The organism is Nocardia sp. bgisy118 (assembly GCF_057708605.1).
In genome coordinates, this window is the sequence record NZ_JBYISM010000045.1 from 1 (window position 1) to 49825 (window position 49825).

Sequence of the window (49825 nt, forward strand, 5' to 3'; positions counted from 1 at the left end):
AGTCCTTCCGGAGACCGCACACCCCCCGGCAACCGGCACGCCATCCCCACAATCGCAATCGGTTCATGGGATGAAGTAAGCAGGTTCTCATTGCCTCGGCGAAGCCGCTCGATCTCCTTCACGGAGGAGCGAAGCGCCTCCGTGAGCCTGCTGATTGTATTTTGCTCCGCCACTATCCAAATCTCCGATCACATCAAATCCGGACTACAACGCCTGTGAGCTAGCTGTTTTCACCCTGCGGCACAGGAATGTCGACCGTCGGGGTCCGCCGGCGGCTCAGCGGGAATGTGCCCTCTCTGTTGTCTCCCTTGCGAATGAAGATCAAATTGTGATAAAAGCTGATATTAACTATGTTGAGATCCGTGTAGGTCGGGGTGTAATCGATGCCGATGTACTCCTCGTAGTTCAGCCCATCCACCATCGCCTTGAAGAACCCCATGGTCACGCTGAGGTCATTCAGTTCTACGCTGCTTCCGCCATAGCCAGGCCAATACGATGTCTGCGTGTCCTCGATAACGTAAAGGCCGCCGTCGCGCAGATGCGGGAAGATGGAACAGAACGACGCGATCACATCGGAGTTGATATGGCTGCCGTCGTCGATGACTATGTCCAATTCCCCCGTCTCCGAAAGGATCGCGTCCAGGAACCTACGGTCGGCCTGATGACCCTCGAACGTCCGCACCCGGCCATGGTTCAGCGGGCGCTTGTCGAAGATGTCAACGCCATATATGAGGCCCCGGGGGAAGTACTCTTCCCACATGCGCAACGACGCGCCTCCGGAATACGGGTCGCGATGGCCGCCGACACCGATCTCAAGAAGTCTTACAGCCTTGTCACGAAAACCACCGAAATGGAACTCGTAGTGTGGGGTATACCGGTGCATGCCCCACTTGTCCGATCCGTAAAACACCGCCAGCTCGGTCAGATCCCGGGGTTCTTGGAAACAGGCGTGGAAATCCTCGCAGAGGTTTGGGTCGCCGACCAGCACACCAAGCAGCGAAAGCGGCTTGTCCCGACCAGCGAAGAGGCCCATACAAAGCTCCTGCACTGAGACGAGCACAGCGAGAGAGCTCTCATCGCTGCTGCACATTGTGATATCGACGCTCTCGGACTTGATACGCAGTAGGCAATCACGCTGAAAGGCGCCGAAGTCCACTCGATACTGAACCGAGAGCGAAGCCGCCTCGTTCGCGGGCCGGCATCGGAACGCGAGCTCCTCCATCAGAACCTCGACGATAATGTCCGGGCCGGCTGTACGGACGATACGGTCGAGGTTGGCGGGATCCTCGGTAATCATCCCGAGCGCTCGATGACATTCGACGTCCCGGGCCTGCTCAGACCACAAGATCTATCTCCCAACTAGTAGATGCTGTGCTGAGAGAGCACATCGCTACATTCACTTCTTGCCAGTGCACCGGGTCTACACCTATGTAAAGTTCGGACGCCCCCGAAATCTTGCGCGCAGTGTTAAGGCAGGTAAGGATCGAGAGCCAACAGCTGCTCTACAACCGAAGCCGGTGTCGGCTGGCGAAGCATGTCCCAACGGAGCCGTCGCGCCGACTCATTGAATCGGTTGTCGGACAAACATTCCCGAATGGCAGTCTCAATTCCCCCCTGATAACTGTCCCGAGGAACATTAATGCCCGCCCCCGTTGCAGCAAGCTGTGCGGCGTTGACGTGCTGGTCGGCGATCTGTGGCAGGCCGACCTGCGGTATCCCGTGAACGGCCGCCGTGAGCATCGTTCCTGCCCCGCCCGGATGCACCACAAGGGAGCAAGAGGGGAGCAGGAGATTCAGCGGCAGATTCTCGACGATCCGCACGCCCGTCGAATCCGTGATGAGATGCCGATCAGGCTCGCCGATCGCCAAGACGATCTCTGCGTCGACGCCCCGCAACGCGTCCAGGATCTGGGGGACGAGGAATCCGGAGTCGCCCAGAAGCCTTGTCGTCGACGTGCCCCACGTGACGCAGATCCGACGGCGGTCGTTTCGTTCCGTCAGCCACGACGGCAGAACTCCCGATCCGTTGTATGGCACATATCGCATGGGGATTCGGTTCGGGACGCCTGGCAACTGGAGGCTCGTCGGGCAAGGATCGATGCTGGCGGCCGCGTAGTGGGAGCGTACCTTCACGCCGAAGGAACGATAGAGTTCGACGAGATCTTCCGGCCACGAATCCTGCAGATGCCCCATTCCGGTCATGCTCTGACCTGGAAAATTCAAGCGCGCGATGACGTCCGGACCCCACAGGTTTCGGACAAACGGCACGCCTGAGATCTCTGCCGCGATAGGCGCTGCGAAAACCAAGGGGTCGGCTATGATGAGATCCGGCTTCCAAAATTCCACAAAGGAAACCAGATCGCGGGCCATGACCTCGGCGAGTCTGACAAGGGGTGCTATTCTCGCCTCGGCGAATCTACGTCGGGCTCCGACGGGCAGGTTCAGTACCTCGTCCATCCCGAATCTGGTGATGCTCTCGACCCCGCCGGAAAGCCTACGAAGCGTGTTCATCATGTCTTCTTCGGGTTTGTAGCCGTCACCGACGCTCACAACCGGCAGTCCGGCACCGGTGACGACTCTATGGATCGTCGGCTGTCCCGCAACCCTCACGTCATGGCCCGCGGCGCGAAAAGCCCAGGCGAGAGACACCATGGGGTAGAAGTGCGGAACGATAGGCATCGTTACAAACAGAACACGCATAGCGGGACCTAAGTGATGCAAGCTGGATAATTCGGATGTCTCGAACGAACCCCTGTTATCGGGTTGAGATACAAGCCCGTAGGGCGTACTGTGCCGAGCGCTGCCGCCCCACACCGTCTTCTCGCATGTCCCTAACCCCCTCCCATTAGACTCGGAAACGATCTTCGCAGAGAGCACCCGTTTTGTCACGGTCGCCTGAACCGCTCCAGACGCCGTCGTCAGTGCCACGACCTTTCCTCCCGCGGGTCGACCCAGCTCAGACCACGACTACGGAGGGTAGGCGGCCGGTGGAGCCAGGACAGCACAGGCGACTACACGGGCCGCTGCAGGCACTACTAGACCCGCACCCTTGTGCAGGCCAGGCGCTGTCGCGGCTACCGGCGCTCCCGCTGACACCCCCTGTCGGCGTCTGCCACGACCACCAGAGAGAATAGCCGGTGAGCTCGGCAGGCATGTACCGAAAGTGCTTGACCGTCAAGAGATACGCGCCCAAACCGTCCACCCGATGATGTGCGCTCCTCGCAGCCTTATCGCGGTGCTCGTCCACCGTGACGAGTTCGACCCGCCGCCAGGGTCGGTCGCCCCAGCGAATCCGCCGGCATCTGCTTGATCAGCATCTGATCGCGCTGCGGACGATCGAATGACTCACCGACCCCTGCCGCGAACCGGTGACCACAGCTGTATGCTCGACAACTGGATTGCGCAACGCCAACAACAGTATTCGCTCGAAGATCGCCGCCGAGGCCGGCATCTGGACCAATGCCCTGCTGGGCAGTCCCACTGGCTGCCCGCGCGCGACGCGCCAGCACCGTTCAGGGCTGTGTGCCGACTCGACGAACCGCTGCGCACTTGGACCGCCAAGTATGCCTCGCTGCGCGAGGTCGCCCTCGACGCTGTCACCGACCAGCTTTCCGGGTAGACCAAAGCAACTCGCAACCTGGACGCTCCACGCACGCTGTTTCGAACCCTCGAGACCCGCCAGATCGTGTTCACCATCCCGACCACGTATACCGGTTGTTCGACAGGAACTTTCGCCCGGCGTTGCCCTCGACCCGGCCTGTGTGCCGAACTTTTGACGACGCTGAGCCAACCCGACAACGAGCTCACTCTGCTGCTCGCCGGTGCCCACTCCCTGCACACAGTCCAGATCCGCGCCTCTGAGTCGACGACGACCTCCCGAATTGGACGCTGCACGTCGGTGGCGCGGTATGGCGCTCGACAACCCCACGAGCCATCATCTTCGGCAGTGACTCGCCTACCGTCGAACCCGGTGGCAGACAACGGCGAATCCACATCTGCTGATCAACCGAACTACCGTCGGCGGCAGCGCACCGGTCTCTCGGAAATTCGTTCATGCCGCGTCCGTGCGGGCTCGGCATCACCGCCCACCAACTGCGTGTCGACCGGTTCCTCGGAGGAAGTCGACGTCAACAACGGCAGGGACCCGATCGAGCTCGAGCACCTATTCGGAATCAGCAACTGGACCGTGATCCATCACAGCAGTCACCATCGCCCGTTCGACAAGACTGTCGAGCTCGATCCACCCGGTCAATGAGTCATCGACGCTACCGCCGAAGCAGTGGCGTGCGGCAAGATCGGTAACGTCGCATGCGATCATCTCGGCGACGGCCGACCGACAGGGGTGGAAGTGAAGCAGGGAAACAAGCCGGTCCGAAGGTTCAACTCGCCGCGTATGCTCCGGATCGGGATGAACCTGTATACGCCACTGCTTTTCGCCGGCGTTCGTGTCGAGCACGTCGCAGACGACTGGACCAGCGTTCGGGTCCGCCACCGGGTGCGGCAGTGGAACGGCAATCAAAACGGTGCTGCCTTCGGCGGGACGCTGTTCGCTATGACCGACCCGTTCTTCGCGCTCATGGTGATGCACCAGCTCGATCCCGGCTACGTCGTATGGAGCACCTTCGCCAGTATCCAGTTCGTCAAAGCCGGACGCGGAACCGTCACCGCGACAATGCAACTCACATCCGAGGAAACCGACACGATCCGCGCCGCCACTACCGATGGCAGCAAGTCCGTTACCACTCACCGCGCCGAAATCGTCGCGAGCGACGGAGCGGTCGTTGCACGAGTGGAACAGCAACTCTACGTGCGCAAAGCGAAGCCCACCACCGCGCAGTAACACCAACCCCAACAGCGTCTAGCTTGAGCTTATCGTCTGCGACGTGGGCCTGGCGCGACGGGCTCGGATGCTCGCTGGTTGCCGGCTGTCTTGATGTGCACGTCGTAGCGGGGTGTCTGGTGCTGGCTGGGGTGGTCGCGGGGCAAGCGGCTTTCGCGCGCAGGTGCCGATACCTTCATCGGACGAGGGCTGGTGTAAGTCTTTGCAGGGCAGCAGGTTTCTCCCAAGGCGGACGGAGGTCAGCGGCCAGGCTGCTGGCGAGGCGTAGTTGGGGGTAGGCGGCCAGCAGTAGCCAGGTCCACCAGTCCGCAGCGGCGGGATCATGGAGTTTGGGACTGCTCCAGCCGAGGGTCTGTTTGAGCATGCGGAAGGTGTGCTCGATCTCGAACCGGCGCAGGAACGCCGGCCACAGCAGGGCGACCTGGTCCGGAGCGAGGTCGGTACGGGAGTGCCGCAGCCACACCGGGCGTAGTAGACGGCTCCATCTCGGCGGGCGGCATGTCCCCGCAGTACTGGTAGAGGCGCCGGTGATGTTGGGCCGGGCCACAGCGCCCTGCCGGTCTTTCGACGCGGTGGGTTTCAAGAAAATAGCCCCGGAGTTCGTTGGAGTCTTCGGCTCCGGGTTCCTCGCTGGACCTGAGGGTTTTCCGTATTCTGGTGGTTTTTGGCCGCTCTTACTCAACTTTAGAAATTCCGAGCCGAGCGTTTGATGATGCTCCAGCGGTGAAGCTGAAGGCCAGGAGGCGCGGTGGGGTTGTCGGCCGTGCGGGATCTGCGCGAGGTGCGTGCGCCTGCGGGCCCGGAAGAGATCGAGCGGTTCGAGACCGATGTGTTCGCGGGGTTTGTCCTCGCCGCTACGCGGCTGGCTTGTCGGACAACACGATTCGCTCGGACGTCAGCCACTTGGAGGCAGGTGCGGACCTGGTTCGGGAAACCGTTGTGGGACATGCTGCCCCCGGACGCGGACGCGTATTTCGGGATGGTGCTGCGGCCGGTGCTGATCCCCACGAGACTTGCTCGGGCGCAGGCACTCAAGGCCAATTTCGAGTTCCTGGAGCTGCGGCACAAGATCGAGATCCACAACCTGACGGGCCGGATCGTCGAGTGCCCGATCGACGAGATCAACCGGCCCCGGGGCCGGTGCAAGGCCAAGCTGCGCATCCCACTGGCCGCCGAGCAGATCGCACGGTTGTTCGGCGGGTGGCGCCGGGAGCTGGCGACCTGCCGCAAGTTCGGGACTGTTGCCCGCAACTACGCCGCAGCGCGATTGATGAGCGAAGTGGGGTTACGGGTCAACGAGGCGCGCCTGCTGGATCTGGCCGATATCAAGTGGGACCTGGGCTGATTCGGCAAACTCCATGTCCGCCATGGCAAAGGCGCTCGGGGTTCCGTGGCCCCGCGAGCGCATGGTGCCGCTGATCAACGGCGCAGGCAGGACCCTGAGATGGTTCGTTGAGGATGTATGGTGTCAGCTCGGCGACGATCCCGCGCGGTTGGGTGCGCCACTGTTCTGCTCGGAGCGTCGTAACGCCGACGGCACCGCCGCCCGGGTGAGCAGCGAGACGTTGCGGGCAGGTCTGGCCGAGGCCGCGGTCCGGCACCTGCCGGCGTGGCCGGAAAGTCCGACTCCGCATGTTCTGCGACATTTCTGCGCAAGCGAATTATATTCGGGTGAAATGGATTTGATTGCAATCCAGGAGACGCTCCGCCACTCCTGGGTTGCCACGACAATGAATTACATCCATGTTCATCGCACGCATGTCGAGGACGCATGGCTTGCCGGGCTGGACCGCGCCGCCCAGCGTCTGAAGGGACTGATGATATGAGGTGGAACCTGAGGTTGGCCGCCGCCAACCGCGGCATCTGGAAGGCCAGCGAGCTGCAGCGCCAACTCGCCCAGCGCGGGCTGGTGATCAGCGCCGGGAAGATGTCCGGGCTGTGGTCGGGCAACCCGGCCAGCATCAAGCTCGACGACCTTGACATCATCTGCGCCGTGCTGGGCTGCGGCGTCGAGGAACTGCTCATTCCCGAGCCCGACAAGGTCAACCAGCCGGTCGCCGACGCCGAGCCGAAGGCCTTGACCGGCACCAACGGGCCAGTTGTCACACCCAAACGCCGTGACGGCCGGTCACTTCCACCCGAATGAGCAATCAGAGGTCGGCATGATGACACAGCCGAGACAGACTCGGCGGCAGGCACCGGCGTCGAGCTGCCCGAATGCCTGGCGTGGGGTGTGTTGTATGGCGGGTTTTGCCGCGCCTGCTACGACTTCCGGCGGCGCCATCGCGCCGCCGTCTGTGTTGGGTGTGCTCGGGTCGTGCCGTTGAAGAACAGCCATTGCCGCCCCTGTTGGCTACAGGCCGCCGCGCTGGCTGCTGATCCGCCGATCGTCACCGAAGATGATCTCGCCCGGGTCGCCTGCCACCAACTATGGTTCGCGGCGATGACCAAGATGCGCGGTCCGCGTTCCGGTGTGCGGCTGCGCGCCCGCTTGCGGGCCACAGTCGTCGCTGTTACGTCGCCGAAGCCGAAGCCGTTGGAGGGCAGGCAATTACAGCTGCACCGGCCAGGGACCGAAAGGGCATTCGACTGGGCTTCCCACGCCGAGCCCACCAGACCCGCACTGGTCCGAGCGCGCCGGATCGCCCGAGCGCTGGGCGAAGGCCGTGGCTGGAACATCAAGCTGGCCGCCGAACTGGACCGGGCGCTGGTCATCCTGCTGTCCGGACACGGCGAGAACGAGCAATTCCGCTACTCGGATCTGATCGGTGTGTTGCACCGCTATGGGATCAGCATCACCAGGGTCACCGAAGTGCTGACCGAGATGGGACTACTGGTCGATGATCGCGTCCCGGCCTTCGACACCTGGCTGGAAGCCAAGCTCGCCGACTCGTCCCGGGCATCGCCGCCGGTGTTCGCGACTGAGCGCGAGTGTTGCGCCATGGTGGACTTCGCAGCCAGCCCCGCAACATCACCACCGTCCGAAAGTACGTGCGGGCCGCGCATCCTGTGCTGGTCGAATGGTCCACCCGATACGACCATTTGCTTGAGGTCACCTCCGGCGACATCCGTGCGGTCGCCGGAGCCTTGTGCGGCCACCTGCGCCGCCGGACACTCGGCGCGTTGTGCTCGCTGGCACGGCACTGCAGGAAGAACGGCACTATCTTCGCCGATCCGGCGGCGCGGATCCGCATCGGAAACCGCGGCGACCCGATCATTATTCCATGCGGCCCCAAGCAAATCGACGACACAACCCAAGCCGCCACCACGCCGGCAGCCCGGATCGCGCTGGCGCTGGCCGCGGTTCACGCCGCCCGCCCCGAAACCATCCGCACCCTGCGCTTGGACGACATCGACCTCGGCAACCGGCGGCTGACCATCGGCTCGGTGACCCGACCTCTCGACGAGCTCACCCACCGGCTCCTGATCGACTGGCTGGAATACCGGCGGCGACACTGGCCCAACACCGCCAATCCGCACCTGATCATCAACAAGCAGACCGCGTCGAGCACCCGGCCCATCAGCGACAACGCGCTCACCGCGCCATTCCGCCGCCAAGCAGCCACCCTGGAAGCCTTACGGGTCGATCGTCAACTCGACGAAGCACTCATCCACGGCCCCGACCCACTGCATCTTGCCGCCGTGTTCGGGCTCGACGAGACGACAGCGATCCGATACTGTGCCGCCGCACGACAGAACCTGCACGCCCCCGCCGAAGAACACGATCCACCGGGTTGAGCACGAGCCCAAGGATCTATCCGCATCAAATCCCCTGAGTATCCTTGGTTCCCGCCGAGAAACCCTCAGTTCGCGTGAACTCCGGGCAAAGTGCGGCCTGCCCTCCGAACCGGACGTGCATGTCTCCACGCATCCGGCTCTCCACCAGCTTCGCGGCCGCCTGCACGATCCTGTCGGCGGTGGTCGGGATGCCCAGGCGACGCATCTTGCCGTTCGCCTTCGGAATCAGCTTCTCCCGCACCGGCACCGGCGTGAACCGGCGCTCCTTCAAGTCGTCACGCAACCGCAACAGGAATTGCCCGGCATCCTCATCGACGGAACATGGTGCGATTCCATCGATTCCGGCCGTGCGCGCTCCCTTGTTGCCCGCACCCGGTCCCACGCCACGACGAGGAAAGCCGGGTCACAAACGAGGTTGAACAGATAATCGAACCGGCGGCCCGGATCGCCACCGCCCAACGGTGCAGCTTCCGCTGCATCCTGCGTACCCGCAGCCACGCCACTTCCGGCTCCGGCCACGGCGCACCGGTATTCACCAGTGGCCTCCACTCGATGATCGGAGACTGCGAACATGCTGGACCCCTTCGCCATGTGACCGGCTTTCCCGATCTCGGACTACTACGGATCCTCCGCCCCCCGCACGGCGGCATCGGCCGGCGACGGGCCTTCCCACCGGACCACTGGATGCGGCCCGGGAAGGGGGCCACCGCGCGGGTTCCCACGTACACTGTCGGATCGATCGACGGGTCAGGTGCCCAACTATGCTCCCGCGACATCGCCGCGGCTCTTCGCCGTAGCCTCCGGACCGAAGGTACAAATCCGATCCCAGAGTTCCCCGCTCACAACGTGATACGAGTGCGCGCCGCTGCCCAGCCCAGATCCACCAGCTTCGAGCTGGTGGGAACAGACTTGAGGAGCTCTCAGACGCTGGTTTCTCACGTACACCGTCCCGTCTTGCTTGCCGGACCCACGTCGTCTGGCAGTGCCGACGCGTCCCGTCGTTGTCGGGGCTGCTTGCTACCCTCACCGGCGTCCCCCGGATCAGGCTGCCCCCAGCTTCAACCTGCTGCCGCGACAGCAGGCAGATGAAGGTCTCTCACCTCATTCGATCCCACAGCGCCTCGTGGCACTCTGAACCAATCCACCCATTCGGCGGTGGCCAGTTCGACGTGATCGACCGTGCGCCACGGCGTCCGCGGTTTGATCAACTCGGTTTCATAGAGGCCGTTGATCGTTTCGGCGAGGGAGTTGTCGAAGCTCGACCCGACCGCGCAGACGCTGGGCTGGATCCCGGCTTTGGCGTGGTCACAGTGTCGTTCAAGGTCGAAGGCTAGGCAACCAGCCGGATAGTTGGTCTGTTTCCCTGGTTATGGGACTGCCCGACGAATCTCACACCGTGCCGTGATTCCTGCTAGGTTCGCGTGCATGCCCGTCCGCGATGAGAAAGCCGTCGGCCTTGTTCTGGTCACCTATGGAAGTGCCGAGGACCTCCCCCCGTTTCTGGAATCCCTGCCTGCCGCCATCGAACCACTAACCCTGAAAGTTGTGGCTGTTGATAACGCTTCCAATGATGACAGCGCCGAGCTTGTCGAACGATTCGACGGAAAGGTCATCCGCAATCGAGAAAACGTGGGACTGACACGAGCGATCAACCAAGGCGCTCGCGAGCTCGAGACCGACTGGATCTTGGTCGCCAATCCGGACACGCGACTCACGGCAGGCGCAATCGCGACGCTGGTGGAAACGGCGAGGTCGGACGATCGGATCGGTGTAGTCGGGCCGCGTGTGTCTCGCTTGGACGGCACTCCGTACCCGACCGGTCGCCGCTTCCCGTCGATTGGCGTCGGGATCGCGCATGCTCTGCTCGGGGCGGTGTGGAAGTCGAACCCAGCGACGCGCGCCTACTTCGGCAATCCGGCGACCACAGTCAGTGATGTGGACTGGATCAGTGGGTGTTGTATGTTGTTCCGCCGCAGCGCGTTCGAAGCGGTCGGCGGCTACGACGAGCGGTACTTCATGTACTTCGAGGAAACCAAGATCGCGCTGGATCTGCACCGTGCCGGTTATCGCGTGGTCTTGGATCCAACCGTGGAGATCCGCCACCGTGAGGGCGGCAGTACCCGTCACGCGCCATTCCGGAAGGTTCGTAACCATCATCGCAGCGCGCTACGGTTCTATGTCGATTACAATCGAAGCACACCGTGGATCCTATTCACGCCCCTCGTTGCGGCCGGACTGATCGTGCGGGGCAGCCTGTCGATGCTACGGACCGCGCTCGCGCGAGGCCGGTAAGCCGTCTACTGGGTTTTGTCGCGACCACGACCACGACCCGCTTGGGTTCGATGACGCAGCCGTCTCGAGCCCAAGCGGTGACCCGTCGGAAGATATTGGGTTCCAGTCGTGATGGCTAACTGGCAGCGGGGTGGTGTCGTTCTCGTCGCGTAGCTCAAGCTCGATCGGGGTGCGGTAGCCGAACGAAGTATCACGGCGTTGACGGTTGTGGAAAATCTCGATGTAGTCGAAGATCGGTTCGCCAGTTCGATCCGGGTCTTCCTTTTCCAGCGGTTGAGCAGCTCGATTTGCATCGAGGACCAGAAGCAGTCCCCATCGCCCCTGCAAAATAGTGGCTATGGCCAATTGTGACGGAGCCGCGGGCACTGCGTCACTTCGGTCGTAGTGGGCGTGAGGTTTTCGAGGGCCAGGGGCTGGCGAGTTTTCCTTGTTGCTGAAGGGATTTGATCCAGTCCTGCGCGATGTGATGGGGCACATCGTAATGCTTGGCCACTTTGGAGATGCTACCCAAACGCCAGTAGGTGACACCGAAATCCGCTGGCGCTCCTGCTCGTTGATCACGTTTGGGCCTTGCGCGTTCACGACCTGCCGGGAACCGCTCTGATGACGCCGTATCCGTGAGGGTCGCGCCTCGGCTGTCCGCTGGCGGTGCCGACGACTCGCTGGGCATCTCTTGTGGCTTGTACTCGTTTTCCTGAACAGAAGGAGCCGGCTCGGATACCCGTTCGTCCTGTGCGGACGCGCCCGACAACATGTTCGCGGTGCGCACGAGGAACGGGAAGTCGAAGGTAGCGAGGGCTTCAGGAACGAAGTGCTCGCCGCTGATTTCAGCGCCTACCTCGGTCAGCCGCACACCGGCGTCGCCGATCTCGACTGTTGCAGTGGCGACCACGACACCGGTTCGAGTGTTGGTGATCGTGATCGTGTAGCTGTCTGTCATTGCTCACCGAGTCCGTTCGAGATGACGGTCTAGTTATTGTTCGTAGCGCCGGTTTCGCCGGGATGGCCGAGTTTGCGTAACCGGCCCATCCAGCCCTGGGCTGTGTGCCGGGGGACCCCGTAGTGTTTGGCGACAGCGGTGACCGTGCCCAGCCGTTCGTATGTCGCGCGGAGCTCACCGATGTCAGGCATCTTCCTGTAGGCCCTTCCTCCCACCGTCTGCGCAATGCGTGGTGTCGGAACAGGATCGACAGCAGGAGTTGAACTCGCTTCAGGAAGCGCCATCTGTCCCGGCGGTCGCGTGGGTGCCGAGGACAACGACCCTGTCGGTACTGCCGGTGAATCAGCGGGCAGGAACCGACGAGCCAAAGCTTTCACGATCGCCGCGATATCGATGCCGAGCACGCCCTCGGATGTCAGCCCTGCGGGAGCAGTCGATTTGATGGCGATGCCGGCAACGCGCATCTCCGGCACGGCGGCCTCGACCCGGATCGTCAGCAGAGGGACATCACTGCCATCCCCCTTGCCGTTCGCAGTGTCAGGGAAGATAACAACGGTGTAGCTACCCATGAGTGGCGTGGTCCTCGCGACGGCTTCTGAGTGTCGGGTCTGATGATTTCTGGACAATAGCATGCATCCACCTCAATGCAGGCCCCCTACCACGGGGAAGGCCAGTGCTCGTCGGCTACCCGGAATGGGCAGCGGCACGGCCCGAGCTGCCTGCGTGCTCGAAAGCGACACTGGGGCAACGGTACCAAGCTCAGTACACCCGGCCCGAGGGATTATGGGTCGTATCCCTCGGCTAAGGTGGCCGCGTTGCACAGGTTCGTCGCATCCGGCTCCGAGTTGTCGTCCTGCCGGGTGAGCCCGCCAATGGAGGTCATGATCGCACAGATGCCGATCGACGATGAGGCGCCGATCCCCGCGGATCCCTCACCACCGATCATGTGGATGAAGATCTGTGACCCTGACACCGCGCTACCGGCGGTCCCGCCCGGAACCGACGTCCGCGTGCTGATCCCGACTGGCGCACAGTTCGCAAGCCTGCGGACAACGCTTGCCGCGCAACGAATTCCCTACCGTGAGGTGCGGTATCTGCGCGAGCAGGAACTGATCGCGAATATCGATCCGCGCGCCGGTCTGTCCTCCGCCGTCGGCATCCACGGCCGGGCCACGCACTCTCCATGCCCCTTGACGGGTGCCGCGGCCCAGGCCGCACGCGACGGGTTCGATCTGATGTGGCACGAGCACACTGGTACCGAAACCGCGTCGGTGCCACCGGTTCCCGCCGAGACGATCATTCCCGCCCAATGGGTGCGGTTCCTTCCTCATCCGGTGTTGAATCCGGCCCAGGCCGAAGCCATCCCGCAGATCGTCGGCACCGATGATCACTTGCTGGTGGTCGCGCCGACCGGTGCAGGGAAAACGGTGATCGGCATGGTCGGTGTCCTGCGCACGGTCTTGGAGCAGGGCAAGAAGGCGGCCTGGCTGGTGCCGCAGCGCTCGCTCACCGAGGAGCTCAACCGCGAGCTCGACAGCTGGCGTAGCCGAGGGTTACGGGTGGAGCGATTGTCCGGTGAACATCGCGTCGATGCCGAGCGGATCCGGTCCGCGGATCTGTGGGTGACGACCACCGAGAAATTCGAGGCACTGAGTCGCACTTCATCCATGCGTGAGGCATTAGCGGAGGTCGGGTGCCTGGTTGTCGACGAGATCCATCTGCTGGGCGACAGTTCGCGGGGATCGTTTCTGGAAGCGATCCTCGCCCGGGTACGAGACGACGGTTCACGTATCCGCATCGTCGGGCTGTCGGCGACGGTCGCCAACGCTGATCAGCTCGCTTCCTGGCTTCACGCACGCACGGTCCGCGTTCATTGGCGCCCTACTCAGCTCACCTGGCAGCTGCCGATGGTGGTCAACCATGCCGATTGGAGCCTGACCGAGGCCGCGAAGATACGAGTAACCGCCTCCATCGTCACTGCCGTGTCCGAGAGTGACGGCAGTGTCCTGGTGTTCTGCGGCAGCAAACGCAGTGTCAGAAGGACGGCGTTGATCATCGCGGCAAGCCGGGGCGCCGACGTTTTCCACATCGACCCCGATGACACTGACGTCGTCTACTCCGTCTGCCAGACCGCGCGAATTGGCCTGCATTACAAGGGGTGGGAGCACAAGAAAGAGGCCGAGAAGGGCTTCCGCGAACGTGAATTGAATGTCCTGGTCGCCACCTCGACCGTCGCCGCGGGCGTGAACCTGCCGGCGCGAGCGGTGGTGGTGCAGGACACCGAGGTCGCTATGAAGCCGATCGACGTTGCCACCGTTCAGCAGATGTTCGGGCGTGCTGGGCGTCTGGGCGCGGGCGAGCGCCAAGGCTGGGCGTTTCTATTGGTCAACGAAACTGAGCGCGCGATTTGGCAGCGCAAGCTGCTGTCGGGGTTTCGTGTCAACTCGCAAATCCATTCGAGTCTGGCCGAACATGTGCTGGCCGAGGCAATTCAGGGGCGCATACAGTCGATGCGTGACGCTGAGCGCTGGTGGAGACAGACTCTTGCTCATCACCAGGGCAGCCACGACATGGCGCCCGTACGACACGCTATCGGTTTCCTGCTCGAGGGTGCATTCCTTCAGCAAGTGCAGGCTTCCGATGACACCGGCGGCTTAGCTCCTACCGAGCTCGGCCTGGTGACCGGCAGGTTGATGGTTTCCCCCACTGTCTGTCATGAGCTTCGGCGGGCGCTTTCCTCGATCCGCCTTCCAGAATCAGCCGATGACGCCGAGAACGAGCTCATCGAAATCATGGCCACACACGTCCCGAAACTCGCGCACGCCGCCGTGTCCGAAGCACTCAAATCCCGGGTCCTGCATGTGAAGTGGGCGCGCGGAACCGTCGATCACCGTCCCGGACACGACCACCCGGCGCCCGACGACGCCACGGCAAGCTACGCCCAAGGAGATCTTGCCCGCGCAGCAATGCTCGCAATCGCCAATTCCCCCAGCGCTTTTCACCGCAATGCCCGCACGATCGGCGGGATCCCCTACAGCACCCTGTCACCGGTCCTCGAAGAGGCTCCCCGGTACCTGCACTGGCTCGGTTGCCAGGGATTCCTCTCCACAGTCCATCCCTGGGTCGCGATCGTGGCCGCCGACCTGAGTCGGCGGATCCGTTGGCGGCGCTGCCAGCCCCCGCGAGGCTCGGGCCGACTGCTGTGGATGTGTGAACAGATGGCCACCGCAGCCCACGTCGAGGACATCGTGCCAGAGCTGTGGACCGCAGCCACCAATCACGGCCGCACCAACCCGGATTGGACCGAAACCGGACGCCCCCGCGGATGCCGACTCGACCAATCCGACTACGCGCTGCTACTCAAGGAACGCACCACCAACTACACACTCACCGAGGTGAATGGACAAATTACCGCGAGCCACCCATCGACTGCCACCCTCGTCACCTGGTCCGGAACCGATTTCGACACAGTCCCCGCGACACAGGGCCGAGCCGAAATACCGGCAGGAACAACAGCACGACCATATGGCGCCACTGGAGCAGCCCTCTTCACCCGACGCGGAGACTACCGGGCAACCGGCTGGCTCAACGACTACCAGCAGATCCTGAAAGGTCAATCACGGATCTCGGATTGACCTGGCCGCGGGCCTTCGGCACCGACGCACTCGGGGCCGAAAGGCCGAGGTCGGCACCGATTCCTGCGCAGAGATTTGCGAGAGCTTCAACTTCGCCGACGTTGAGTCGGCCCGCCGCGCGGTGCTGGTGTTGCCGCCGGTCCGTATCTGCGGGCCGCGCGCCGAACCCGGCGTGCGTGTTTCCATGCACCGGGCTCTCCACGGTCTCTGCCGTCAGGCGGCCTGCTCTACTGTCCAGGGGTTGGGGATCTCGTAGATATCGAGTGATCGGCACCGCGGCGAGGTCGAACAGTTCGATCCCATCCGCCGATGGTCGTGACCAGCGACCGGAGTAGTCGCTGAGTCGTCGGCGAATGTCCTTCCACTGCCAGCGATGCAGCCTCCTCCACCAACAGTCGGGGGCCTTTCGCGCCTTCGCCGCAGCTGCGTCGCTTCCATGCGTCGGGCGGTGCGTCCGCGACGACCTGGTCGGCGCGCCAGCTGCCGGACAGGGACACGATCGGCGCACTGCTGGGTACCGCCACCACATATCCGATCCGCCGTTGTTCGAGCCATCTGCGGAACTTCGAATCACCGCCGTAGGCCTCGTCGGCGGTGACCCAGCGAGCGGGCACACCCGCATCCAGCGCACGCGCCAGCATCCTTTGTGCCAGAACCTGTTTCGTGGCGAAGTCGACCTCGCCGGGCACCCCGGCCTCCCGGCAGCGGTCCCGATCGGTGGTCCACGACTTCGGCAGATACAACTCCCGGTCGATCAGGGCGCGGCCCTTCACGGTCGTGTACGCGCAGAACACGCCGAGCTGACAGTTCTCCACCCGGCCAGCTGTTCCTGAGTATTGCCGTTGCACCCCAGCCGATTTCACTCCCTTCTTCAGGAATCCTGTCTCGTCGACAACCAGCACACCGTCCACGTCGCCCAGATGCTCGACGGCATACGCGCGCACCTCATCGCGGACTCCGTCGACGTCCCACGCCGCCTTGTTCAACAGCCGCTGCATCCCGTTCGGTGTCAGATCACCCGCGGCTTCAGCCAAGGTCCAGCCGTTCTTCCCCGCCAGCGGCGCAAGCAGGCCCCGCACATACGCCCGCGCCCGCAACCGCGGCTCCGCCCGATGAAACCGCCCCGCAACCCGCGCGAACAACCCCTCCAGCCCAGCCGTCCACGCAGCCAGATCCTCATCAACCAGCACGAAACCCCATGCTACCCAACAATATCACGAAGTGACGGGATGCCGCGGGCGATGCCCGAGGCATAGAGGCGAATCAGGCCGGACTGTCATGATCATGGGCCTTTGGCGACAGTCGCCAGGTCGGTCGTGGCTTCTTGCCGGGATCCAGGTCGGCCAGGAAGTACTTCTGCAACATGTGCCAATCTTCGGGATGGGCGGCGATCCCGTCCGCGTAGGCGTCTGCGAGCGCTTGAGTCATCTGGGCGATCTTCTCTTGCCGAGTGCCTTCGAGTGGCACTGGGATCTCAGGATGAACTCTGATGCCCATCCGACCTGGACTCGGATACCACAGATTCACCGGATACAGCCCGCAGCCGGTCTGTACTGCCAGTGCCGCCGGTCCGGCGGCGATCCGTGTGGTTTCGCCGAAGAACTCCACCGGGATCCCAGAGGCGCCGAGATCGCGATCCGCGACGAGGCAGACGATGCGGGCTTCCCGAAGCCGCCGCGCCAAGGTCTCGAAGACCGATGGTCCGCCGTCGTGCGGCAGCACTTCCATCCCGAGCTTGCGGCGGTAGTCCCAGAACTGTTCTGCGACCGCTTCGGGCTTGAGGTTCTCGGCGACAGTGGTGAACTCGATCGAGTGCGTCGCGATGAGCCACGCTCCGGCATGGTCGTAGTTGCCGGTGTGGCCGAGCGCCAGTACGACGCCGCGGTCCGAGTGGACCGCCTCGGCGACGCGTGCACGGTCTTCGTCTGCGATGTCGACACTGTCCAGGACGCGCTGTCGATCCCACCCGTTCATCCGGAACGCCTCGCTGTAATACCGCAGCGCAGATCGCATGCCCTTGCGGGACATCTCGGCGAGAAGCTCCGGCGTCGTGTCCTTGCCCAGGACCCTGAGCAGGTTCGCCTCCAACTGCAGGACCTGGGTGCCGCGCCGCTTCCAGAGACGGTCGGCGATGCGGTCGAACAGCCAGTAGGCCGTTCTCTCCGGCATGGCCCTAATCAGCGACCAGGCAGCTCCGTAGCCGCACGCGATGGCCCGGTCTTTGACGTTCATGCAGACACTCTGACACATCCGTCCGGGATACCCCCGCTCGCATCGCGTTCCGGTAGTGACGAGGGCGACGAAATGGGGGCACGTTAACGGCACGCTGCAGTAGTGTCCTGAGTCGGAAGTTCGTCGGCGGCATAGACTGTAGAAGTGTCGTCGCCGAAGGTTAGGCCTGCCCAGTTGCCGAATTCCGAACGTCAAGTGTTGGAAGGGCGCGAACGACGCCGAAAGAAGGCTCAGCCGTTGTCGATTCGGTCGCGGATCGTAATGGTATGTGCTACAGGCTCGGGTAATACCGAGATTATGCGTGCACTGGGAGTATCGCGAGCCATAGTGCGCAAGTGGAGGGCTTGGTTCCTGTATGACCGCCTCCATGCCATCGCAACCCGTCGGCGTGCTGCGGGCCACGGCGAGGTCACGAAATCCCACATCTGACCACACGTGAGCCACGATAATTCGTTCAGCGAGAGCCACTTTTGCGTAGTGAAGTATCAGCCCAAGTTCCCTTAGGAGTTCACCTCCGAGCAATGCTCAGAATCTGTGGCCGACCGGGAAGGAGTACCTTCCCGTATGACTAAGTAATCCAAGGGTTTTGACCGTTTCCGGCGCGCCAACGCCGGTCGGGAAGACACGTCCCATGCTCGGTAATCGACGGCGGCGAAGGACTCCAATCCAGGCGGCGTGTCCGGCGACGCGTTGGGGCTAACCGATCGATGAAATCGTGCGCGCGGGCGATGCTGGCGGCGGCGCTGCAGGCGAGGTCGCCGCCTACATCGACCAGCACGCCGACCAGGTCGACGAGGCCGGGCGCTGGGCTCCCCGAAACGCGAGAACAGCGTTGCTGGGTTCTACAAATCGACGAATGCACTTGCCGCACTGCCGAGATCGGCACATCCAGGCACGCTCGCGGCGATGAAGGAGATCTACAACGCCAAAGACATCGACCGCGCACAGCTGGCCGTGAAGGCATTCGAAATCGACTACGGCGCAAAATATCCCAAAGAGGTCGCGAAGATCACCGATGATCTCGATGTCCTGCTGGAGTTCTTCAAATATCCGGCCGAGCATTGGATCCATTTGCACACCACGAACCCGATCGAGTGGACCTTCGCGTCCGGGCACTTCGAACCAAGGTCACCAAGGTTCAGGTTCACGAGCAGCGGGAATCGCCATGGCCTACAAGCTCATCGAGACCGCCCAGGCGCGCCAGCGAGGTCAACGAACCCGAACTGGTCGCGCTCGTCCGCGCCGGCGCCCTGTTCCACAATGGCAAGTTGCTCGTACACGCCCGCCGACACCACCCCGCAGTCAACAACTGACACGACCGCCGCCGGAACGGAGGTCGTTTGGAACCTGCAGATCCACAGGGTTTGACGATTCCTCGCACCGCGACCTCGGCGGGCACAGCTGGACTTATGTGTTCGCCAGTCGTCTACCGAAGTCCGCCGTACAGCCACCTCGTGGCCGTTGACACTCGCTACTAGCACGACAGTTGTATTTCGTTGTTTCATAATCGGTTTCGTCGGTAGCGGAGTCGTCGGGTGTGGTGTTGGTGGTGTCGTCGCCAGTGGGAGGCGGCCGGGGCGTGGGTGAGGGTGCGGGCTGGGTGCAGCACTATCGCCAGGAGACGGCGGATGTCGGCGATTGTGAGTGGGCCCAGCCCGCGTGGGCTTTTGGGTCGGTGGCGGTGACGGCGAGGAAGGCGTGGGCGAGCATGGCGAGGGTGATGTGGCGGTACCAGGGTTCCCATTTGCGGACCTGGTGGTGGTCCAGGCCGCATTGGTCCTTGGCGGCTTGGAAGCATTCCTCGACCGCCCACCTGGCCCCGGCGACCGCGACGACTTGTTCGCGCTCGATCGTGGCGGGGTGAAAGCACAGGTAGTAGGCGATTTCGGTCGGGTTGTCGAGGGATCTGCGGGCCAGTGGCGTCCGCGCGTACCCCGCTGGGAGGTCACCGAAATTGGGCAGTGTTGCCCGCGCCCAGTCGTAGACACGTTCTCCGCGCGCGCCGAGTCCGGCCGATACCCGATGCCAAGCCTCGACGGGAGCCCGCCCGACCAGGGTGTCGACGCGTCGGCGGCCGTCGAGATCGGTCACGGTCTGACGGACCGGTACTTCCAGAACGTAGGACAGGCGCCGGGCCTCGCAGAACGCCCGGAACCGGCCATCGCGGCCATAGGCGGCGTCCGCGGCCACCCATCCCGCGCTCACTCCGGCGTCCAGGGTTCGGGCGATCATCATCTCCGCCAACCTCGACTTGGTCAGAAGACCGGCACTGCAACGACTTTCAGGGATCCCGACATCGGTACAGCGGTCCCGGTCACCAATCCACGACTCAGGCAGGTAGAGGTCTCGGTCGATCAGCGCCCGCCCCGAGCGCCCCCATAGGCCAGGAAGACCCCGAGCTGGGAATTCTCCACTCGCCCGGCCGTGCCCGAATACTGGCGTTGCACCCCCGCCGAGCGCACACCCTTCTTCAGAAACCCGGTCTCGTCCGGGACCAAGACGCCATCCGGACAGGCCAGCGCCTCGGCCACATACGAACGCAGACAATCACGCAGCGCATCGGCATCTCATCGCGACCGATTCAGGAAATGCTGTAACCGGCTCGGATCCACCTGCCCGGCGGCCTCGGACAACTGCCACGAGTTCTTCCGCTCCACCGGCGCCAGCAACCCCGTCAGATACGCCTTCGCCCACCGCCGCGGCTCCGCCCGATAGAACACCCCAGCCACCCGAGCGAACACCCCATCGAAACCCACCCGCCACGCCGAAACATCCTCGGCCACAACATCACCCAACACAACGAGGAAAGCTATCCCAGCGTCGACACCAACGCAAAACAACGAAATACAACCGTCGTGCTAGGGCGTGTTCCGAGAGCCTTCAAGGCCTGCGGAATCAGACAGCTCATCCAACTCACTCCGTACCAACGCCGTCAACCCATCGAGCTGACCATTGATATAAAAGTGATTTCCCGGCATAGTGTGTAGACCGAATTTGCTTGTCGTATGGTTTCCCCAAGCCTGGGCATCACTGAGGCTTACACGCGGATCGTCGATCCCCCGTACCGCCACTATCGGACAGGCGATCACCGCTTCTGGCGCGCAGACGTAGGACTCTATCGCTCGATAGTCGGCACGCACCGCGGGCAGTATCATGCGTATCAGCTCGTCGTCGTCAAACATAGAAGAATTCGTACCTCCGAGAGCGCGGATCTCGGCGACAAGGCCATCGTTGCCATATTTATGCACAGCCTCTTGGCGCTGGATTCCCGGCGCACGCCTTCCCGAGGCGAACAGAACAACCGGCGTGTTCGCACGGAGATGCTCCAGGCGTCGCGCAACCTCGAACGCGACAACTGCCCCCATGCTATGCCCGAAGAAAGCCACTGGACTTTCGTCTTGGATGGCATCCAAGACCTCGACGATTCGATCCGCGAGAGTGCCGATATCACCGACCGGACACTCGCTCCGACGATCCTGCCTGCCAGGATATTGAATCGCCGTCACATCCACGACCGACTCCAGAGCCTTGGCCATTGGGATGTAATAGCTAGCCGCTCCTCCGGCATGCGGGAAGCATATTAGTCGGGCGTCATTCTTTGCGGTCGGGAAGAGATTACGGAGCCACGGATTTCCGCTGGCAAGGGCGCTCATGCCAATACCTTTCGTCCAGTCTGACCCACTCGCGAGATAAACTCGGCGTCTGGACAGATGCCATATCGTGAAGGAGCGAGTCGAGGGCTCACCGGCTCAGCTCAGTCATCAGAGTTCCCGGGTGCCAACCTGATGAGCTCCTCAGCGTCCATCGATTCGATCGCTTGCTCATAATCAAGATCCTCCTTCTTGGCTTCCGACTGCGATGATTTCGCAAGGTCCAACAAGCCATCCAGCAAGCCCGCCCTGCGGATTCTGTCCAGCGGGATTGACGCCAATAGCTCTCTAATCGTTACTTCATCTGTGGACTGGTCTTTCCCGTTGGGCCTGACTTGCTCGGTCAGATGCGCCGCCAGTGCAGCAGGGTTCGGATGGTCGAACACCAACGTCGTCGGCAACCGGAGCCCCGTGACACCGGTCAACCGGTTGCGCAGCTCCACCGCGGTCAACGAATCGAACCCGGCCTCGGTGAACGCCCGCTCCGGATCCACCGCGGCCGAGCTGGCATGCCCCAGTACTGCGGCGACCTGTGAACGCACCACATCCAGCAGGATCTGTAGCTGCTCGGCTTCTGCAAGCCCGGTCAGACGCTGCCGCAATTGTGACACCTGGACCACATCCGCTGATACTGCGGCGGCTCGCCAGGATCCCATTGTCAGCTCCCGCAACAGCGGGATCAGCATTCCAGCGCGCGCGTGCTCGGCTAGAGCGGCGGTATCGAAACGGACCGCAACCACGTCGGCCCGATCTTCACGCACGGCTCGGTCGAACATCGCCAGCCCCTGTTTGTCCGACAGTCCCAGGACCCCGCCGCGGCTCATCCGTGCGGCATCGCCTCCGCCCAGATGGCCGGTCATCCCGGTCGAAGATGCCCACAGTCCCCAGGCGATCGAGGTCGCAGCCAGTCCCCGCGCACGCCGCTGGGTGGCCAGGGCATCGAGGAACATGTTGGCGGCCGCGTAATTACCCTGTCCCGCAGCGCCCATAGTGCCTGCCACCGAGGAGAACAACACGAACATCGCCAGGTCCAGATCCCGGGTCGCCTCGTGCAGGTACCAGGCCGAGTCCGCTTTGACAGCCAGCACCGCGTTCAACCGTTGCGGTGTCAGCGAGGCGATCACACCATCGTCGAGCACACCCGCAGCGTGGACCACACCTGTCACCGGGAACCGCTCAGGCACTGCGGCCAGCAACTTCGCCACACCCGCCGGAACCGACACATCACACGCCACAACCCGCACCTGGGCACCCAGAACGACCAATTCCTCAACGAGTTTCTCGGCTCCAGGCGCGGCGATTCCCCGGCGGCTGGCCAACACCAGCGACGACACACCGTGCGCGGTGACCAGGTGCCGGGCCATCAACGAACCCAGACCACCCGTACCACCGGTAATCACGACGGTGCCAGCGGCCACCCGCGACCAAATCGTGCTGTCCTCAACAGTTAGCGCGGGCAGACGTGTCAGCCGAGCCACGTGGACGACATCGCTCCGGACCATCAGCTGTGGTTCCCCGGTGGCGATCGCTGCGGCCACCGTCGCGGCAAGCCCCGTGTCGGTGTCAGCGAGCAGGATCCGGCCCGGATCTTCGGCCTGGGCCGAGCGCACCAAACCCCACACCGCCGCTCCGGCCCGATCGGTGACCGGTTCCCCGGTCGTGGTGACCGCGCCGCTGGTCACCACCAACAATGTGCTCGCAGCGAATCGTTCCTGGACCGAAAAGGTTTGCAGCGCCACCAGCACCCGATGGGTCAGGCCACGCACACCCGTCAATACCTCGGTCTCGGTGTCGTGGTCGCGACAGTCCAGGACCACCACCGTGGGCAACGGTCCCGATTCCGAAACCTCCGCCCACTCGATGTACTTGACGTCGGTGCCGTGAGCTGGAACCGGCAGTGGAGACCACTGCAGAGTGTGGAGTCGGTCGGAATCTCCAGACGCCACCAGGCGGTCGGTTTGCACCGCCCGTACGGTCAGCGACCCAATCGACATGACCGGGCGACCGGAGTGATCGGTGACCTCCACCGCGAAGGCATCGGAGTCACCGGGAGTGATCCGGGCCCGCAACATCGCCGCCCCGGACGCATGCAGGCTGACGTCCTCCCACGCGAACGGCAGCATCGGGTTCCCGCCACCACTCCCGGCACCGATCATCGACACATGCAGGACCGCGTCCAGCAACGCCGGATGCAACCCGAACCGATCGGCGCCGTTACAGGTATCGGTAGGCAACACCACCTCGGCGAACAATTCCTCCCTCTGACGCCACACCGCACGCAAACCCTGGAACGCGGGACCGTATTGGTAGCCAGCCTCGGCCAGCCGGTCGTAAAACCCATCGATATCGATCTCTTGCCCCCCCAGGGGCGGCCACTGCGATACCGCTGCGTCGGGAACAGTCATCTCGTCACCGAGCACACCCTGCGCATGCAACACCCACGCATGCTCGGCATCGGTTTCGTTGTGTGAGTACACCGAAACGCTACGGTCTCCTCGCTCTTCGGCGGCGCCGACGATGACCTGAATCTGGACGCCACCGATGTCCGGCAACGCCAGCGATGTCACCAGCGTCAATTCCCGCAACAAGGTGCAACCAACCTCGTCACCGGCACGAACCGCCAGTTCCACCAATCCGGTCCCGGGGAACAACACCAGCCCGCCGACCATGTGATCGGCCAACCACGGCTGGGTCTGCAGCGACAACCGCCCGGTCACCACGACACCACCGGAATCCGGAGCGGCCACCACCGCACCCAACAACGGATGATCGACCGCGGCCTGACCCAGCGATACTGCATCCCCCGATACCGAGGTTGCCTCGAGCCAATACCGTTGCCGTTGGAAGGCATAGGTCGGCAATTCCACCCGACGCGGCCGCCGACCAGCCCACAACACCGCCCAGTCCATGTCCACACCAGCGGTATACAACTCGGCCACCGCAGCGAGCAGCGTCGTGGCCTCACCGCGGTTCTTCCGCAGGACCGGGACTACCTGTGTGATGTCGGCTCCGGCGGACCCGTCCAGACTCTGGCTGATCAAGGAACTCAGCCCGCCGTCTGGGCCGGCCACAACGAACACACCGGCCCCGGCGTTGTGCAACGTCTGGATCCCCTTGGCGAAACGGACCGTTTCCCGCACATGCCGCACCCAGTACTGCGCCGACAGCAACTCTTCACCAGCCAGATCTCCACTGAGATTGGACACGATCGGGATGGAGGGTGCAGCGAAGGAAAGCCCTGACACCACCGTGGTGAACTCCCGCAGCATCGGTTCCATCAACGGGGAATGGAAGGCATGCGAAACCCGCAGCCAGCTCACCCGATACCCAGCCGCCTGCAACCGCTCAGCCGCAAGAACGACCAGGTCTCGGGCACCGGAAACCACCACAGAGTCCGGACCGTTGACCGCCGCAACCGCGATATCGGTTCCCAGCTCCTGCAGCAGCGCCACCACCGAGTCCTCACCGGCAGCCACGGCAATCATCGCCCCGCCCTCGGGCAATGCCTGCATCAACCGTCCACGTGCCGCCACGAGCACCGCCGCATCGGCGAGAGTCAGTACCCCGGCCGCATAGGCCGCAGTAATCTCGCCGACGGAATGACCGCCTACCAGATCAGGGGCCACCCCCCACGATGTCAGCAATCGATGCAACCCCACCCCCACCGCGAACAGACCCGCCTGCGCGTACATAGTGTCATCGACCAGGGAATCATCCGAACCCCAGACCACGTCACGCACCGACGCCCCCAACTGCTGTTCCAGCAGTGCCACCGTCTCGTCGAAGCCCGCAGCGAACACCGGGAACACATCGTGCAACTGTCGTCCCATCCCGGCCCACTGCGCGCCCTGCCCAGGGAACACCAACACGGTCTTGCCCGCTGTGCGGGCCACTCCCTGGACCAGAGCGGGATCTTCCCGGCCTTCGGCCAGTGCGGTCAACCCCGACATCAACTGTTCACGATCGCTGCCGCACACCACCGCCCGATGCTCGAACTTCGCTCGGGTCGATACCAGCGACCACGCCAGATCCGTCGTGTCCAGATCCGGACGTTCGGAGACGAACGACGACAACCGCCGGGCCTGCTCGGCCAGCGCCTGCGCATTACGCGCCGACACCACCCACGGCACCACCTGGCCGCTCATACCAGCACCATCGACCACTCCACCACTCCCGACAGAAGCACCACTGCCGGTTTCGTCGGGGGCCTGTTCCAGCACGACGTGTGCGTTGGTGCCCGAGATCCCGAACGAGGACACACCCGCACGGCGAGGGCGACCCTCGCTGTCCCATGCCCGTTGCTCGGTGAGCAACTCCACCCGGCCGCTGTCCCAATCCACCTGCGAGGTCGGCTGATCCACATGCAGAGTCTTCGGCATCACCCCGTGACGCATGGCCTGCACCATCTTGATCACACTGGCCACACCCGCCGCAGCCTGGGTATGCCCGATATTGGACTTCAACGATCCCAGCCACAACGGCCGATCCACCGGCCGATCCTGACCATAGGTCGCCAGCAGAGCCTGAGCCTCGATCGGGTCACCCAGCGTCGTCCCGGTACCGTGCGCCTCTACGATATCCACCTCGCCCGCGCTCACACCCGCGTTGACCAGTGCCTGCCGAATCACCCGCTGCTGCGACGGCCCATTCGGCGCAGTCAACCCGTTACTTGCGCCGTCCTGGTTCACCGCCGTTCCACGCACGAGGGCAAGCACGTCATGCCCCAAGCGCCGGGCATCGGAGAGCCGCTCGACCACCAGCACGCCCACACCCTCGGACCACCCGGTGCCGTCGGCAGCCTCGGCGAAGGACTTGATACGCCCGTCCACGGCCAGTCCCCGCTGACGGGAGAACTCCACGAACGTCCTTGGAGTCGCCATCACCGTGACACCACCCACCAGAGCCAGGCCACACTCACCCGACCGCACCGCCGCCGCAGCCTGATGCAACGCCACCAAACTCGACGAGCACGCAGTGTCCACCGACACCGCCGGACCCTCCAAACCAAGCACATACGACACACGACCGGACAGAATCGATCCGGTCGCAGCGCTGAACGGGTAGTCGTGGTACATCGCGCCGATGAAGACGCCGGTGTTGCTGCCCTGCAGCGTGCGCGGGTCCAGACCCGCATCCTCCAGCGCCTCCCACACCGTTTCCAGCAGCAACCGCTGCTGAGGATCCATTGCGACCGCCTCACGCGGGCTGATCCCGAAGAACCCCGCATCGAACAGCCCGGCCTCGTGCAGAAACCCACCCTCACGCACATACGACTTACCCACCGCATTGGGATCAGGATCGAACAACCCCTCCACATCCCAGCCCCGATCCGTCGGGAACCCGCTCACCCCGTCACGACCATCCACCACCAGATCCCACAAATCCCGCGGCGAAGCCACGCCACCAGGGAAACGACACCCCATACCCACAATGGCAATCGGCTCATCCACCCGGATCAGGCGGACGGTCTTGTTGATGGGGGCGCTGCCCCTCGGCTCGATGTGGGTTTGTACCAACTTCGCCACCGCCACCGGGGTCGGGTGATCGAATACCAGCGTGGACGGCAGTTGCAGGCCGGTGGCCTTGCTGATCCGGTTCCGGAACTCCACCCCACCGAGCGAATCGAAACCGATCTCGTCGAAGCGCTGGTCGGGTCGGATGGCGGCGGCCGAATCGTGGCCGAGCACGGCAGCCGCCTGGACGATTACCAGCTCCAGCACAAGCTCGCTGCGTCGTGTTTCCGGAACACCCGCAAACTTGGCGGCCAGCGAGCCGGTCACGACCGCCGGCGGCTGGGCCGGACGGGCCGAACGGCGCACGAATCCGCGCAATACGGCCGGAATCGTGTCGCTGTCCGACTCCCGTCGTAGGACGCTCGGGTCGAACCGGATCGGAGCCAGACACGCCTGGAAGTGTGTAAGCGCTTCGTCGAAAAGACGTGTGCCTTCATTATTTTCGAGCGGACTGAGTCCGAGACGATCCCAGCGCGCGAGTGCGAGGCGGTTCAGGCCGCCGGTCATACCGCTACCTCGGTCCCACGGGCCCCACGCCAGGGAGGTGGCCGGCAACCCCGCGGCTCGCCGTCGCTGCGCCAGGGCATCGAGGAAGCCGTTGGCTGCGGCGTAATTTCCCTGCCCGGACGATCCCAGCACCGTTGCGACGGATGAGAACACCAAGAACGCGGACAGATCCAGGTCACGCGTCAGCTCATCCAGATGCCATGCCCCGTCCACCTTCGCAGCCAGCACCCGATCGACTTGATCAGTGGTCAGAGACGCGACGGTAGCATCGTCCAGGATTCCGGCAGTGTGCACGACGGCGGTCGGGCGGGCGGCGGAATCGATTGTCTCGAGCAGATGCCGCATCGCGTCGCGGTCGGCGACATCGCACGCCACGACCCGAGCCTCGGCCCCTGACAGTGCCAATTCGGCTACCAACTCGGCGGCACCAGTCGCGTCGAGTCCCCGACGCGAGGTCAAGACCAGACTGCGCACCCCGTGCTCGGCGACGAGATGACGAGCGAAAAGCGCGCCGAGTCCACCCGTACCGCCCGTGATCACGACGGTCCCATTCCCGAAGGACACACTTGCCGCCGGTTCTTCGGAAGCGGGCGCACGCACCAGTCGAGGAACCAGCAGATCCGCGCCGCGGAGAGCGGTCTGTGGTTCGCCCGAACGCAGAACCGCCGCAATGCGAGCGGCGTCTACTGCGTGCGCCGGGTCCTCGTCGACGAGGGTGAACCGCTCCGGATGCTCCGACTGCGCACTGCGTAGAAGACCCCACACCGCAGCGGCGGCCAGAGCCGGAGCCTCATCAGGCAACCCCACGGCGTTTGTCGTCACCACCACCAACCGAACGGCGGAAAGACGCTCTTCCGAAAGGAAGGACTGCACCGTCGCCAGCGCTCCCTGTACAGCGGCCCGCACCGATTCCGGGCCATCGGTGAGTGAATCCACCCCGGCGGGCGCAATCGCCCGCCACACCACCACATCGGGAATGGCCTCGGACACGGCGATATCGGCCACAGATGCGAATTCCGTGTCAATACCCGCCAATGAAGCGGTCCCGAGCACGGCCAACGACGGGGCCAGGATGGTCACCGCCGCAAACGATTCCGCAGCTGGCTCCCAGCACACCTGATATAGGCCCGCTTCGTCACCGACACTGTTGCGGAATTCTTTCAGGTCATGGGGACGCATCACCACCGCGTCCACCGATACGATCGGATTGCCTTCCGGCTCAACGGCCGCGACCGATATCGTCTCGGGTCCGGTCGCGACTGCGATCACTCGAAGCGCCGTCACCGTGGTCGGCCATTGTGTGCCCGCCCACGCCGGCCTGTGAAAACGCGCACCGCCCCACCGGAACAGCAGCCTGCCGGTGTCGGCATCGGAATCCGCATCGCCCCAGAGCAATTCGGCGAAGCCCGCGTGCATGACCATATCCAGCAAGGCAGGGTGCAGATCGTGCCGCCCCGGCGCGGATACAGCGTCGGTGTCCAGCTCGATCTCGGAGAACACCGTGTCGCCGCGTTGCCAGGCGGAACGCACGCCAACGAACGCCGGACCGTATTCGAGCCCGGCGAGCGTCGCGATCCGCTCAGAATGCCCTGCAGTGTCGACGATTCTGCTATCGCGCGGTGGCCATTCCTCCTCCGCCAGCCGCGATATCAGCGCCGAGTCGCCCTCCCACCGGGCACCGAACACACCGGTGGCGTTGTGGATCCATTCGGCGTCGGAGGACTGACGGAAATAGAACTCGAACCGACGCCGTCCGGACTCGTCCGCCGCCTGCACCAGCACCTGCAACTCGACCTCGTCATCCGCGGTCGGGAGTATCGGCGCCTGCAAAGTCAGTTCCTCGACCACCCCGCAACCGATCCCGCGACCCGCGACGAGAAGAAGCTCGATGAAGGTCGCGCTCGGCACCACCACCACGCCGGAGGTTTGGTGATCGGCGATCCATGGATGAGTACGCAGGGAGAACCGGCCGGTCAGCAACCACTCGTCGCTACCCGCCAACCCGACCATACCGGTCAGGATCGGATGATCGGTCGACGACGGCGATGACTCGACGGTGCCCGGCAACCAGAAGCGGCGATGCTGGAAAGCATAGGTGGGTAGGGGAATCCGGCGTACGTACCGATCCGCGAACCACGCACGCCAGTCCACCTGCGCACCGGCGACGTGCAGCTGAGCCAGGACGGTAACGAACTGTTCCACATTGTCGACCGAGCGCCGGGCAACCGCCATTACCGACAACGCCGACTCGATCTCCGGATGCTCCGCCAAACAACCACGCGTCATCGCCGCTAGCACCGCATCCGGCCCGATCTCCAAGAACCGCCGTGCACCGGCATCGACCAACGCGTCGATCCCCGCTGCGAATCGGACGCATCCTCGGACCTGCTCGACCCAGTACTCCGGATCGGTCAGTTCTGTGGCGACCATGGTCGCGGACATACTCGACACGACCGGCAGCGATGGGGCCCGATACGTCAGTCCCGCGGCTACGGCACGGAACTCGGCCAGCATGGGATTCATCCGCGCCGAGTGGAACGCATGGCTGACACGCAATCGATTCGTCTTCACGCCCTCGACGGACAGCAGCCGCTCGAGTTCGTCGATCGCATCGCCGTCCCCGGACAGCACCGTCGACGAGGGACCGTTGACCGCCGCGATCGATACCCGGTCGGTGAAATCGACGACGAATTCGACGGCCCGGCTCTCACCGATCGCCACGGCGATCATCTTGCCGCCCGCCGGCAACGCGCCGATCAACCGGCCTCGGGCCGCCACCAGCGTGCAGGCGTCCGAGAGCGACCACACTCCGGCCACGAACGCCGCCACCAGCTCACCGATCGAATGCCCGATCATCAGATCCGGCGTGACACCGAATGATTCGACTAGACGGAACAACGCCACTTCAAACGCGAAAAGCGCCGGCTGAGTGAACTCGGTCCGATCCAGCACACCGTGGGCGTCGGCGAACATCAGCTCTTTGAGCGATCGGCCCAGGAGCGGATCGAACTGGGCGCAGACTTCGTCCAGCGCGGCGGCGAATACTGGGAACGCTCGATACAGGTCCGCCCCCATGCCGACTCGCTGCGCACCCTGCCCAGTGAACAGGACCGCCGTCCGATCGGAACCGACATTCCCTTCGATCGCGGCGTGCGAACCCGCGGCCAGATCTGCCAGACCGACCAGCAGTTCATCCCTGTCGTGCCCCACCAGGGCAGCGCGCCGGTCCAGTTGCGCCCGCGACGTCGCCAGGGAGTACACAACGTCCCGCACGCCGATGTCGGGATTCTCGATCAGCCACTGTCGCAGTCGATCCGCTTGAGCGCGCAGGGCTTCCTCAGATTTGGCCGAGATCAACAGCGGAAGGACGTCGGCTGTAATGGGTTTCGCGGCCGGTTCCGGATCGATCCCGTCCGTGGACGCCTCCGGATGGACGGGAGCTTCCTCGAGGATGAGGTGGGCGTTGGTACCGCTGGCCCCGAACGACGACACCCCCGCTCGCCGGATCCGGCGCCCCACCGGCCACGGCTCGCTGTCCTGCAACAACCGCACCGTGCCCGCGGACCAATCCACATGCGGGGTGGGCGCATCCACGTGCAATGTCTTCGGCAGCACCCCGTGCCGCAGGGCCTGCACCATCTTGATCACCCCGCCCACCCCCGCGGCGGCCGAGGTGTGACCGATGTTCGACTTTAGCGACCCCAGCCGCAATGGCGCGCCCTCGCGACGGGTGCCGTACGCGCTGATCAGTGCTCGCACCTCGATCGGGTCGCCGAGCACCGTGCCGGTGCCGTGCGCCTCGACCGCATCGATATCCGACGGTGCCAGCCCAGCATTGGCCAACGCGGCCGCGATGACCCGTTCCTGCGACAGACCGTTCGGCGCGGTCAAGCCGTTGCTCGCGCCATCCTGATTGACGGCACTGCCGGCCACCACCGCAAGCACGGTATGTCCGAACCGTTGAGCATCCGAAAGCCGTTCCAGCACCAGTACTCCGAGACCTTCGGAGAACCCGGTCCCGTTGGCGGCCGCCGCGAACGCCTTACACCGCGCGTCGGGCGACAAAGCACGTTGCCGTGCAAACGCGATCAGCAACGACGGATCCGACATCACGGTCACCCCGCCCGCCAGCGCCAGCGACGTATCACCCTGGCGCAGGGCCTGGCACGCCAGATGCACAGCCACCAGCGATGACGAGCAGGCGGTATCGACCGAGATGGCGGGGCCGTTGAACCCGAACGAGTACGCGATCCGGCCGGACAGCACGGCGTTCGAAACACCCAGATAGGCATGGCCTTCGGTCTCGGCACTGATGTTCGGCCCTCCGACGCGCGGACCGTAGTTCTGATGGATGACGCCGGCGAAGACGCCGCTGTCGCTGCCGCGCAGCGACAGCGGGTCGATGCCCGCATCCTCCAGCGCCTCCCAGGACGCCTCCAACATCAAGCGCTGCTGCGGATCCATGGCTGCGGCCTCACGCGGGCCGATGCCGAAGAAGGCGGCGTCGAAATCGCCTACGGAGTCCAGGAATCCACCGTTGCGGGTGTAAATGCCGCCCGGCACATCGGGATCCGAGTTGTAGAGCCGGTCCAGATCCCACCCTCGGTCGACCGGGTAGGCGCCGATGGCGTCCACCCCGTCGGCCGTCATGCGCCACAGGTCGTCAGCGTTGCGCACACCACCCGGGTACCGGCAGGCCATACCGACGATCGCGATCGGTTCCCGCGACCGGTCGGTGAGCGCGCGCAGTTGCTGTTTGGTCTCGTAGAGCTCCTTTGCGGCCTTCTTCAGATACCGGCGTAGGTCATCGGTGTCGGCCATCGGTGGAACTCCAGATCGTGGGTGCAGTGCAGGGAGGTCGTTGAAAGTACGTCAACTGATTTGGTCGATGAAGTCGAAAAGCTCACGGTCGTCCGCGGTGTCGAGACTGTCGGCACCACCGCCCAGCGCCGGGTCGCCGTATTTTTTTCCTTCGAGCTCACGCAGCAGCCCGGTCAACCGGTGTGCAATATCCGACCGGTCCGCGGCGGAGAGTTCGGTCGTGGTGAGACCGCGCGCCAGCGAATCAATCTCGGCTACAAGACGTTCCGCGGGGTTGTCGACCGGAACGATCTCCTGCCGCAGGTGAGTGGCCAGCGCCTCCGGAGTCGGATGGTCGAACACCGCGGTCGCGGACAACGGCACGCCGACAGCCGATTTCAGCCGGTTGCGAAATTCCATGACGGCGAGCGAGTCGAACCCGATATCGGTGAACGGCCTGTCCGGCGGAGTCGAGTCCGCACTGGCGTGTCCCAGCACGACCGAGGCCTGGGCCCGGATCACGCCGAGCAGGACGCGTTCCTGCTCGGGGATCGGACGACCGAGCAGTTGTGCGACCAGAGGCGCGGAGCCGTTCGCCGCTGTCGTCGGTACACCGGCGGTTTCGGCCACCCGGCGATTCGAGGGCCTTGACAGGCCGCGCATGACTGCGCGCACGTCATCGGGATGTGCCTGACCCAGTGCAGTCCCGTCGATCCGGACGGCCACGAACACCGATCGCCCGCCCGCCAGTGCCGCGTCGAACAGCGCCATGCCGGCCTCGTCGCCCAGCGGAAGCAGACCTTCACGCCGCAGGCGAGCGAGGTCGGCCACGCCGAGCCGATCGGTCATACCGCCGCTCTGCTCCCATGGCCCCCAGACCACTGACGTCGCGGGTAGGCCGTGCATCTGCCGGTGGTGCGCCAGCGCATCGAGGAAGGCATTGGCGGCCGCATAGTTCGCCTGGCCCGGATTGCCGATCACGCCCGAGATCGAGGAGTACAGCACGAATGCCGACAGGTCCATGTCCTTGGTCGCCTCGTGCAGATTCCAGGCCGCATTCACCTTGGGCCGCAACACCCTTGCTATCTGCTTGCGCGTCATGGTGGCGAGCAGCCCGTCGGCCAGCACGCCCGCCGCATGCACGACGGCGGTCAGCGGATGCCGCTCCGGGATTGCCGCCAGCACCGCATCCACTGCAGCTCGATCGGCCGCGTCGCATGCGACGACGTCCACGTGCGCACCGAGTTCGATCAGCTCGGCGGCGAGCTCGGCCGCGCCGGGTGCGTCCGGACCACGTCGGCCCGCCAGGATCAGCCTGCGCACACCGTGCACGGTGATCAGGTGCCGCGCGGCGACCGCTCCCAATCCTCCGGTGCCGCCGGTGATCAGCACCGTGCCCTCGGGCCGCAACGGCGCCGAGACGGTGAGCACGTTTTTGCCGATGTGCCGGGCCTGGCTCAGATACCGGTAGGCGTCCGGGGTTTGTCGCAGATCCCACGCGACGGTCGGGGACGGGGTCAGCGCCCCGACCTCGAAGAGCTCGACCAGCGTCGTCAGAATCTCGTGCAGCCGATCCGGGCCCGCCTCCATCAGCATGAAGCCGTGGTAGTCCACGCCCGGATACTCGGCGGCCACCTCTCCCGGATCACGCCGGTCGACCATGCCCATCTCGACGAACCGCCCGCCGCGTGGCAGCAGCCGCAGCGACGCGTCCACGAATTCACCTGCCAGCGAATCCAGGACGATGTCCACTCCGCGACCGTCGGTGGCGTCGAGGAACCGCTGCTCGAAATCCAACGTGCGCGAGTTGCCGATGGCTGTGTCGTCGAATCCCAGATCGCGCAACACATTCCACTTCGGCTCGCTGGCGGTGACCATCATCCGCAATCCGAGGTGCTGCGCGATTTGCACAGCCGCCAAGCCGACACCTCCGGTCGCCGCGTGCAGTAACAGCGTCTCGCCCGGCCGCGCCCTGGCCAGATCGACCAGGCCGTAGTAGGCGGTCGCGTAAGCGATGGGAATGGCCGCGGCCCGGGCGAACGACCAGCCGCGCGGCATCGACGCGAGCAGCCGACGATCGACCACCGCCATCGATGCGACACCCGGGATAAATCCGAAAACCCGGTCACCGGGCACGAATTCGGTCACATCCGGTGCGACCTCCACGACGACACCGGCGCCTTCGCCGCCGGGCCGACCGGCCTTGTCCGGGTAGGTGCCGAGTGCCATCAGCACATCGCGGAAGTTGAGGCCGACCGACCGCACGCTCACCCGGACCTGCCCTGGCGCAAGCGGTTCCAACGCGCTCGGACAGGCTCTGAGGGCGAAGTTGTCCGCGGTCAACGTGCCCGTGCCGCCCAGCGTCAGCGCCCATGCCGGAGTCTCTCGTGATGTGACATCGAGCGTGTTCGAAACAGCGCGGTTCAGGCGCGGCGCAAAGGCTTTCCCCTGTCGCAGGGCCAGCTGCGGCTCGCTACCCAGAGCCAGCGCCAGAGTCACGGCGGGCCGATAGGCTGCCGAGTCATCGACGTCGACGAGGATGATCCGGTCGGGGTTCTCGCTCTGCGCGGTGCGCAGCAGACCCCACACCGCGGCTGTGGACAGGTCAACCTGCTCGTGCGGATGAACCGCGACCGCTTGCCGGGTCACTGCTACGATGCGCCGGTCCGCCGTCAGCAACTGTTGCACCCGTGCGGCGAGGTCGGTGACGAGATCCTGCACCGCCGTGGGCAAGTCGCCCTCGATGGCGGTGCAGTCGAGCCGCAGCACCGTCGCGGCCTGGGCCCTGATCGTCACGGTCTCGCCGTCATCGGTGCGATTCCAGACGTCTGCCGCCCCGAGTTCGCCCGCGGACTGCGGTAGCGCGATCCAGTTCATCTCATAGCCAACGCCCTCGGTGCGAGGCCGCGCCACACCGAAGGCCTCGGCCGCTACGGTCCGCAGCGTCAGCGCCTCCACCTCCGCTACCGCCTGACCGGCCGGGTCGGCGAGGGTTACGGCTAGCCGCTCACCACGTGGCCCGGAGCCGGTCTTGGCGACGCGGACGCGCAGGGTCGTCGCGCCCGTCGCATACAGGGTAACGTTCTCCCACGAGAACGGCACGGCGACCACACCGGCCGTAGCTTCGGGAACCAGCCCACCAAGCAGGATCGCGTGCAGTGCGGCGTCCAGCAGGGCCGGATGCACACCGAATGCCACGCTGCCCGATCCAGTGGTCTCCGGTAGGACGACTTCGGCGACCACCGCATCATCGTGGTGCCACAGGGCGGTCAGCCCGCGGAACGCTGGCCCGTACTCGTAGCCCCGCTCGGCCAGGTCCGCATAGGCGTGATCGATCGCGACCGGCGTCGCACCCGCGGGTGGCCAGCTCACCGGATCGGATTCAGCCGATGGCGTGCCTGACCCGGCGTCGACCGTTGCGACCGCGTGTCGAATCCACTGCGCCGCACCGTCACCGGGTGAATCCGCAGATCGCGAGAACACCGACACCGTCCGGGTGCCGGTCGCATCCGATCCGCCCGCCACGACCCGCAGATCGACGGCCCCGACGGCCGGGATCGGCAAAGGTGCCTCAATCACCAGTTCGGCCAATCGCGGACAGTCCACCACCGTTCCCACGTGCAGCGCCAGCTCCACGAGAGCGGCGCCGGGCAGCAACACCACCCCGCCGACTGCGTGATCGGCCAGCCAAGGGTGCGCAGCTTGCGATAGCCTCCCGGTGAGCACCACATCGTCGGAGTCCGGCAACCGGAGCTGCGCGATCAGCAACGGATGCCCCGCCTCGTCCAGGCCCGACTGCCGCGGATTCGGTACGTCGACCGGCTGCGCCCAATAGCGTTCATGCCGGAACGCGTATGTGGGCAACGTGATCCGATCCGTGGGGCGGTGCGCGTACAGGGGCGTCCAATCCACCTTGATACCAACGACAGCGGCCTGCGCCAGCGCGGACACGAACTGAGTCGGCTCGTCGACCGAACGGCGGGCGGCCGCGACCACCGTCGATTTCGCTTCGGCGCCCGGAGTTTCGGCTAAGCACTGCCGAGTCATCGCGGCCAGCACGGCGTCCGGTCCGATCTCGACGAACCGCCGCGCACCTGAGTCGATCAGGACCTCGATTCCTGGCGCGAATCGGACAGCCGTTCGCACCTGCGCGACCCAGTACTCGGGATCGGTCAGTTCGGCGCCCACCAGGGCTGCCGAAACGTTCGATACGATCGGCAGTAGCGGCTGATGATACGTCAATCCCGCTGCGATGGAACGAAACTCGTCCAGCATCGACTCCATCAGGACCGAATGGAACGCATGACTGACCCGCAGCCGGGAGGTCTTCACGCCTTGCCCGGCCAGTCGTTCACCGATCTCGTCCAGGGCAGAGGCCGCGCCGGACAGCACCACCGACGACGGGCCGTTGACTGCTGCCAACGACACCCGCCCACCATACGCGGCGAGCACCTCGGCCATCTCGGCCTCGGGCACCGCGACCGCGAGCATCGCCCCGCCCGCGGGCAGGGCGCCCATCAACCGGCCGCGCGCGACAACCAGCGCACTCGCGTCCGCGAGCGACCACACGCCCGCGGCATACGCCGCCGCCAACTCGCCGATCGAATGCCCGATCAGCAGATCCGGTGTCACACCGAACGATTCGAACAACCGGAACGAGGCCACCTCGAACGCGAACAGCGCAGGTTGTGTGAATTCGGTCCGATCCAGCACACTGTCGGCGTCGGTGAACATCAGGTCTTTCAGCGACCGGCCCATCAAAGCGTCGATCGCCACGCACACCTCGTCGAGCGCCGCCGCGAACACCGGGAACGCTTTGTACAGCCCCGCGCCCATCCCAACCCGCTGCGCACCCTGGCCAGTGAACAGGAAAGCGGTCTTCCCCGAACCGGTCGTCCCCTCGATCGCGCCCGACGAGCCCGTGGCGAGATCGGCAAGACCCGACAGCAACTCGTCCCGGTTTCGGCCGATGACGACCGCCCGATGGTCCAGCAATGCCCGCGAGTCCACCAATGACCGTGCCACCGACCAGATGTCGGCCTCCGCACGATCGGCCGCCCATGCCCGCAGGCGCTCCGCCTGTGCCTGCAAGCCCGCCTCCGATTTGGCCGACACCACCCAGGGCACGACGGCGGCATCCAGGTCCGGCTGGTGCTGCGAAACTGGCTGGTGCATCGAAACTGGCCGAGGCGGGGCCTCTTCGATGATCACATGTGCGTTGGTGCCACTTATGCCGAAGGACGACACCCCGGCCCGCCGCACCCGGTCACCGGCCGGCCATGCCCGCATCTCGGTCAATACCCGCACCGCACCCGCCGACCAATCCACGTGCGGCGACAACGAATCCACGTGCAATGTCTTTGGCAGCGTCTGGTGCCGAAGCGCCTGCACCATCTTGATCACGCCACCGATACCCGCCGCCGCCTGTGAGTGACCGATATTCGACTTGAGCGAGCCGAGCCCGAGCGGTTCTCCCGTTCGGTTCTGCCCATAGGTGGCGATCAGCGCCTGCACCTCGATCGGGTCGCCCAAAGCCGTTCCGGTCCCGTGCGCCTCGACGACATCCACGTCGTGCGCGGCCAATCCGGCATTCGCCAGCGCGGCCTCGATCACCCGCTGCTGCGCCGGACCGTTCGGCGCGGTCAAGCCGTTGCTCGCACCGTCCTGGTTGATCGCGCTGCCGCGCACCACCGCCAGCACATCGTGGCCCAGCCGACGCGCATCCGAGAGGCGTTCTACCACCAGCACCGCCGCGCCCTCGGACCAGGCGACGCCGTCGGCGGCAGCGGAGAACGATTTGCACCGGCCGTCCCGAGCCAGGCCACGCTGTCGCGAAAACTCCTGGAAAACCATCGGAGTCGCCATGACGGTCGCGCCACCGACCAAGGCCAGCGAGCTCTCTCCCTGACGCAATGCCTGGCAAGCCAAATGCAGCGCCACCAGCGATGACGAACACGCGGTGTCCACGGTCATCGCGGGCCCTTCCAGACCCAGTGCGTAGGCCACCCGGCCAGAGGCCACGCTCCCCAGGCCACCGGTGAGGAGGTACCCCTCGACGTCAGGCCCAGCCTTACCCGTCACCGCCTCGTAGTCCTGATACATCACGCCCGTGTAGACACCGGTGTCGCTGCCACGCAACGATGTCGGGTCCAGCCTCGCGTGCTCGAGCGCTTCCCAGGACACCTCAAGCAGCAATCGTTGCTGCGGGTCCATCGCCGACGCTTCGCGCGGACCGATTCCGAAGAAGTCGGGATCGAAATTGCCTGCGTCATAGAGGAATCCACCACGCCGGACATACACCGTCCCCGGCCTATCCGGATCCGGGTCGAACAGCCGCTCCAGATCCCAGCCACGATCCGAGGGGAACTCACCAGTCGCGTCCCTACCGCAGGCAACCAGATCCCAGAGTGCATCCGGCGATTGGACGCCGCCGGGGTAGCGGCAGGCCATGCCCACGATCGCGATGGGTTCGTCCGCACGTACTCGCCGCGACGGCCGCGCGGTCCTGGTACTGGAGTCCGTTCCTTGAATCGTGGCGAGCAGCAAGGAGGCGACCGCTGCAGCCGTCGGGTGGTCGAACACGAGGGTGGACGGCAGCCTGACGCCGGTGGACTTCGACAGCCGGTTGCGGAACTCGACCCCGGCGAGCGAATCGAATCCAAGGGTATCGAATCGCTCGGCGGGACCGACATCTTCGGCGGAACCGTGTCCCAGCACCGCCGCAGCATGCTCCCGGACCAGGTCGAGCACCGCCTCCGGGCGTTGGGCCTCCGGCACTCGGCTCAGTCGCGCAGCCAGCGAACTCGACTGTGCCGCAGTCCGGTTCGTGGTGCGGGGCAGGAATCCGCGCAGCACCGCCGGCGCCGCACCGCCGCGCGCCTCACGCCGTAGTTGCGCCGGGTCGAACCGAATCGCCGCCAGGTGTGAGGCGGTGCAACCGGTGGCCACATCGAACAGCCGCAGACCCTCGTCGTTCGCGAGGGGATGAAGACCGAGCCTCTCCCAGCGGGCGACGGCGCTGCGATCCAAGGTGCCTGTCATGCCACCGGCGGCGTTCCAGGGCCCCCAGGCCAGCGACGTCGCAGACTGCCTGACGGCTCGCCGACGGTACGCCAGCGCGTCGAGGAACGCATTGGCTGCCGCGTAATTTCCTTGTCCCGCCGAGCCGATCGTCGCCGCGATGGACGAGAACAACACGAAGGCGGACAGGTCACGGTCTTGAGTGAGGTTGTGTAGGTGCCACGCAGCAGCGGCCTTCGAGTCGAAGACTCGGCGCAGCTGCTCGACGGTGAGGCCCGCAAAAGTGCCGTCCTCGAGGACGCCCGCTGCATGGACCACGCCGGTCAGCGGATGATCGGCCACTACCGAGTCCAGCAGAGCACCGAGGGCATCTCGATCGCCCACATCGCAGGCCGCCACGCGGACGGTGGCGCCGGCCTCCGACAGCTCGGACACCAGTTCCCCGACGCCGTCGGCTGTTTCGCCACGCCGGGACACCAGCAAGAGGTGGCGGACACCGTGCGCGGTAACCAGGTGTCGAGCCACCAGTGCGCCGAGGCCGCCAGTGCCGCCGGTGATCAGAACCGTACCAGTGCCGAAGGCTGGCCCCCGCTCGGCGCCACGCTCGGTTCGTGCCCGGGCCAGTCGGGGAACGAGCAAGGCTCCGGCACGCACCGCCACCTGCGGTTCGCCAGCCTCTATCACCGTACCGATCAGCTTTGGATCATCGAGGGGCGCAGACGGATCGGCGTCGACGAGAACGAGCCGGCCCGGATATTCGGATTGCGCGCTGCGTAGCATGCCCCAGACGGACGCCGCGACGAGATCTGGTGATTCACCCGGCAGGGCGGCACCGTTCACCGTCACGACGACCAGCTGACTGTCGACCAGACGATCCTCGGCCAGCCATGCCTGCACCGTCGCCAGCACCGCCTCCAGCCGGCCCCGAGCGGCCGCCGGATCGTCGCCGGCGGCGTCGGTCTCCGGCTGCCAGACCACGACCTCCGGAATAGCTTCCGCAGCGGCCAGTTCCGAAACGCTGGACGACACGGTGCCAATTCCGGCTACCGGCCGCGGACCGAGTACAGCCATCCGGTCCGCGGACATGCCCGATGCCGCTGCCGACGCGGGTGACCACTGGACGTCGTAGAGGTCGGCGGTCGCACCGGCCAGCGTGGCGCGCAGCTGTTGCACGTCATAAGGCCGCATGACGACCGCGTCGACGGACACCACGGGATGTCCCAAATCATCCGTGGCCGCAAGGGAAATTGTCTCCGCCCCGCTCGCCACGGCAATGACTCGCAGCGTTGTCGCCCGGACCGACGGCCGATGCAGTCGCGCTCCGGCCCAGCGAAACAACAACCAGCCCGTGCTCGGGTCCCCGTCCTGATCGGGCCACAGCAGTCCGGCCAGCCCGGCGTGCATCACCAGATCGAGCAGGGCCGGATGCAGATCGAACCGCTCCGGCTCGGGCGCGGCGGCGGTATTGAGGGTGATCTCGGAGAACAGAGTCCCACCGCGCCGCCATGCGGCGTCGACACCGATCAAGGCGGGGCCGTATTCGAGTCCGGAGGCTTGCGCGATCCGCTCGGGGATCCGTGCAGGGTCGAGGGTCTCGGCATCAACCGGCGGCCAGGGCTCATCCCGCAGCCGGTCAAGTAGCGAATCATCGCCGTCCCAGGCGGGGGCGAGTACGCCGCTGGCGTTACGCTGCCATTCACCCGCCTGACGGCCGGTCCGGCGGAAGTAGAAGCCAAATTGCCGTCGACCGGTTCCGTCCGCCTCCCCTACCGACACTTGCAGTTCGACCTCATCGTCCTCCGACGGCGGGATCGGGGCCTCGATGGTCAGTTCTTCGACGACACCGCACGCGATTCTCCTACCCGCAGCGAGCAGGAACTCGACCACGGCCGCACTCGGTAGCACCACGGTGCCGTAGGACTGGTGGTCGGCGATCCACGGGTCGGCGGCCAGCGAGAACCGGCCGGTGAAAACGAATTCGTCCGTGCCCGCGACCGGCACCACACCGGTGAGCAACTTGTGGCCGAGGCTGTCGCCGGTGGCTTCGGGACGTGACGGCAACCAGAAACGCTGGTGCTGGAAGGCATACGTGGGCAAGGGAGCTCGCCGAATCGGCGCGCGGCGAAACAGCGGCGTCCAATCCACGTTTGCACCGGAGGTGTGCGCGTGCGCTAGCAGGGTCAGGAACTGTTGGGGCTCATCGCGATCCCGGCGTGCGGCTGCGGCCACCACCGACTCCGAGCCCTCCGGAAGGTTCTGGCGGGTCATCGTCGCCAGCACCGCGTCGGGGCCCACCTCCAGGAATCGACGAACACCCGAGGCGATCAGTGTTTCGATGCCAGGAGCGAATCGCACCGCAGCCCGCACCTGCCGGATCCAATAGGAGGGTTTCAGCAATTCGTCTCCAGCCAGTTGACCGGACACATTCGACACCACGGGCACGCGTAGCTGATTGTATGTCAGTTCCTTTGCTACAGACTCGAATTCGGCCAGCATCGGCTCCATCCGATGCGAGTGGAAGGCATGGCTGACCCGCAGTCGCGAGGTCTTCACGCCACGTCCGACGAAGTAGGCCTCGATCTCGATGACTGCGTCCACGTCACCTGAGATGACCAGAGCCGTCGGAGCATTCACCGCGGCGACCGACACTCGGCCAGGATGGCGACCGACGACATCGTTCACTTCGCGTTCAGATGCAGCGATGGCCAACATCGCGCCACCCTCGGCCAACGCACCCATGAGGCGGCCGCGCGCCGCGACCAGTCGACACGCATCCTCGAGCGACCACAAGCCTGCCAGATACGCAGCGGCGAGTTCTCCGATCGAATGGCCGATCAGCACACTCGGGGTGACACCGAACGCCTCCAGCAGGCGAACGAGCGCCACCTCGAAGGCGAACAGCGCGGGCTGGGTGAACTCGGTTCGATCCAACGTCGTGGCGCCGGTTTCGTCGCTGAACATGAGTTCTCGTAGCGAGCACTCCAGTATCGGATCGAACTGGGCACATACCGCATCCAACGCGCCCGCGAATGCCGGGAACGTCTCGTACAGGCCGGCACCCATGCCGATCCGTTGAGCGCCTTGGCCGGTGAATAGAAAGGCCGTCTGCACCGAAACGGCGGCACCGTCGATCACACCGATACCGGTCCCGGATTCGGCAAGAGTCGCCAACCGCGCGAGCAACTCGTCCCGATCACGACCGAGGACCACGCTGCGCGTATCCCACTGCGCCCGCGATGTCGCCAACGCATGTGCCGCATCCGCGACGTCGATCTCCGACCGCTCCGACAACCAGGCACGCAACTGCGCGGCCTGCGCACGCAGACCCGCCTCGCCTTTACCGGACACTAGCAATGGGATGACCGGAACAGTGATATTCGGATGCCCCGCAACGTCTTCGGTGCCGACCTCGACGGCCGCCACCGGCGCGGCAGGTGCCTCCTCGAGGATCACATGCGCATTGGTGCCGCTGATCCCGAACGACGACACACCTGCCCGACGCGGTCGATCGCCCGCAATCCAGGGTTCGGCCTCGGTCAACAGACGCACCGCGCCCGCGGACCAGTCCACGTGCGGCGACGGCGTCTCGGCATGCAACGTCCGCGGCAACCGCTCGTGCCTCATCGCCTGCACCATCTTGACCACTCCGGCCACTCCGGCGGCGGCGACCGCATGGCCGATATTCGATTTCAAGGAACCGATCCGCACCGGCTTCCGATCGTCGCGATCGCGCCCGTAAGCATTGATCAACGCCTGTGCCTCGATGGGATCACCCAGGGCCGTTCCGGTGCCGTGCGCCTCCACGGCGTCCACATCGCTGGCCGAGAGCCCTGCATTGGCGAGGGCCTGAGCGATAACCCGTTCCTGCGCCGGACCATTCGGCGCGGTCAGACCGTTGCTCGCGCCGTCCTGGTTCACCGCGCTGCCGCGAACAACCGCCAGAACCTCGTGGCCGAGCCGGTGCGCATCCGAAAGCCGCTCCAGCACAAGCACACCCGCCCCCTCGGACCAGACCACACCGTCGGCGTCGGCCGAAAACGCCTTGCACCGGCCGTCCGGTGACAGACCACGCTGACGGGCGAAGTCCACGTACAGATACGGACTGGCCGCGATGCTCACCCCACCGGCAAGTACCAGCGAGCTGTCGCCCTCGCGCAAGGCCTGGCAGGCCAGATGCAGAGCCACCAGCGACGACGAACACGCCGTATCCACCGTCACAGCCGGACCTTCCAGACCGAGCACGTACGCGACGCGGCCGGAGATAACGCTGTGTGACGTGCCGGTCAGCCGGTAACCCTCCAGATCACCGACCACCCGGCGGGAGTAACCCGACGAGCAGGCGCCGACGAACACACCGGTATCACTGCCGCGCAGCGATACCGGGTCGATGCCGGCGTCTTCGAGGGCTTCCCACGATGTCTCTAGCCACTGCCGTTGCTGCGGATCCATCGCCCAGGCTTCGCGCGGGCTGATGCCGAAGAAGCCTGGGTCGAAATCACCTGCGCCGCTGAGGAATCCACCGTGACGCGTGTAAACCGTGCCTGGTTTATCGGGATCCGGATCGAACAACTGGTCCATGTCCCAACCGCGGTCGGTGGGGAATTCGCCGATCACATCGCGACCGGCGTCCACCAGATCCCACAGCTCCTCGGCCGAGCGCACACCACCGGGGAACCGGGCGCCGATACCGACGATGGCAATGGGTTCATCGGTGGCGCTCCGCCGCGTCACCCGGTATGCGCCAGGGTCGGTGCCTTCGACCCGAGCGCGCAGCAGCGCCGCCACCGCATGTGGGGTCGGATGATCGAAGATGAGCGAGGCCGGCAGCGATACACCGGTGGCGCGGATCAGTCGGTTCCGCAGCTCCACGGCACCGACGGAGTCGATGCCGAACTCGGTGAACGGCAAGCCGGGGTCGATCGATCGGGTCGACTCGTGTTCCGACAGCGCAGCGGCATGTTCGCGTACGATATCGAGAACTACCCTGTCGCGCTGATATTCGGGGGTGGAGAGCAAGGTCCGCGCCAAGGAGCCGTCGGTACGGATTTCACTGTGCCCGACCGTGTACAGCGGCAGGTCGACCGGCGCCCCTCCGGGGACCAGCGCGTGCGGGTTCACTGGCATACCGGCGCAGTACGCCTGTGCCAGCGACGCCAGGAACCGTTCCGGGCCTCCCTCACCGCGTCGCAGCGATTCACCGACGAATACCTCCTGGCCCGCACCGGCCGCCTCGGCGATCCGGGCGATATCCATCGTGAGCACGGGATGCGCGCCGACCTCGAGGAATCCGGTGATATCGTCGGCGATCAGCGCCGTGACGGCATCGGTGAATCGAACCGGTTCCCGCTCTGCCCGATACCAGTACTCGGCGTCCAGTGCAGCGGTATCCACCTGGTCGGCGAGGACCGTCGAAAAGAACGGCACCGACCCTGATTGTGGGCGAATCGGCTCCAGCTCCTCAAGCAGCCGATCGCGGATCCGCTCGACCGCCGTCGAATGCGACGCGTAATCGATCGCGACCCGGTAGGCCCGCACACTGTTGCGGGCGCAGTCCGCGAGGAAGTCCTCCACCGCCGAAACGTCACCGGACACCACACTGTGTGCGGGTCCGTTCACTGCCGCCAGCGACAGCCGATCCCCATATGCCGCAAGATGTTCCCGGACCGCGTCCGCGTCGAGTCCGATCGAAGCCATTGCGCCCTGTCCGGCTAACTCGTCGGCGAGCGCCCGCGACCGGAGCGCCACCACCCGCGTCGCATCGGACAACGACAGTCCACCGGCGACGTGGGCGGCGGCGATCTCACCGTGCGAATGGCCTATCACCACGTCCGGCTCCACACCGGCCGCTCGCCACAGCCGCGCCAGTGACACCATCACCGCGAATAGAGCCGGCTGCACCACATCCACTCGGTCGAGCCTCGGCGCATCACCTTCACACCGCAGCACCGCCGTCAGCGACCAGTTTACGTACGACGCAAGCTCCGCTTCACATTCCGCGATCGACTCAGCGAACGGACCACCCATCTCCAGCAGTCCGCGTGCCATCTCTTGCCACTGACTGCCGTTACCCGGGAAGACGAACGCTATCCGCCGCTGCTCGGCACGCCCGGTGGCCGGCTCAATCGCCGGCATGGGCGCGGCCGGATCGGCCAGGGCCGCTAATCCGACCAGAAGCTCCGCTCGGTCCCGTCCGACAACGCTGCCGCGCCATTCCAATTGCGTTCGTGTGGCCAGTAGCGAATACGCCACATCGACCACATCCAGCTCCGGATGGCGCACTATCCACTCCAGCAGCCGGGCCGCCTGCACACCGACGCCGCTCTCATTGCGGGCCGCTATCACCCACGGCACTGCGCCAGTGACGCTGGTTGTCGTGGACTCGGCATTACTGGCTACGGGGGGCTTCTCCAACCAGATATCGATGTCCGACACGCCACGTAACCCCAAGTATCCGAGCGAAATTCGCGAACTCCGCGCCTTGACGCCGCGGCTGGCGATCGGTTCCTGGCGGCCCAGACAGAGCACCGTCTCGATGAGGCCTGCGAAACCGGAGCCTTCCACGTGACCTGCATTCGACTCGATCGCACCAATGCGTGTTCGAATGCCGTTTGCACTGCCACGGATCACGGCATGAATCCGGTCGCCATCGGCAACTGCCTGAGCCAGCGGTTTCAGCACCACCATACCGCCGAACTGCTCAATCCGTTCGCCTCCGGCCGGCAATGGAATGAGACTCAACCCGCCAGCCATAGCCATATCGCTCTCACCGCAGCGCAGGCTCTCAAATGCCAGATGAACTGTTACCAGCGAGTCCTCGACGTTGTCGACCATGATGCTCGGGCCGCTGAATCCGAAGTAGTGCGAGATGTGCCGGGACGCCGCACTTTCGGCAAGATCGCCGCCCGTGCAGCCGAAGAAGACCCCACAGCGCCGCGCACCGCGCACTACGTCCGCCAGAGCCGCGTCCTCGATCGCCTCCCAACTCAGCTTCAGCGCCAGCAATAGCTGCGGATCGACAGCCTGTCCCTCATTTGACACGATTCCGAAGAAACTCGCGTCGAAATCCCCTGTTGCATCTTCGAATCCTGCCCGCTCATTGATAGCGCTCCGCGCATGGAGAGGTTCACCGACCACGGCACCCGCATCACCCATCTGCTGACCGAAGCGATCAAGACCCGCCTCGCCCGTTGCCCTGTAGGAAATGCCAACGATAGCGGCCGCAAAAGTTGATCTAGCCACCCTGAAACCCATTCCCCCTCAACGCATCACGTGACGGCAACACTGGATGGTCTTCGAGGACGCTAACACAGCGCAGCGTGAACCGTCCACTGCAGATAGCGGTGTACACTGCCTCGCCTTTCTGCAGATGAACGAGTGGAATAGCCTGCGAAAGCTGAAATGCAGGTATGCCGAGGTGCCCGGTAACGGGCATGTCACATGGCGCGAGTATGGGTGCTGGTCGGCAGGTTGCCGGGGCGGCCTCGACGATCACGGACGGTGACACCACCGGTAGCTTTGGCGCGCAACGACACCCATGCATTCACGGTGGCAGAGAAGGCGTCGCCGTCCAGGCGCCGCAGCAATCGGCGGATCGTGGACTCGCTTGGTGCCTGCCCGCCGATACCGCGGGCGGACCAGCACCGCCGCGGTAGTCGCCAGTGCCACAACCAGGTTCGACGCAGCACTGTACGGCCGCTCTGACTTCTCCGGGGACAGCAGCCCCCGCCGGAACCTCCAGCACCCTTCAGAAATCACGGTCGTGGAAGTGTCTGCGCGCATGGCCTCAACTCCACGATCCGATTTGATCACGAAAAGTGTGCTTGATCCATTTCTGCCGTGCCGCCGACACGGGCGATCGGGAACCGGGCCTTGTATACCGCAGGAGGAAGGAACGCATGCTTCGCACCGATGACCGGCCCTCAGTAAAGCCTTGCGCCACAAACACGGATGTCGCCTGATCATCGTTGACGCCACGTCATGGGCAGATCACCGGCAACACATTGGGCGTCCGGATGAAGTAGGACTCCCTCAGGTCGATGTCCGCGGGTGGAGCCGCGAGCCGGAGGTCTGGCAGCCTTCGAATGATGGTTTCCAGGGAAATCGCGACCTGGCGACGGGAGAGTTCCGCGCCGGGGCAGTAGTGCGGCCCCAGCCCGAAGGCGATGTGCCGGCCGTTCGGACCTTCGAATTCCGCAGCGTTCGGTGTGCCGAACTGGGCGGGGTCGCGGTCCGCGGCCGCGATCGACAGCAAGACGACGTCCCCGGCCTCGATCGTCACCTCCGCAACATCTATCGATTCGGTGGCGAAACGGGGCGTCGCCGAGTGATTCGAGCTGTACAGCCGCAGGAATTCTTCCACCGCCCGTGGTATCAGCTCCATGTTGTCTCGCAGGAGCTCCATCTTCGCGGGATCCGAGAGCAGCGCGAGGACACATGAGCCGATCGCCCGCGCCGACGGGTCGTAGCCGCCGAGCAGGACGATGTAGCCCATTCCGAGCAGCTCTTCGGTACTCAGTGGCGCTCCGCCCCCGTCAGGCGTAGCCATCCATTCGGACCATATGTCGTCGCCGGGGTTCGCGCGCTTTTCGGCCATCAGCGCCATCAGGAACTGATTCATTTGCGCACCGCCCTGTTGCATCTGTGCGGGATCCATACTCAGGATCTGGTCGCCCCAGGTCCGCAGTCCATGGCGATCTGTTTCCGGAATGCCCAGCACCTCGGCAATGACCGTGATAGGCAGCGGCGCCGCGAATTCCGCCATGAAGTCCACCACGGTCCCACGCTCGAGGTCATCGGCCAAACCGGTCGCCACCTCCTGGATGCGCGGCGTCATCGCGTCAACTCGCGCAACGCTGAACGCCTTGTTCATGTGCTTGCGCAGTCGAGTGTGCGCGGGCGGGTCTTGGCACAGCACGGAACTAGTCAGCGGTGGTGGCGCCGGAAGAGCGTAGTGTGCGCCTTCGGCGTCTGTGCGACGTCGAACCAGCCGGCGGTCTCCTATCAGGCGCCGCACCTCGGCGTAGCTCGTCACGAACCAGGCGTGCACGCCGTCTGATGTCTTCACCCTGTGAATGGGGCCGATTTTGTGAAGCCGCTCATACGTGCCGTATTGGTCGACCAAAAAGGCAGTGTTGAGGTCTTCCGGCGATGCGAAGGTCTCGCTGGTCATATCTCCTCCAGATCATCAAGCCTCGGCCCTCCCTTTGATGCGCCTTTGACGTTCGCATCTGCGGCACCGAGAACCTCGTACAACGTCAAAAGAATTCCGCCAACCATCCGTCAATCAACGCGGACAGCTCGGAAACGTGCGCCTTCATCATGCTGAAATGGTTTCCCGGCGCGCGACGAACAGTGCTCGAATATCGCCAATCCGCATACGTCGGAATGGTTCCAAACATCATCGGCTCGATGGCCTGCAGCAACAGTGTCGGAGTCGCACTTCTTGTCGGCTCCCAGCCGGTCAGCAGACTCACGTATGCACTCATCGCGAGCAGCCGGCCGTCATCGACGGTCGAGATGCCTTCCGATGGATTCAGCATGTCACCGATCACCTGGTCGGCGATTCCCTGTAGCAAGTCGCCGTCGATGGAATAGGTGTCGATCAAAACGGTTGCGACCGGCGGATTCTCGGCACCCTCCAGATGCTGCGCCATCGCATGGGCCAGCGCTCCGCCGGTGGAATGTCCGACAAGCGTGTAGCTCTTGCCGTGCATGTGAGTCTGAACCGCCTCCGATATGGACTGGATCAAGACTTCGAAGGTTGCAGGCAACGGCCGCCTGCCGTCCGAGCCGGGCAGTGACAGCGCCAGTATCTCCCGGCCGCCTGCGAACGAATTGGCAAGGCGCATATATTCGTGCGGGCCCGAGGTCGCCAGGATCGACGGTATACAGACCAACGTCGGAGCAGCATCACCGTGTGCCAGCTGCACCACGTCCAGCTCCCAGCCAGCGCTCTCACGGTTCTCGAACTTCGGTGTGAATTCCGCCAGTCCGGTCAACTGTTCCAGAAACTGGCGTGTCCCATTCGACTGATTGGCTTGCCTCAGAAGTGTTCCCAGCGTTGTCGATGACGATCCGCCCGAAGGACCTTCGGTAGCGTCCTGATAGGCGTCGGTCAGGAGCTTTCCGAGGTAGGCCGCCAGCGCGGCGGGGTTCGGGTGGTCGAACACCAGCGTGGTCGGCAACCGGAGTCTGGTCACAGCCCCCAACCGGTTGCGGAGTTCGACCGCGGTCAGTGAGTCGAATCCGGCTTCGGTGAATGCCCGGTCTGGGTCCACCGCGGTGGGGCTGGAATAACCCAGCACTGCGGCGATTTCGCCGCGGACCACCTCCAAGACCACCGCCTGCCGTTCTGTCGCAGACACCCCGGACAGCCGCCGGGACAACATCGACCCGCTCCCGGGGGCGGAGGCCAGCGGGCGGCGGGCTGGGCGTCGTATCAGTCCGCGAAGCAGCGCCGGGACTCGGCCGGCTCCGGCCGAAGACCGCAGGGCTTTGATATCCAGCAGTGCCAGCACCAAGCTCGCCGGCACGGACAGCCCGGCCAGGATTGCGGTGTCGAACAGCTCCAGCCCCTGCTGCGCGCTCAACGCCATCACACCGACGCGGTTCATGCGGGCACGATCGGTATCGCTGAGATGACCGGTCATCGCGCTGGC

General features: G+C 64.8%; 22 protein-coding genes and 6 pseudogenes. 10 read left to right on the top strand and 18 right to left on the bottom strand.

Annotation, left to right across the window (positions count from 1 at the left end; all coding sequences use genetic code 11):
- The 3 genes from AC3EO7_RS35830 to AC3EO7_RS35840 all read right to left on the bottom strand — a co-directional run.
- Positions 1–173, bottom strand: a 173-nt coding sequence (locus tag AC3EO7_RS35830) for a polyketide synthase docking domain-containing protein (RefSeq protein ID WP_435593651.1), incomplete at its 3' end; no start/stop codon positions are given.
- Between the two features lie 47 nt (positions 174–220).
- Complete coding sequence (locus tag AC3EO7_RS35835) at positions 221–1297, bottom strand: hypothetical protein (protein ID WP_435593632.1); 1077 nt, start codon at positions 1295–1297, stop codon at positions 221–223.
- A gap of 170 nt (positions 1298–1467) precedes the next feature.
- Positions 1468–2700 (bottom strand): nucleotide disphospho-sugar-binding domain-containing protein, encoded by a 1233-nt coding sequence (locus AC3EO7_RS35840; protein WP_435593633.1) that lies wholly within the window; start codon positions 2698–2700, stop codon positions 1468–1470.
- 682 nt (positions 2701–3382) lie between these two features.
- Between AC3EO7_RS35840 and AC3EO7_RS35845 the strand changes: the two genes are divergently transcribed.
- From AC3EO7_RS35845 to AC3EO7_RS35855, 3 genes are all read left to right on the top strand, one after another.
- Positions 3383–3619 carry a hypothetical protein gene (locus AC3EO7_RS35845; RefSeq protein ID WP_435593634.1) on the top strand — a complete coding sequence of 79 codons (237 nt, stop codon included), beginning with the start codon at positions 3383–3385 and terminating at the stop codon, positions 3617–3619.
- A 351-nt stretch (positions 3620–3970) separates the two neighbouring features.
- Entirely contained in the window at positions 3971–4255 is a 285-nt protein-coding gene (locus tag AC3EO7_RS35850; protein ID WP_435593635.1) for a hypothetical protein, read from the top strand.
- 24 nt (positions 4256–4279) lie between these two features.
- Positions 4280–4840, top strand: coding sequence for a PaaI family thioesterase (locus tag AC3EO7_RS35855; RefSeq protein WP_435593636.1), 561 nt, complete (start codon positions 4280–4282; stop codon positions 4838–4840).
- 175 nt (positions 4841–5015) lie between these two features.
- On the opposite strand, the gene AC3EO7_RS35860 is transcribed toward AC3EO7_RS35855, so the two are convergent.
- Positions 5016–5303, bottom strand: coding sequence for a hypothetical protein (locus AC3EO7_RS35860; protein ID WP_435593637.1), 288 nt, complete (start codon positions 5301–5303; stop codon positions 5016–5018).
- Between the two features lie 300 nt (positions 5304–5603).
- Between AC3EO7_RS35860 and AC3EO7_RS35865 the strand changes: the two genes are divergently transcribed.
- From AC3EO7_RS35865 to AC3EO7_RS35880, 4 genes are all read left to right on the top strand, one after another.
- Entirely contained in the window at positions 5604–6185 is a 582-nt protein-coding gene (locus tag AC3EO7_RS35865) for a hypothetical protein (RefSeq protein ID WP_435593638.1), read from the top strand.
- A gap of 22 nt (positions 6186–6207) precedes the next feature.
- Positions 6208–6666 carry a tyrosine-type recombinase/integrase gene (locus AC3EO7_RS35870; protein WP_435593639.1) on the top strand — a complete coding sequence of 153 codons (459 nt, stop codon included), beginning with the start codon at positions 6208–6210 and terminating at the stop codon, positions 6664–6666.
- Positions 6663–6986 (top strand): helix-turn-helix domain-containing protein, encoded by a 324-nt coding sequence (locus AC3EO7_RS35875; RefSeq protein ID WP_435593640.1) that lies wholly within the window; start codon positions 6663–6665, stop codon positions 6984–6986. Before AC3EO7_RS35870 ends, AC3EO7_RS35875 begins: the two co-directional genes overlap by 4 nt.
- Before the next feature lie 785 nt (positions 6987–7771).
- Positions 7772–8578: an integrase gene (locus AC3EO7_RS35880; protein WP_435593641.1), complete on the top strand. Its 807-nt coding sequence runs from the start codon at positions 7772–7774 to the stop codon at positions 8576–8578.
- Positions 8579–8603: 25 nt separating this feature from the next.
- Here the strand turns inward: AC3EO7_RS35880 and AC3EO7_RS35885 are convergent, their stop codons facing one another.
- Positions 8604–8960, bottom strand: a complete 357-nt coding sequence (locus tag AC3EO7_RS35885; protein ID WP_435593642.1) for a hypothetical protein — start codon at positions 8958–8960, stop codon at positions 8604–8606.
- A gap of 676 nt (positions 8961–9636) precedes the next feature.
- Positions 9637–9879 (bottom strand): annotated as a pseudogene (locus AC3EO7_RS35890) (integrase core domain-containing protein); the annotation flags it as partial.
- Positions 9880–10003: 124 nt separating this feature from the next.
- On the opposite strand from AC3EO7_RS35890, the gene AC3EO7_RS35895 reads away from it, so the two are divergent.
- Positions 10004–10870: a glycosyltransferase family 2 protein gene (locus tag AC3EO7_RS35895; RefSeq protein ID WP_435593643.1), complete on the top strand. Its 867-nt coding sequence runs from the start codon at positions 10004–10006 to the stop codon at positions 10868–10870.
- A gap of 150 nt (positions 10871–11020) precedes the next feature.
- On the opposite strand, the pseudogene AC3EO7_RS35900 reads toward AC3EO7_RS35895, so the two are convergent.
- The 3 genes and pseudogenes from AC3EO7_RS35900 to AC3EO7_RS35910 form a co-directional block, all read right to left on the bottom strand.
- A pseudogene (locus AC3EO7_RS35900) lies at positions 11021–11190 on the bottom strand (IS3 family transposase); the annotation flags it as partial.
- Positions 11191–11240: 50 nt separating this feature from the next.
- Positions 11241–11810, bottom strand: coding sequence for a hypothetical protein (locus AC3EO7_RS35905; RefSeq protein ID WP_435593644.1), 570 nt, complete (start codon positions 11808–11810; stop codon positions 11241–11243).
- Between the two features lie 29 nt (positions 11811–11839).
- Positions 11840–12379 carry a hypothetical protein gene (locus AC3EO7_RS35910; protein ID WP_435593645.1) on the bottom strand — a complete coding sequence of 180 codons (540 nt, stop codon included), beginning with the start codon at positions 12377–12379 and terminating at the stop codon, positions 11840–11842.
- 312 nt (positions 12380–12691) lie between these two features.
- Between AC3EO7_RS35910 and AC3EO7_RS35915 the strand changes: the two genes are divergently transcribed.
- Positions 12692–15445, top strand: coding sequence for a DEAD/DEAH box helicase (locus AC3EO7_RS35915; protein ID WP_435593646.1), 2754 nt, complete (start codon positions 12692–12694; stop codon positions 15443–15445).
- A 275-nt stretch (positions 15446–15720) separates the two neighbouring features.
- On the opposite strand, the pseudogene AC3EO7_RS35920 reads toward AC3EO7_RS35915, so the two are convergent.
- Together AC3EO7_RS35920 and AC3EO7_RS35925 are read right to left on the bottom strand one after the other, a co-directional pair.
- Positions 15721–16632, bottom strand: a pseudogene (locus tag AC3EO7_RS35920) (IS701 family transposase); the annotation flags it as partial.
- A gap of 76 nt (positions 16633–16708) precedes the next feature.
- Entirely contained in the window at positions 16709–17677 is a 969-nt protein-coding gene (locus AC3EO7_RS35925) for a phosphatidylinositol mannoside acyltransferase (RefSeq protein WP_435593647.1), read from the bottom strand.
- An 812-nt stretch (positions 17678–18489) separates the two neighbouring features.
- On the opposite strand from AC3EO7_RS35925, the pseudogene AC3EO7_RS35930 reads away from it, so the two are divergent.
- A pseudogene (locus tag AC3EO7_RS35930) lies at positions 18490–19045 on the top strand (transposase); the annotation flags it as partial.
- Between the two features lie 240 nt (positions 19046–19285).
- Here AC3EO7_RS35930 and AC3EO7_RS35935 read toward each other — a convergent pair.
- The 7 genes and pseudogenes from AC3EO7_RS35935 to AC3EO7_RS35965 form a co-directional block, all read right to left on the bottom strand.
- Positions 19286–20475, bottom strand: a pseudogene (locus AC3EO7_RS35935) (IS701 family transposase).
- 60 nt (positions 20476–20535) lie between these two features.
- Positions 20536–21330: a thioesterase II family protein gene (locus tag AC3EO7_RS35940; RefSeq protein WP_435593648.1), complete on the bottom strand. Its 795-nt coding sequence runs from the start codon at positions 21328–21330 to the stop codon at positions 20536–20538.
- Between the two features lie 101 nt (positions 21331–21431).
- Positions 21432–32195 carry a type I polyketide synthase gene (locus tag AC3EO7_RS35945; RefSeq protein ID WP_435593652.1) on the bottom strand — a complete coding sequence of 3588 codons (10764 nt, stop codon included), beginning with the start codon at positions 32193–32195 and terminating at the stop codon, positions 21432–21434.
- 24 nt (positions 32196–32219) lie between these two features.
- Positions 32220–45299: an SDR family NAD(P)-dependent oxidoreductase gene (locus AC3EO7_RS35950; RefSeq protein ID WP_488186319.1), complete on the bottom strand. Its 13080-nt coding sequence runs from the start codon at positions 45297–45299 to the stop codon at positions 32220–32222.
- A 48-nt stretch (positions 45300–45347) separates the two neighbouring features.
- Positions 45348–46319, bottom strand: a pseudogene (locus tag AC3EO7_RS35955) (beta-ketoacyl synthase N-terminal-like domain-containing protein); the annotation flags it as partial.
- Between the two features lie 823 nt (positions 46320–47142).
- Entirely contained in the window at positions 47143–48336 is a 1194-nt protein-coding gene (locus AC3EO7_RS35960; protein ID WP_435593649.1) for a cytochrome P450 family protein, read from the bottom strand.
- An 85-nt stretch (positions 48337–48421) separates the two neighbouring features.
- Positions 48422–49825, bottom strand: a 1404-nt coding sequence (locus AC3EO7_RS35965) for an alpha/beta fold hydrolase (protein ID WP_435593650.1), incomplete at its 5' end; no start/stop codon positions are given.

What these genes read in the sequence shown, in the direction of transcription:
- AC3EO7_RS35835 (WP_435593632.1), bottom strand. Translation starts at nt 1,297, where the DNA reads ATGATTACCGAGGATCCCGCCAACCTCGACCGTATCGTCCGTACAGCC.
- AC3EO7_RS35840 (WP_435593633.1), bottom strand. Translation starts at nt 2,700, where the DNA reads ATGCGTGTTCTGTTTGTAACGATGCCTATCGTTCCGCACTTCTACCCC.
- AC3EO7_RS35845 (WP_435593634.1), top strand. Translation starts at nt 3,383, where the DNA reads ATGCTCGACAACTGGATTGCGCAACGCCAACAACAGTATTCGCTCGAA.
- AC3EO7_RS35870 (WP_435593639.1), top strand. Translation starts at nt 6,208, where the DNA reads ATGGCAAAGGCGCTCGGGGTTCCGTGGCCCCGCGAGCGCATGGTGCCG.
- AC3EO7_RS35875 (WP_435593640.1), top strand. Translation starts at nt 6,663, where the DNA reads ATGAGGTGGAACCTGAGGTTGGCCGCCGCCAACCGCGGCATCTGGAAG.
- AC3EO7_RS35895 (WP_435593643.1), top strand. Translation starts at nt 10,004, where the DNA reads ATGCCCGTCCGCGATGAGAAAGCCGTCGGCCTTGTTCTGGTCACCTAT.
- AC3EO7_RS35905 (WP_435593644.1), bottom strand. Translation starts at nt 11,810, where the DNA reads ATGACAGACAGCTACACGATCACGATCACCAACACTCGAACCGGTGTC.
- AC3EO7_RS35910 (WP_435593645.1), bottom strand. Translation starts at nt 12,379, where the DNA reads ATGGGTAGCTACACCGTTGTTATCTTCCCTGACACTGCGAACGGCAAG.
- AC3EO7_RS35915 (WP_435593646.1), top strand. Translation starts at nt 12,692, where the DNA reads ATGATCGCACAGATGCCGATCGACGATGAGGCGCCGATCCCCGCGGAT.
- AC3EO7_RS35925 (WP_435593647.1), bottom strand. Translation starts at nt 17,677, where the DNA reads ATGAACGTCAAAGACCGGGCCATCGCGTGCGGCTACGGAGCTGCCTGG.
- AC3EO7_RS35940 (WP_435593648.1), bottom strand. Translation starts at nt 21,330, where the DNA reads ATGAGCGCCCTTGCCAGCGGAAATCCGTGGCTCCGTAATCTCTTCCCG.
- AC3EO7_RS35950 (WP_488186319.1), bottom strand. Translation starts at nt 45,299, where the DNA reads ATGCCGGCGATTGAGCCGGCCACCGGGCGTGCCGAGCAGCGGCGGATA.
- AC3EO7_RS35960 (WP_435593649.1), bottom strand. Translation starts at nt 48,336, where the DNA reads ATGACCAGCGAGACCTTCGCATCGCCGGAAGACCTCAACACTGCCTTT.